The following is a 56,606-nucleotide window of genomic DNA, read 5'->3' on the forward strand; positions in this document are numbered from 1 at the left end:
GCGGCGTCCCGGGCTGGTTGCTGGGTACGGTCATCGCGCAGGACCGTCGGATCTAGCGAGACCGTCCCGCTTTCAGACAAGAAGCGCCTTGTTCGCAGTCTCAGGAGCCAGCCAGATTGTCGGCAATCCGATGAGATAGATCAGCGAGATGATCGCCAGAGCTTCCGGATACGATCCCGTCACGACCACGAGGCTGCCGACGATCGTCGGCCCGAGCGCGCCGAGGATGCGCCCGAAGCTGAAGGCGAAGCCAGATCCGAAGGCCCGACGGCGCGTCGGAAAAAGCTCGGGCAGCCAGATCGTGTAGAGCGCGAACACCGCGTTGGTGAAGAAGCCGACGAGCGGCAGCAGCGCGATGAACAGCGTCACGCTGTCGAGCCAGACGGCGGCGCCGAGATAGGCCACCAGGTTGATGGTGAAGGCGCCCAGGAAGAAGGCCGCTGCCGTCCTGCGGCGGCTGCCGAACCACGTCGCGATGAACGGCATCGCGAGGCAGCCGATCAGTGTGCCGATATTGGTGATGATCCCGCTGATCGCCGCTACCTTCTGCGCAGCGGCCGGCGTCGAGCCCGTCGCGACGAGCTTGCTGATCACCAGGGTCGGCGCCCAGTAGGTCGAGGACCACAGGCCTAGGATGATGCACGACATCATCAGCCCGGCCGCCCAGGTGGTGCGGGCCTGCGACCCCACGAACATGTCGGCGAGGCTCGGCTGATCGGCGCCGGGCTTGGTCCGCGCCTGCCGTGTCTGGGGCGGCTCCTGCACGGTGGCGCGGATCGCCACCACGAGAAGGGCGGGCAGCACGCCCAGGAAGAACATGCCCCGCCAGCCGATCACCGGGGCCAAGAACGAGGCGGCCGCGCCCAGCAGCAGACCGGTCGGCGTCGCGGTGTGGAGCCAGCCCGCGAGGCGCACGCGCTGATGCTCGCTCACCGATTCGTGGAGCAGCGGCGTCCCGGCCGCCCACTCGCCGCCGACGCCGAACCCCGCACAGAACCGGAACACCGCAAAGGAGGCAAGCCCGCCCGCGAGGCCGCAGAGCCCGGTGAACACCGAGTAGACGAGGATCGTCAGGCACATCACCTTCACGCGCCCGATCCGGTCGGCGAGCCAGCCCCAGAACATCGAGCAGGCCCAGCCCAGCATGAAGATCGAGAAGAAGTAGCCGCCGTAGAGCGCGATCGTGCCGCGGGCGGGCTCGATGCCGCCGGCCGCGAGGAGGTCCGACACCGCCGGGACCAGCACGAAGATGTAGATGGCCGAGTCGAAGCCATCGAGCATCCAGCCCGCCCAGGTGATCCAGAAGACCCGGGTGCTCGACGTCACCCGTGCGGCTGTGGGGGCGCGGCCCGGGACCGCGGCGAGGCTCAAGCGGTCCATGGGCGTCTCCGATCCGGCATGGTGTCCTCCCCTGATGGCCGCCCGGTCTCGGCGCCGGGCTGGCGGGTCTTCAGATCACGCGCTTCTCCCGCAGGTCCGCCACCGCCTGCGCGTCGAAGCCGAAGGCGTTCAGGATCGCCTCGCTCTGCGCGCCGAGATCGGGCGCGGCCGTGCGCACATGCCCTCCCGAGCGGGACATCCGGACCGGCTGGGCGACCAGACCGATGGGCCCGAGGCGCGGGTGCTCCACCGTCTCGGCCATGCCGAGATGCTGCACCTGCGGGTCGGAGAAGACCTGATCCATCGTGTAGACCGGGCCGCAGGCGATCTCGGCCGCGTTCAGGGCCTCGACCCAGTGGGCGGCCGTGCGCGCCCGCGTCACCGCGCTGATCGCCTTGGCGAGGGCGTGGCGGTTGCGGCTGCGCGCCGGCTGGTCGGCGAAGCGCGGATCCTCGGCCCATTCGGGATGGCCCAGCACGCCGCACAGGCGCCGCCACATGGTCTCGCCGATCGGCGCGATGTTGACGTGCCCGTCGGCGGTCGGGAACGCGCCCATCGGGCTCGCGGTCGGATGGTGGTTGCCGATCTGCGGCGGGACCTCGTGGTCCATGGTCCAGCGCGCCGCCTGGAAGTCGAGCAGCGCGATCTGCGCCTGCAGGAGCGAGGTCTGGACCCACTGCCCCTGGCCCGATTGCTCCCGCTCCAGGAGCGCCGTCAGGATGCCGAGGGCGCAGTACAGGCCGGCGCTCGAATCGGCGACCGCGATGCCGGCCCGCACCGGCCCCCCGCCGGCCTCGCCGGTAATCGACATCAGCCCGCCCATCCCCTGCGCGATCTGATCGAGCCCGGGGCGCATGCGGTAGGGGCCGTCCTGCCCGTAGCCGGAGATGCTGGCGTAGACGAGCCGGGGGTTCTCGGCCGCCAGCGCCGCGTAGCCGATGCCGAGGCGGTCCTTCACGTCTGGCCGGAAGTTCTCGACGAGCACGTCGGCCGATCGCGCGAGCCGCTTCAGCACGGCGACGCCTTCGGGCTGCTTCAGGTCCAGGGTAAGGCTGCGCTTGTTGCGGTGCAGGTTCTGGAAGTCCGAGCCATCGCGGTTGCCGCCGATCCGGTCGCCCCCGGGGGGCTCGATCTTGATGACGTCGGCGCCCCAGTCGGCGAGCTGGCGCACCGCCGTGGGCCCGGAGCGCACGCGGGTGAGATCCAGCACCGTGAAGCGGCTCAGCGCATGGGCGGAGGGCATGGGCATCTCCCGGTTTCGCGTGAAAGGTCGGGCGCCGCTCAGCGGCCCTTGAAGTTCGGCGGCCGCTTCTCGCGGAAGGCGATCGGACCCTCCCGGTAATCCTCGCTGGCGAAGCAGGCCTTGATCGCCCGGTCGATGGCGGCGAGCGCATCCGGACCGGGCTCGGTGGTGGCGGCGTCGATGGCGAGCTTGGCGGCCGCGATGGTCAGCGGCGCGTTGGCGGCGACGCGGGTCCCGTAGGCGCGGACCTCCTCCTCCAGCGCCTCCCTGGGGACGACCCGGTTGATCAGCCCCATGCCGAGCGCCTCGGCGGTGTCGAACTGGCGCGCCGAGTAGAAGATGTCTTTGGCGCGCGAGGGTCCGACCACATCGACGAGGCGGCGCATGCCGGCGTAGCGGTAGCCGAGCCCGAGCTTGGCCGCGGGAATGGCGAAGCGCGTGCCCTCGGCGGCGAAGCGCAGGTCACAGGCCAGCGCCAGGGCGAGGCCGCCGCCGATGCAGTAGCCGCGCACCATGGCGAGCGTCGGCTTGGGGCAGGTCTGGATGATCGCGGTCGCCGCGTCGGCGGCGGCGTTGTAGGCCATCTGGGCCTCGCCGGAGCCGCGCTTCGTCTCGAACTCGGAGATGTCGGCGCCGGACACGAACGCCTTCTCGCCCGCGCCCTTCAGCGCGACGATGCGGATCTCCGGATCCTCCGCGAGGCCGGCGATCACCTCGGGCACGCCGCCCCACATCTCGAACGTCATGGCGTTGTGCTTGGCGACGTTGCTGAAGATCAGCCAGCCGATCGGCCCGTCCCGCTGCACGATGAGTTGGGGGTCTGCCATGGGGTCAGTCCTTCGGTGTGGCTCTTGTCGTCGGGGAGCTGGAATCGGTCGCGCTTGGCTCTAGACGGAGGACGGGCTGGCGTGCCCGGCGCCCCGCCCATCACGTCCCCGTCCGCCCGAAGGCTCACCCGCGACTCGCTCCGGGTCGAGGCTCGCCATGCCGCCTTCCTTCAGGAACAGCGTCGTGACGAACGTGCAGGCGATGCAGGCGCTGACGTAGTAGAAGAACAGGCTCTCGTGGCCGAGATGCTTGAACCAAAGGCCGACATACTCGGCGCTGCCGCCGAACAAGGATGTCGCCAGGGTATAGGGCAGGCCGACGCCCAGCACCCGCACGCTGGTCGGGAACAGCTCCGCCTTCACCACCGAGTTCACCGAGGTGTAGCCGGACACGATGACCAGTGCGATCATCAGGAGGGCCAGCGCCGACCACGCATCGTGGACGCGCGTCATTGCGGTCATCAGCGGCACGGTGCCGAGCGTCCCGAGCGCGCCGAAGGCGAGCAGCAGGGGCTTGCGCCCGATCCGGTCCGACAGCGCCCCGAGCAGCGGCTGCAGCAGGGCGAACACGAACAGCGTGACGCAGGAGACCAGCGTCGTCTGGTCCCGGGACAGACCCGCCGAGTTCGACAGGAAGCGGTGCATGTAGACGGTGTAGGTGAAGAACGCGACCGTGCCGCCCACCGTCATGCCGGCGACCAGGATCAGCGCGCGCGGGTGGGCCAGGAGGCGCAGGGTCGGCCGCTCCGCCGTTCCCCGGCGCTGGAGCGCCCGGAACTGGTCCGTCTCGTCGATGTTCCGGCGCAGGGCGAAGCCGATGACCGCGCAGGCTGCCCCGATGGCGAACGGGACGCGCCAGCCCCAGGCGACGATCTGATCGGTGCTGAGCAGGATCCGCATCACGACCAGCAGGAAGGTCGCGAGCAACTGGCCCGAGATCAGCGTCACGTAGTTGAAGCTGCTGAAGAATCCGCGTCGGCGGGGATCCGCGATCTCCGTCAGGTAGACGGAGCTCGCCCCGTACTCGCCACCGAGCGACAGGCCCTGCAGCATGCGCGCGAGGAGTAGAACGGCCGGCGCCAGGATGCCGGCCTGCGCGTAGGTGGGGCAGACCGCGATCAGCAGGGAGCCCGCGCACATCAGGGTCACGCACAGGCTCAAAGCGGTGCGCCGCCCGTGCCGGTCGGCGTAGACGCCGAAGATCCAGCTTCCGAGGGGCCGCAGCAGGAAGCCCAGGGCGAAGATCCCGGCGGCGTTGAGGAGTTGCACGTTCGTCGAGTCGCCGGGAAAGAATTGCGGCGCGAAGTAGAGGGAGAACGCCGTGTAGATGTGAAGGTCGAACCACTCGATCAGGTTGCCCACCGACCCGCCGAGGATCGAGGCGATGCGGCGGTGGAGGGCGGGGCGCGCTTCCCCGAGGGCGGTGTCGGTGGCGAGCATCGCGGGGCGCTCCATCATCGTGCCGCAGCCGCGGCGACGCGGCGCTCGAAGGCGGGGGCGAGCAGGGCCTGCACGCCGCCCAGGAAGGCGACCATGGCCAGGAACAGGAGGCCGTATGTGAAGTGCCCCGTCGCATCCTTGATCCAGCCGACGAGGTAGGGGGGCAGGAAGCCCGACAGGTTGCCGAGCGCCGTCACCATGGCGATCGAGCCCGCCGCCGCCGGCCCCGGAAAACGCTCCGTGTAGAGGGCGAGCGACGGGCCTTTCAGCCCGTAGATCCCGATCATCACCACGCAGATCGCAGCGAACTGCGCGACCGGCTGGGCGAGCCAGACCGAGGCCGCGAGCCCGGCGGCGACCAGGAAGGTCATGGCGGCGGTCGGCACGATCCGGTCCGCGTGCCGGTCCGACCACCAGCCGCCCAGGATCATCGCCAGCGTGCCGAACGCGTAGGGGATCGCGGTCACGAAGCCGGTCTGGGCGTTGGTCAGGCCGGCGGCCTTGATGATCTGCGGCAGCCACAGGCTCAGGCCGTAGCTCGCCGTCGTGACGTTGAAGAACAGCAGCGCGTAGAACAGCACCCGCGGGTCGCGGATCGTCGTCCAGACGTTCGGCGCGGCGTGCGCCCGGACCGGCTCGGCGGCGAGCGTGCGGCGCAGCCAGTCCCGCTGCGCGTGGCTGAGCCATTCGGCCTTGTCGGGCGTGTCGGTCAGGACGAACAGCAGCAGCACGCCGAGGATGACGGCCGGCAGCCCTTCGAGGATGTACATCCACTGCCAGCCGGACAGGCCGAGCCACCCGTCGAGGCCGAGCAGCAGCCCCGAGATCGGCGCGCCGACGAGGCTCGACACCGCCATGCCGATCAGCATGACGCCGATGCAGCGGGCGCGATACGCCTTCGGGTACCAGAGCGAGGCGAACAGCAGCAGACCGGGGAAGAACCCGGCCTCCGCGACGCCGAGCAGGAACCGGGCGATGCAGAACGAGACAGGCCCGGTCACCAGCGCCATCCCGGCCGAGATGAAGCCCCAGGTGATCATGATGCGGGACAGCCAGAAGCGGGCGCCGACCCGGCCCATCATCACGTTGCTCGGGTACTCGAACAGGAAGTAGCCGAGGAAGAAGATCCCCGCGCCCCAGCCGTAGGCGGTGGCCGACAGGCCGAGTTCCCGGTTGGCCGTCAGCGCCGCGAAGCCGACATTCACCCGGTCGATGAACGAGACCATGTAGGCGACGACGAGGATCGGCATGAACCGCCGGTTGATCCGGCGGATCGTGTCACGCTCCAGGTCCGTCACCCCGTCCGACCGCATGCCGTCCTGTACGGCGAGGCCGGCGGGGATTGCCCGCGTGTCCATGCGCTCTCCTCCCTGGAGGCCGCCGGCCGATCTCGCGGCTCTGGCGGGTGTGTTCTGGCGGCGCGTCCGCCTAGTCCGGCCGTGGCGATCCGAGCCCGAGCCGCGCGACCGCCTCGGCCGAAGCCGTGTCGAGCACGCGCAGGGCCGCCAGGAGATCGCGCGCCGCCGCCTCGCCCACGGCGGGTGCGGCGAGTTCACGGAACTTGCCGGCCAACTCGTCATCGGTGAGGGGCGCGTCCGGGTCGCCCTTGCGGGTCGGCTGCCGCTGCGTGAGGCGGCGCCCGTCCGTCAGGGTGATGGTCACCACGGCCGAGCGCCGTCCCGGAAACGCGGCCTCGCACTCCGGATCGACCACCATGGCGACGCGGCGCATCAGCGCCTGGACCCGCGGATCGGCGAGGCGCTTCGGCGAGACCGCGTCGAGCCGCACGCTGCCGTGCACGAGGGCGCTCGCCACCGTGAAGGGCGTCGAGAACCGCCCCTCGAACGGCGTCGCGACCGCGCGCCTGTCGGTGACGTCGAGGGCCGTCCGGTAGGTGCCCACGGTGATCGCCTCGATGGCGTCGAGGTCGAGATCCGGCCGCAGCGCCAGGGCGGCGTCGATGGCCGCGAAGGCGTGGCCGCAGCAGCCGTGGTTCTTGAAGGTCATGGCGCAGATGTTGTAGCGGCGCCCGAGATCATCGACGGCGTGCCCCCACTCGGCGCCCCGGCTCATCGCCGCCCCGAACCCGGCCTCACCCTCCAGCACGTCGAGGGCGCCGGTGACGCCGCGGCCCGCCGCCAGGGCGGCGAGGGCCCCGGCCTCCGCGGCGTGCCCGGCATGGAGCGGCTTCGACATGGCGTCGGAGCGGAAGGCCTGCTGGAGCCCGGCCGCCATCGTGGCGGCGGTGGCCAGCGCGTGGGCGAAGCGCCCCGCGTCGAGGCCGAGCAGGGACGCGGTCGCGGCGGCGGCCCCGAAGGTGCCGATCGTCCCGGTCGTGTGCCAGTAGCGGTAGTGCGAGGGCTGCACGGCGACGCCGATGCGCGTCGAGACCTCGTAGCCGACTACGATCGCGCGCAGCAGCGCCGCCCCGGCGGCGCCCACCGTCTGCGCGGCGGCGAGCGCCGCGCCGATCACCGGGCAACCCGGATGGTAGATCGCGTCGCGGAAGATGTCGTCGAACTCGATGATGTGCGAGGCGGTGGCGTTGATCAGCGCCGCCGTACGCAAGGGCGCCCGGCGCCCGGTGCCGTACACCACGGCGCCGCCGGCCGCCCCGAACTCGTCCGCGAGCGCCGCGGCCAGCAGGGTCGCGGGCGGAAGGCCGGCGCCCGGCAGGAGCGCGGCGAACCAGTCGATCAGGGCGCGCTTGGCGTGGTGCAGCACGTCCTCCGGCAAGCGGCGCTCCTTCTCGGAGGCCGCGTAGGCGGCCAGCGTCTCGATCACCGTGCCCGGGTGAGCCGTGGCCATGGCGCTCAATCCCGGTAGGTCGGGTCGATCCGGTCGAGCTTCCTCAGGAGCGCGGGCCATTCGAGCACGCCGAACGGGCGGCGCACCTCCGGCCGGTAGAGGTGGTTGGTCTTGGCGATGACTTCATCCGACGGCAGGACGAGGTCGGTGCTCGCCGCCATCGCCATCAGCTGCGCCTTGCAGGCGAGTTCCGCGCGGTAGATGTTGCTGAAGGCCTGCGGCACGGTCGGCCCGACCACCAGCAGGCCGTGGTTGCGCAGGATCATCAGGTCGGCGTCGCCGAGGTCGTCCACAATGCGCTTCTGCTCGTCGAGATCGACCGCCACGCCCTCGTAGTCGTGGTAGGCGACCGTCGAGAAGCGCATCGCCGTCTGCGTCATCGGCAGGAGCCCGCAATTCATCGCGGAGATCGCCATCCCGGCCGGTGTGTGCGTGTGGATGACGCAATCGACCTCGTGCCGGGCGCGGTGGACCGCGCTGTGGATCACGAAGCCGGCGCGGTTCACGCCGTAGTCGAAATCGGGCTTGTCGACGATGTTGCCGTCGAAATCGATCTTCACGAGGTTCGAGGCCGTGATCTCCTCGTAGAGCAGCCCGTAGGCATTGATCAGGAAGTGCTCCGGCTCACCGGGGACGCGAACCGAGATGTGGTTCGCGATCATGTCGGTCATGTCCCAGAGGGCGACCAGCCGGTAGCAGGCCGCGAGGTTGATCCGCGCCTCCCACTCCTCCGGCGAGACCCGATCGCGCAGCGAGGGCAGATCGAGATCGTAGCGCTTCCCCCGAAGCTCGGCGATGCCGCTCGTCATCCGTCTCCTCCCGTCTGTCCGGCGCGGATCCCGCGGGATCCGGCGCAACGGCGTGCGTTGACCGGAGGGTCGCTCATTTCCCGAAAATTTACAACCGTGAATTTTTGAGATCGACGAGAGGCGGACTGACGATGGTGCGCAGGCTCGTGAGGATTCGCTCCCGGTTCGGCTCGAGCCGCGACAGGGGGCCGGCGACGCCGAGGACGGTGGCCCGCCCGTCGGCCATCTTGGGTGCGAGCACCGCCATGGTCCCGGCGCCCTCGGTCACCTGATTGGCCGACCACGCGAAGCCGGCGGCGCGGACCTCCTGGAGGCCGTCCCAGAAGGCATCCAGGTCCAGCGTCACCCCGGCGCGCCGGTCGAGTTGCCGGACGAGGCGGGCGATCGCGTCGCGGGACTGGTGCGCCAGCAGCATGCGCCCGGCGGCCGTGGAGTGGATCGGCCGGAACGTGCCGGGGTGCAGGTGATAGCGCAGGAGATGGCGCGCCTGGACGACATGGATGTACTGCACGTGAAGATCGTTCTGCATGCCGAGAACGACCGTCTCACCGATCGCCTCCTGCAGTGCCTCCATCAGGCGGATCAGCACCCCGTCGCGGAACACGCAAGCCTGCACCCAGGCGCCGAGCATCGCCACCCGCATGGTCGGACTGTAGGTGCGACGCTCGAAGTCGTACGAGAGATAATCGAGGGCGAGCAGGCTCTTGAGCAGGGCCAGGGTGCTGGAGGCCGGGTAGCCCAGCGCCAGCGCGATCTCGGTGAGCGATTGCGGGCACTGGACGCGATCGAAATGCTCCAGCACCTCGATCACGCGGCGGGCCGACTTGACGGCCGCGCCCTGCGCCTCGGGCGGGATGTCCGCGCGCACGGTCACGAGGCCCGCACCGCGCAACGATTATTCACATCTATGAAACGCATGATCCGGCCTGTCCGCCCGCCGACCGGCCGTTGATACCGGAAGGCGCGGGGTCCCGGTAGCATCGCCGCTCACGGGAAGCCGTAGAGCGCGGCCGGGTTGTCCACCAGGACGCGCCTCAGGGTTTGGTCATCCGTCCAGCGCCGCAGCGCCCGTAGGAGATCCGCATCCGACGGGACGCCCCGGTCGGTCGCGCCGCCGAAATAGTTGATGTGCGGCCAGTCGCTGCCCCAGACGAGGCGCTCCGGATTGGCCGCGATCAGGGCGGCGGCGAAGGCGTCCACGTCGCCGTAGGGAGAACCGGCGACAGTGAGGCGGTCCGCCCCCGAAATCTTGGTCCAGGCAGCGCCATCCGTCGCGAGACGGCACAGCAGCGCGAAGCCCGGATCATCGACGCCCCGGGCCGTGCTCATGCGGCCCATATGGTCGATCACCACCGGCATGCCGCAAGCGGCCAGCGCCGGCCAGAGTTCGGGCAGGTCCGGCGCGTGCAGCCAAGCCTGGAGATGCCAGCCACGGGCCTTCAGCCGCGGCGCGAGCGTCCTCAGGACCTCCAGCCCCATGCCGTTCCGGTAGACCTGCCGGCCGTCCCGCCGGAACAGGTTAACGCGCACGCCACGCACGCCCGCCTCCGTCAAGGCATCGAGCTCGGCCTCGGCGACTCCTTCGGCCAGGACCGCGACGCCGCGCAGGCGACCAGGGGCCAGCGCGAGTGCATCCAGCATGGCGCGGTTATCGGCCCCGTAGGCGCTCGCGGTGACAATCACGCACCGCGCGAGACCCATGGCGTCGAGCTGACGCAGCAGGGCCGCGCCGTCGTTCTCCGGCGGCGTGTAGCTGCGGTCCTCCGCGAGGGGGTAGCGGGCGTAGGGCCCGAACACGTGGGTGTGGCTGTCGCAGGCGCCGTCCGGCAGCGCGACGTCCGGCGGCTCGGGGACTTTCGGGGCGAGGCAGTCGCGGCTCATCGGCGTCCTCCGGCTTGACTCCGACGACCTTGATGGCTCGCCGCGGATGCGGCCGCAATGCACGGATATGAATTTTCTGATGGAGCCCGGCACCGCCTATGTTTAGAGCCCGCTTCCGTCCGCAGCGAGAGGGCGATCCGCAAGACTCGGCTCTGTCGCATGTCCTACGCTTGAACGGGTGCCCCGCTTCGTCTTTCGACGCATGCCTTGACGGCGCCGGGAGGCCTACACCTATAGACAGTGGGCTGCCAATCTTACACATTTGTGAAGTATGGGCTCAGACTTAGCTGTCTTGCGGGCGGCGGGACAACCGGCCCAGCACCGAACGGAAGATCGATGGCGTCAGGCGCCCAGAAATTGCCCGGCCACACGGAAGCGATCCCCGGCACGGCGGCGGCCGAGACCGCCGCCGGCACGCGCCGGCGCGGCAAGCCCGTCGCGCTGGCCCTGGCGGATTACGAGGCGGCGGCACGGCGACACCTGCCGCGGCCCGTGTTCGGCTACATCGCGGGCGCCGCGGAGACCAATGCGGCGCTCGACGACAATCGGCGGGCACTGCAGGGGGTCGGGTTCGTGCCGCGGGTCCTCGTCGGGGTCGGGGCACGCACGGCCGCAGGGACGCTGCTCGGCCGGGACTACGCCGCGCCGTTCGGCATCGCCCCGATGGGCCTGAGCGCGCTCGCCGCCTATCGCGGCGACATCGTGCTGGCTGCCGCCGCGCGGGCGGCGCGGGTGCCGATGATCATGAGCGGCTCCTCCCTCATCCGCATGGAGGACGTGATCCCGCACAACCCGGACGCGTGGTTCCAGGCCTACCTGCCCGCCGAGCCCGACCGGATCGCCGCCCTGGTCGACCGGGTGGCCCGGGCGGGCTTCGGCACGCTGGTCGTGACCGTCGACACCGTGATCTCCGGCAACCGCGAGAACATCACCCGCACCGGCTTCTCGACGCCGCTACGGCCGAGCCTGCGGCTGGCCCTCGACGGGCTCTCGCGCCCGCGCTGGACCGCGGGCACGTTCCTGCGCACGCTGGTGCGCCACGGCATGCCGCATTTCGAGAATTCCTACGCGGTGCGGGGGGCGCCGATCCTGTCCGCCTCGGTGCTGCGGGATTTCGGCAACCGTGACCACCTGTGCTGGGACCACCTGCGGCTGGTGCGGGCGCGCTGGCGCGGCCGGCTCGTCATCAAAGGGATCATGGCGGCAGCCGACGCCGTCGTGGCCCGGGATCTCGGGGCCGACGGCGTGATCCTGTCGAACCACGGCGGCCGCCAGCTCGACGCGACCGTCTCGCCCTTTCGCACCCTGCCGGCGGTCGTCGCGGCGCTCGGCGGCACGATCCCGGTGATGATCGATAGCGGCTTCCGCCGCGGCACCGACGTGCTGAAGGCGCTGGCGCTGGGCGCCGCCTTCGTGTTCGTCGGACGGCCGTTCCTCTACGCCGCTGCTGTCGGCGGCCAGCCTGAGGTCGAGCGCGCGATCGCGATCCTGAGGGACGAAATCGTCCGCAACATGGGCCTGCTCGGCGCGAACACCCTGTCCGAACTCGGACCCGACCGCCTGCACCGGATCCCCGTCGGGCCGACCCCGTGAACCTCCGAGGCGGCGAAGCACATGAGCAGTGAAGCATCACGGGACAAGGCGGACGTGCTCAGGCCGGACGTGCTGCTGGCGATCGACCTCGCGGCCTTCGCCCTCGACCGGCTGCAGGCGCACTTCACCGTCCATCAAGCCCTCACGTCCGAGGCCCGCGCTGAGGTCGCCGCGCGGGCGGGCGAACGCATCCGGGCCATCGTGACGAACGGGACGACGCCGATCCCGGCCGCCCTGATCGACGCACTGCCGGATCTCGGCATCATCTGCGCGCAGGGCGTCGGCTACGAGGGTGTCGACCTGACGGCGGCCCGGGCGCGCGGGATCGTCATCACGCACGGCACCGGCACCAACGCGGCCTGCGTGGCCGATCACGCACTGGGCCTGTTCCTGGCGGTGCTGCGCGACATTCCGCGCTTCGATGCCGCCGTGCGGGCGGGCCGCTGGCGGGAGGGCGGGACCGCCCGGCCGGGGGCGCAGGGCAAGCGCGCCGGGATCCTGGGGCTTGGCGGGATCGGCAGCCAAATCGCCCGGCGCTGCGCCGGCTTCGACATGGCGGTTCGCTACCACAACCGCCGGCCTGTCCCTGACGCGCCGTGGGACTACGCGCCGAGCCTGGGCAATCTCTGTGCCTGGGCGGACGTGCTGTTCGTGGCGCTGCCGGGCGGCGCCGCGACCCGCCACTGCGTCGGCCGCGCGGCCCTCGACGCCCTCGGTCCTGGCGGCTTCCTCGTGAATGTCGGGCGCGGCTCGGTCGTGGACACCGACGCCCTGATCGAGGCCCTGGGGGCGGGCCGCCTCGCCGGGGCGGCCCTCGATGTGATCGAGGGCGAGCCCGAGGTGCCGGCGGCGCTGTGCGCGCTGCCGAACGTCGTGCTGTCGCCCCACATCGCCGGGCGCTCCCCGGAGACCCTGGAGGCGACGATCGGTCAGGTCGTGGCCAACCTCACCGCCTTCTTCGCGGGCGAGCCCGTCCTCTCGCCGATCCCCGAGCGCGGTTGAGCCGCGCGCTGCACGAACCGCCCGGAGTCCCGATGTCACCGAGAACCAATCCGATGCAGGCGAGCCGCCGGGCCCTGCTGCGCGGCGTCGGCGTCGCTGCCATCCTGGGGACCGTGCCGCTGCGCGCCCTGGCGGCCGCAGGCACGATCAGTCCGGTCATGGCGAAGCTCAGCGCCTACATGGCCGAGGCCGGGGACCGGGTCCTGCCGGACGCAGTCATCGAGGCGGCCAAGCACCATATCCTCGACACCTTCGCCGCCATGGTGTCGGGCTCCGGCCTGCTGCCGGCCAAGGCGGCCTACAGCTTCGCGGCCTCCTACGGCGGCTCCGGCGACGCGACGCTCGTCGCCTCCAGAGCCACGGCCGACCCGCTCGTGGCGGCGCTGGTCAACGGCATGCTGGCGCATTCGGACGAGACCGACGATTCGAACGAGTTCTCGCAGTCGCATCCGGGCGCGCCGATCGTGCCGGCGGCGCTCGCCGCCGCGGAGAAATTCGGGATCGACGGCACGCGCTTCCTGCGCGCCGTGACACTGGGCTACGACGTCGGCCCACGGGTCACCCTCAGCTTCGACGCAATCCCGTTCCGCAACACCAGCCACAAGAGCACCCACGCCATCGCGGGGGCCTTCGGGGCCGCGGCGGCGGCCGCCTGCGCCGCCGGGCTCGACGCGCAGCAGATGCGCTGGGTCCTCGATTACGCCGCCCAGCAATCCTCCGGCATCGGCGCCTGGACTCGCGACACGCAGCACATCGAAAAGTCCTTCGTGTTCGCCGGCATGCCCGCGCGCAGCGGCTTGACCGCGGCCCTCATGGTGAAGGCCGGCTGCACGGGCATCGACGACATCTTCTCGGGTGCCGACAACTACTTCCTGGCCTACGCGCCCGATGCCCACCTCGACGAGCTGACGGCCGGCCTCGGCGAGCGCTACGAGATCACCCGCACCAACATCAAGAAATGGACGGTGGGCTCCCCGATCCAGGCGCCGCTCGATGCTCTCAGCAACATCCTGCGGCGGCGGTCCATCGATCCCGGGACGATCCAGTCGGTGATCGTGCGCGTGGCCCACACCGAGGCGCGGGTGGTCGACAATCGCGACATGCCCGACATCTGCCTCCAGCACATGGTGGCGATCATGCTGCTCGACGGCAGCGCCTCGTTCCAGGCGGCGCACGATAAGGACCGCATGGCCGACCCGATGGTCCTGCGTCTGCGCGCCAAAGTGCAGCTGATCCCGAGCGACGAGCTGGAGCGCCTCGAACCGGCGCGCGCCGCCATCGTGGAGATCGCGTTGAACGACGGGACGGTCCTGTCCGACAAGGTGCTGGCGGTCCGCGGCACGGCCGACAACCCGATGCCGCGCGCGGAGGTGGTCACCAAGTGCCGCGACCTGATGGCGCCGGTCCTCGGCGCGGACAAAACATCCCGGCTGATCGAAACCGTCCTCGCCCTCGAGACGGTCGGGACCATGCGCGACGTCGCGAGGCTACTGCGCCTGAGCTGAGCGAACCCGGGGGCGTCGGGGACGGTGCGCCACGCGACGAGCTAAAGCCAGGAGGATCCGTCGATGACGTTGAGCCGCAAGCAATTCCTGTCCGGCCTGGCGGCCCTCGGCGCCGGGATGAGCCTTCTGCCCGACGCATCCCGACGAGCCTTCGCCGCCGACGCGCCGGCCGGCGCCGCCGGGGTGACGGCGGAAACGGCCGCCTTCGTGGTCGCGACCCGCTACGAGGACCTGCCGCCGGAGCTGATCGCGCTCGGCAAGCAGCACATCCTGGACGCGTTCGGCCTCGCCATCGCCGGCCAGAAGGCCGAGACCGGCCCGATCGTGCATCGCTACCTCGCCGAGCTCGGCGTCCTGAACGGGCTGTCCACCGTGCTCGGCACGGACCAGCACGCCGCCCCGCGCTTCGCCGCCTTCGCCAACGGCGTCGCCATCCACGCCGACGATTTCGACGACACGCAGCTCGCCGCCGCGAAGGACCGCGTCTACGGTCTGCTGACCCACCCCACGGTGCCGACCCTGCCCCCCGCCTTGGCACTGGCGGAAGCCCTGAATAGGTCCGGCCGCGACTTCATGCTGGCCTATCATCTGGGTGTCGAGGTCGCCACGAAGCTTGCCGAGGCGATCGCGCCCCGCTCCTACGAGAGCGGCTTCCACTCCACCAGCATGTGCGGCGTGTTCGGCTCGGCGGCGGCCGCGGGGAAGCTGCGCGGCCTCGACGCCAAGCAGTTGCGCAACGCCTTCGGGGTGGCCGGCGCGGAGGCCGGCGGCCTGCGCGAGAATTTCGGCACGATGACCAAGCCGTTCCAGGCCGGCCACAGCGCCGAGGCGGGCATTGTGGCGGCCGACCTCGCGGCCCTGGGCTGGACGGCGGCCGAGGATATCCTCGAGGCCAAGCGCGGCTTCTTTGCCGCCTTCGGAGGCGGCTGGGATCCCGGGGCGATCGTCGGCCGCCTGGGCCGGCCGTGGTCGCTGCTCTCGCCCGGCGTGTCGATCAAGCCGTATCCCTCGGGCTCGCTCACGCACCCCGCCATGGACGTGATGGCGGATCTCATCGCGCGGCACGGCATCCGTCCGCAGGAGGTGGCTCAGGTCCGGATCGGCACCAATCGGCAGATGCTCAACACGCTGATCCACCATCGGCCCGGAACGGGCCTGCAGGCCAAGTTCAGCATGGAATACTGCATGGCCGTGCTGCTGGTGCTCGGCAAGGCCGGGCTCGGGCAGTTCCAGGACGACGTGGTCAACCGGCCGGAACTGCAGGCCATGGTCGCGCGGGTCGACTTCTACAACAACCCGGACGCGGACGCGGCCGGCGCCGACAAGATGCGCAGCTACGTCGAGGTCCGATTGACGGACGGGCGAGCCTTCTCAGGGCAGGGCGACTTCGCCCGGGGCAGTCCGGAGAAACCGATGAGCTTCGATGACACCGTGGCCAAGTTCGAGGGCTGCGCCGACTTCGCCGGGCTGCCGCGCGACCGGGCCGGGCGAATTGTGTCCGCCGTCCGGAATCTGGAGGCGGTCCCCGACATGCGCGCGGTCTGCACCGGCCTCTTCGCCTGAGCCTCGGCGGCATTCGCGGCGTCGCCTTATGGTCGCCCGGCAGCGGGCCGATCCGTAGCGGCGGCCTCTTCGTCCGTGCGAATGCTGGCGCCGCGTTTCGACGGCGAGGGGTGATGGAGCGGATCGACTTCCTGGGCCTTCAGGCCTTCCTCAGCATCGCCAACTGGGGAAGCTTCAACCGGGCCGCGGCCAGCCTCAGCCTCTCTCAGGCGGCGCTGAGCCACCGCCTGAAGAAGCTGGAGGACGAACTCGGCGTCAGGCTCGTCGCGCGGACGACGCGGCAGGTGACGCTGACGCCCGCCGGCGTCGAGCTTCTGCCGAGCGCGCAGCGCATCGTCGACGAGCTCTCCCAGATCTTCGGAACCCTGCGGCGGCAAGGCCGCGAGAGCCAGGACCTCGTCCGCTTCGGCTGCCTGCCGACGATCGCCGGCCACCATCTTCCCGTCATCCTGCGGGGTTTCAGCGCTGCCCACCCGGGCGTGCTCGTGCGCGTCCTCGATCAATCGGCCACTGCGATCATCGAGCGCGTGCGGGTGGGCGAGGCCGAGTTCGGCATCACCATCATGTCGGCGCAGCACTACGATCTCGACATCACCCCCATCCACCAGGAAGCCTTCGTGCTGGTGTGCCGGGCCGATCACGCCCTCGCCAACGCGAAGGTGGTGACGTGGTCCGAGCTGGACCGTGAGATCCTCATCAAGATTGGGGAGCAGACCGGCAACAACCTGCTCATCGCGGCGGGGCTGGGGGGACGCTTCGCCGACGTGACCTGGGCCTACGAGGTGCACCGCGTGGCCACCGCCATCGGCATGGTGCGCGGGGGCTTGGGCGTGACCGTCGTGCCGCGCCTCGCCTTTCAGGCCGCCGACGAGGGAAAGATCGTCGCCGTGCCGCTCCGGGCGCCGAGCATCGCGCGGACGATCGGCATTGTGACGCGTCGCAATCACACTCTGTCACCGGTGGCGGAGAGCTTGGCCCGGATGATTGAGGCGTACTTCAACGCGCTCTGAACCGCGCTGCCTCCCGGCAGGGCCCGGTCGGGTGGCAGCGCGCCGGCGTGCCGGAATCTGCAGGCATTATTCGATTATGCGCATCAATAGCCTCAATCTAATCATTTGTTTGCTCGGTCGGGCGGCGATAACTCTGTATGCACAATAGTGCGTGCGGGCATCGACGCACGCTTCGGGAGAAATGAGACATGGCGGCCGCAGCGCGATCGGGCCTCGTCGTGACAGCCCATCCGGGCGACTTCGTCTGGCGCGCAGGGGGCGCCATCGCCCTGCACGCGCGCAAGGGCTACCGGATGAAGATCGTCTGCCTGTCGTTCGGTGAGCGCGGCGAGAGCCAATGGGCCTGGAAGAAGGCCGGCGTGCAGATCGAGGACGTGAAGGCCCAGCGCCGCGCCGAGGCCGAGGAGGCGGCCGGCATTCTCGGCGCCGAGATCGAGTTCCTCGACGTCGGCGACTATCCCCTGCGCGTCGGCGAGGCCGTCCTCGACCGGCTCGTCGACGTCTACCGCGAGGAGGGTCCGGCCTTCGTGCTGACCCACGCCCTTGAGGACCCCTACAATTTCGACCATCCGGTCGCCGCCCATGTGGCGCAGGAGGCGCGGGTGATCGCCCAGGCCGCCGGGCACAAGCCGGACCCGGACCGCAGCTACGCTGCGCCGCCCGTGTTCTTGTTCGAGCCGCACCAGCCGGAGCAGTGCAACTTCAAGCCCCAGGTCATCCTGAACATCGATGCCGTGTGGGAGACCAAGTTCCGCGCCTTCCAGGTGCTCGCCGCCCAGAAGCACCTCTGGGAATACTACACCCGCGTGGCGCTCAACCGCGGCGTCCAGGGCGGCCGCAACTCCGGCACGGCGATGACCTACGGAGAGGCCTATCAGCGCCTCTTCCCGATGACGCTGGAGGAACTGGCATGAGGACCGTCGTCGTCCGCAACATCCCCCGCGTCGCGCCGGCCGTCGCCGCGACACTCGCCGGGCACGGCGTCTCCACGGTCCATGAGGCCCAGGGGCGCACCGGCCTCCTGAAGACCTACATGCGCCCGATCTGGGAGGGCGCCGCGATCGCCGGCAGCGCCGTGACCGTGCTGGCGCAGCCCGGTGACAACTGGATGCTCCACGTGGCCATCGAGCAGTGCCGCCCCGGCGACGTCTTGGTGGTGGCCTGCACGACCGACAACACCGACGGCATGTTCGGTGACCTGCTGGCGACCTCGCTGAAGGCACGCGGCGGCGTCGGCCTGGTGATCGACGCGGGCTGCCGCGACGTGCGCACCCTCAAGGAGATGGGCTTCCCGGTCTGGTCGCGGGCGATCTCCGCCAAGGGCACGGTCAAGGCGACGCTCGGCAGCGTCAACGTCCCCGTAGTCTGCGCGGGCGCCCTGGTCCGGCCGGGCGACGCGATCGTGGCGGACGATGACGGCGTCGTGGTCGTGCCCCACGCCGACGCCGCGGCCGTCGCCGCGCAGGCGGATGCGCGGGCCGCCAACGAGGTCGCCAAGCGCGCCCGGCTCGCGGCCGGCGAACTCGGCCTGGACATCTACGCGATGCGCGAGCCGCTGGCCGCCGCCGGCCTCGAATACGTGGACGATCCGCAGGACTGACGAACGACAAGACAGAGGCCGGCGACCGTCCGCGAAGAGACGGCACCGGCCGAACCGTGCAGCCCGCCCGGCCGGCAGCCCGAGCGGCGCACGATCCCGTATGGCCGGAGGAGACGCGTCATGATGAAGCTCGGCTGGTACCACACGCTCGATCAGACCGAGCGCCGAACCTACTGGGCCTGCTTCGCGGGGTTCGGCCTCGATGCCATGGACACCACGATCTACGCCCTCGTCATCCCGGCGCTGATCGCGACGCTCGGCCTGACGCAGGCCGAGGCCGGATACCTCGCCACGGCGTCCCTCGCCGGGGCCGCGGTCGGCGGCTGGGCCGCCGGCATCCTGGCCGACCGGATCGGTCGGGTCAGGATCCTGCAGCTCACGATCCTGATGGTCGCGGGTTTCACCTGCCTGGCGGCGTTCATGAGCGACTTCTGGTCCCTCGCCCTCGTCCGCTTCCTCCAGGGCCTCGGCTACGGGGGCGAGGCCGCGGTGGGCGGGGTCCTGATCAGCGAGGTGATCCGGCCGGCCCTGCGCGGGCGCGTCGCGGCCTCCGTCCAGAGCAGCTACGCGGTCGGCTACGCGATCTCGGTCAGCTTGCTTCCGGTCATCGCGTCCCTGTTCTCCGAGGAGACGGGTTGGCGCGTCTTCTTCGCCATCGGCATCATCCCGGCCGGGCTCGTCTTCTTCATTCGCCGGCTCGTCCCGGAATCCGGCATCTACGCCGAGGCGCGGGCTGCGCAGCGCGACGGCGCCGTGCCGCCGCCGTTCTGGACGATCTTCACCGGTCGGCACCTGCGCCGCACGGCCGCCGCCGCGATCATGTCGACCGGCATCTTCGGCGGCGCCTACGTGATGATCACGTGGCTGCCGACCTACCTGCGCACCGCCCTCGGCCTCTCGATCAAGTCGAGCACCGGCTATCTCGCGATGAACATCCTCGGCTCCCTCGTCGGGCCGCTTCTCTACGGCTGGCTGTCGGACCGGATCGGCCGCCGCCCCGCCTTCATGACCTTCCTGGTGCTGCAGTCCGGCAACGTCGCGATCCTTCTCCTCGCGCCGATCGGCCTCACCACGACCATCGTCCTGAGCTTCTTCCTGGGCGCGTTCCAGGGGGCCCTGGCCTCGGGCATGCTACCGACCTTCGCGGAGCTGTTCCCGACCTCGATCCGGGCCAGCGGCCAGGGCTTCTGCCTCGGGGGCGGCCGCGGCTTCGGCTCGGTCGTACCGGCGACGGTGGGCATCCTGTCCGCAAGCCTGCCGCTGGGTACGGCGATGGGAGCCTGCGCCCTCTGCGCCTACGGGATCGCCTTCTGCGCGGCACTGCTCCTGCCCGAGACCGCCGGCGCTGACCTGCATGGGCCGGGTGAAGGGCGGACGGCAAGGACCGAACATCAGGAACAACCGTCGGACATCGTGTCGGCATAGGGATGCGACCGAGCGCCTTGTTCTCCGCCAGTCGGACCGAAAGTTGCCGGTTGGCTTCCGGCCAAGTCTCGCCGATGCAAGCGGTGCGGCGTGTTTGACGCCGCCCGACCGCGGCAGGTCGATGGCAGAACGTCGCTTACCGCCATCTCGACGCTGCGTTTGCACAACCATATCGGTTCGCAAGACGCATGTCGCCGTTGAAGGGCTTGCCGATGAAGCGCGCCTCCTCCGGCATATCGTCCGGTCCTGGCTGAACGTGTGAAGAGGCCACCTCGATGGCGGCGTGTTCATGGTCCAGCGATTCCATGGCCGTGTCGCCGTCGCTGGCCGCGAAGGTCAGGAAGCCCGCATCCTCGAGGATGTCATCGTCGCCGACGACGACGAGAGCGTGGGGCACTGACGGATCGCTCGAATGGCCCATCCGAACGAACGTCGCAGCCGACCCGAAAGGTTCGCTCCCAGGTATGTCCCGCCGAGGGCGCCGACGCCTTGGGCATGGACCGAGCTAGGCGAGGAATGGGCCGGCATGACAGGACCCTTCGGCTGCGCGACGTGGCAGCGCCAGGTCCGCAGGCGACCGGCTGCCACGGGTGCCGCCTCATCCATCGAGCGTCTAGGCTTCGTCGAAAAGGACGATCGCTGGAAGCGTGGCAGCCGCTCGAGCGATCGACCCCTTCGTTCGTTCAGGGCAGGGTACGGACCTTGGGCTCACGATCCCAGTAGCGCTTCTTCGCCGCCTCGACGAAGCCGCCGAGGTCGGTCACGCCCTCATCCGCCTCGACGCCCGCCTTGTCGAGCAACGGCTTGGCCGCGGCGTTGGCGCCGATGGCCTTCAGGTGACCGAAGGCATCCATCACCCACTGCACCGCGGCCGCTTCCTTCACGAGCTTGCCGGCGGCCTTCTCGGAGAGGATCACCGCGCAGCCATCGACCGTGACCGAGGGCTGGCCGAACAGTTGCGCGTCGGCGGCGATCGCGGAGCCGTCGGAAAGTGGCACCTTGCCGACCTTCGGGGCGATGGTCATCGCATGGCCGCCCGCGGCCTTGATCGCCTTCTTCAGTGATTGAAGCTCGCCCGCATCCGTCCCATCGGCGATCAGGATGCCGATGGTGCGGCCTTCCAGTGTGTGTCGTTCGAGGGGACCACGGATGATGCGCAGGGCCGGTGACGGGGCCATGTCAAGGACCGGTGCGGCGGTCGGCGAGGCGGGGGGCAGGTCCATCGCCAGTCCATCGGCGACGCGGGTCGCCAGATCCTCATCGACGTTGCGCAGGTTGGCGAGCATCGTCAGCCGGATGTGTTCCAGGCTGACCTTGGACAGCTCGAAGACCAGCGCGGAGGCGATGTGGGCCTGCTCAGCTGGGTCCATGGACCGGAAGAACAACCGCGCCTGGCTGTAGTGGTCGGCGAAGCTCTCCGGTCGGACGCGCAGCTTCTGCCCTTCCTCCTCCGAGGGGAAGGTGACGTAGCCCTTCGAGGCGTCCTCGCGGGCGCCGCCCGGCTCGCCCGCGCGGGAAAGGCTGTTGGGCTCGTAGTTGGCGCGGCCCTTCGGCACCGCCATCTGCATGTGGCCGTCGCGCTGCTGGTTCATGAACAGGCAGCCCGCCGCCGCAGCCCGCCCCTTGGCGGCGTTGATCGGCAACTGGTGGAAGTTCACCGAGCCGAGCCGAGAGAGCTGCGTGTCCGTGTAGCTGAACAGCCGGCCCTGAAGCAGCGGATCGTTCGAGAAGCCAATGCCCGGCACGACGTGGCTCGGCACGAAGGCCGCCTGCTCGGTTTCCGCGAAGTAGTTGTCCGGGTAGCGGTCGAGCACCATGCGCCCGACGATCCTGACCGGCAGCACCTCCTCCGGGATGATCTTGGTCGCATCCAGGACATCGTAGGGCTGGCTGTTGGCGAAGGCCTCGTCGAACAATTGCACGCCGAGTTCCCAGGTCGGGTAGTCACCGCGCCCGATGCGCTCGAACAGGTCCCGGCGCTGGAAGTCCGGATCGGCTCCGGCGATCTTCACGGTCTCGTCCCAGATGGTCGAGGCGAGGCCGGCTTTGGGCTTCCAGTGGAACTTGACGAAGGTACTCTTTCCTTCCTTGTTGATGAACCGGAAGGTGTGGACGCCGAAGCCCTCCATGTTAGCGAAGGTGCGCGGCAGCGTCCGGTCCGACATGGCCCACATGATCATGTGGGTCGACTCGGGCATGAGGCTGATGAAGTCCCAGAACGTGTCGTGGGCGGTGGCCGCCTGCGGGTAGCCCCGGTCGGCCTCCATCTTGGCGGCGTGGATCAGGTCCGGGAACTTGATCGCGTCCTGGATGAAGAATACCGGGATGTTGTTGCCGACAAGGTCCCAGTTGCCTTCGCGGGTGTAGAACTTGACGGCGAAGCCGCGCACGTCGCGCGGCGTGTCGATCGAGCCGGCGCCGCCCGCCACCGTGGAGAAGCGAGTGAACACCTCGGTGCGCTGCCCCTTCCGCTGGAACAGGTCGGCGACGGTGATGTCTGCGAGGCTCTCGGTGCACTCGAAGTAGCCATGCGCGGCGGAGCCACGCGCATGGACGATCCGCTCCGGGATGCGCTCGTGATCGAAGTGATTGATCTTCTCGCGATAGACCTCGTCCTCAAGCAGGACCGGCCCACGAGGCCCGGCCTTGAGCTGGTTCTGATTATCGGAGATCAGCGTGCCGTGGTTGGTCGTCAGCACGGGGTGATCGGCGTCGGCGGTCTGGTGGGTCTCGCCACTGTGGCCGGCGTTGAGGGAGGTGTGTTCGGTCATAACGATTCTCCTTGGCGGGAGGCCAACCGAAAGCTGAGCCGTAAGTTTCCACCCTCTCGCGCGAGAGCGGTGAAGGGGTCATGCCGGTCGGTGCAATCGCTCCGACAAGCCGGCCGCCTGGGCCCGGCGTGTCTGCTTCACAGCAATTGCGACTTGAAAGCAGACCAGCGGCTTTCGGCCAGCATCTGCCACCACAACGCGCCCTTCTAAACGTCCAAAAGTAAGCGCTGTCCTCAGGCCATGGCTCTGAGGGCTGGCGTTGGCTGGTGAGCCTATGGCAGCAGATCATAGAGGTGCCGCTGCGGATGGCCCTCGATGATGCGGGTGATGATGTCGGCCAGGTAAGCCTGCGGCTCGACGCCGACGAGCTTGCAGGTCTCGACCAGGGAGGCGATCACCGCCCAGTGCTCGCCTACGCCGTCCGAACCAGCAAACAGGGCATTCTTGCGATTGAGGGCCAACGGCCGGATCGCGCGCTCGACGGTGTTGGAGTCAATCTCTACACGCCCATCATCGAGGAACAGACTCAGCCCGACGTCATCACCCGCATCGTCGCCGGCCACCCGCAGAGCAATATCGACGACCTGCTAGCCTGGGCCTACGCCCCATAGCTCCTCAAAGCCGTGGCCTGAGAACGACGCTTACGGTCGAGCGCCTGGACCTGGGACTTCTCATCCATGCACCGCACCAGGGTGCGTGCGGGCGGAGCCAGATAGAGCCCGACGAGGTCGCGGACTTTCTCGGCAAACACTGGGTCGGTCGAGAGCTTGAAGGTCTCGGACCGGTGCGGCTGCAGGCCGAACGCCCGCCACACCCGTCCGACCATCGTGCCTGACACCCCGCTGGCCTTGGCCATGCTGCGCCGGCTCCAGTGGCTGGCCCCCTGCGGGCGTTCGGAGAGAGTGCGGTCGATTAGTTCGGCAACCTGTTCGTCCCCGATCCGGCGCGGTGCTCCTGAGGGCGGGTCGTCGAGGAGCCCGTCCGTGCGCAGACGGGCGAACCGCTCGCGCCACTTGCCGACCGTGTGCTTGCCCGTGCTCAGCTCTGCCGCGATGGTGGTGGTGCTCGCCCCGTCAGCGGCCAGCAGCACGATCCTGGCGCGCAGGGCGAGACCCCAGGGCTGTCTTGCGGCGGCGAGCCCAGCTCTCCAACTCGCCTCGCTCCTCGGCGCCCAGATCGAGAGACGTGGGCACGCGGTAGGCCATCGGCACCTCCCAGCACGCCCACACTTTGTCACAAACTTCAGGCGCAGGACACTAGGCCGGACGACGGAGTCAGCTGAGCGCCCGCGCAGCCTGGGTGCTTCGGAGATGGCCGCTCAGGCGGAGCGGTCGCGTCTCAGCCCGGAGCCAAGCCGAGCAGCGTGCCGAGCGGGACCGACAGGGTGAAGCCGCCGTAGAAGCCGTCCTTGGGGCGGCGTGCCGTGTATGGATTGAAGTAGGAATTGCCGTTCACGAGGTACTGCACGACCGGCTCCAAGACCACGCCGCCCGGCATCGCGAAGTGGGCGTTGAGTTCAAACACGAACTTGTCCCGGGAGAAGGGAGCGCCCGTCCCGCCCGAGATGAAGTTCGCGTCGGCGAGGAAGCGCGTGTAGTTCTCGTTGAGGCGCTGCCAGTTGATCTTGATGCCGTAGGTGTCGAGGGGGCGGCTCTGATCCGGGGCCTGCAGGAGCAGTCCGACGAAGCTGTTGAAGCGGATCGGGATCGTCGGATCGAAGGCGTAGCCGGTCCCCGTATAGACCGAGATCGCGGTCGGGTGCGGATTGACCTCGCGTCCGCCGTCGGCCCGCCAGAGGGTCTGCGTACCCGTCAGCACGATGCCCGAAGTTCCGGACTTCTGAAGGACCGGCGTGCCGGGATTAAGCCCTTTGGACGTTCCGAAGACGGTCTTGAAGTTGTCGTCGTGATCAGCCGCGTTGAAGAAGCCCGTCAACGAGGCGCGTCCGGGATAAGTTTCCTGCGTGTAATCGGTCACGCGGCCGACCTCGAACATGGCGAGGGCCCCGGACAGGCGCTCGTAGCCCCAATCGTAACCCGAGAGGACGTTGGTTCCGGGATTCACACTGAAGGCGCCGGCCTGGATGTACGTGGTCGGCGAGATCTTGTAGGCGAAATTCGCTCCCCAGACCGAGTAGAGCGGCGAAGTCCAGCCGGCATTGAAATACAGGATGTCCTGGAAGCAGGAATTGATCGAGTTGCAGGGCGGCAGGGCGTAGTATCGGCCCGGATGGGTGCGGCCCACCTCAATCACGAGGCGATCGTCGAGCAGCTTCTGCTGATAGGTCAGGAGCGACAGGCGGTTGTCGTTCGGATTGTAGGGCGGCTGATACCCGACCGTCGTGTCGCCGATGTCGCCAGCCATGTTGAGGTTGCGCACCAGGCCGAAGAGCGTCTCGGTGAAATTGATACTGCCGCCCGCGATACCGGCGAGCTTCTGCATGTCCGCCGTCATCGACAGGACGAAGTACGCGGAATTCGATTGCTGCCCGGTGCGCAGGCCCGCGGACGGGCTGGCCTGATAGAAGTCGTACATGTTGATGTCGAAGGTGAAGCCGGCCGCTGCCATCTCCGTCGCCAAGGGCGCGAGCGGGCCGACGCGGACCGGGGACGCCGCTTTGGCGGCGATCTCCGGGTTCGTCCGCGCCTGTGTCTGATCGCTCAAGGTCTCGACCGGCGTCGCGGTCTGCGCCGCGGCCGGATGTGCGGTCAGTCCCGATCCGAGCACGAGCAGGCCCAGGACCGCGCCGGTCCCGGACGGCGAGGCGAAGCGCGACATGTCCCCGATCATCGTGATCTCCGTTCGGGGGCCCGGCCGGCGCGTGCCGGAGCGCGGGCCGGCCGCGGAGCGGCAGGCCGAGCGGCCGGGAGCCGTCGGAACCCATTCGGTGCCGGTGGTGTGACTGGTTCGGCGTTCTGCGCGCCTTCTCGATGACGGGCCGATCACGGTTCGGTCGTCAGCCGAATCCGGTCTCGCCGAAGGACGCCGCTACTCTCGCGGGTCCGAACTCACCGATGCCTCAACGTGTCACGAGAGATTCCGCGTCGTCAATGGGCCCTGCATGGTTTTTGTGTACTCTGACCGAGTCGAGATTTTTCGGCCACAGTCGAGCGGGGCAGGGTGGTCTCGGCGCGTAATGCTGAGACAGCGGTTTAATCCCACTACTTTTGTTTAAGACACCGACAGACCATCCATCTCGCGTTGTATCGGCGCGGATTTGGGTCGCAGATTGCCTTGTCACACGAGGTTGATGCCACGTTTGCTCGCTGCACGAGCATCCTCGGCGCCGGGGATCCGATAATCGACAGCGCGGTTAGTTCGCGAGCATTGTGCCCGAACTTCGAGCATCCCAGTTCCGACCGCGCGGCGGCGAGCGCCGATCCCGTCCGCTCGGGCGATCCATGACGGTGGCACGCGGCTTGCTTTGTGGTTTTTGACCGATGTGTGCTGTCGGTCCGAAGGTGGAGGGCGACGGGATGGATCGCAGGCGGTTCCTTCAGCGGCTTGGTGCGATCGCCGCAGGCGCGCAGATCAACCCCGACGTCCTGATCTCCTCGGCCTTCGCCCAGAGCGCGCGGCCTCTGGTCTTCCTGTCGGCGGAGAACATCACCGGGAACTGGGACCCGACGGCCCACACGACGCTCTCGCAGAAGAACATCGAGGGGTTCGTGATGGGCTTCCTCACGCGCACACCGATGACGCTCGATGACCCGGGCAAGGTGGTCTACGAACTGGCGACCGACATCAGGCTTCTCGACCCGCACCGCCTGCAGATCACCCTGCGCGACGGGGTCACGTTCCACGACGGGAAGCCGTTTAAGGCCGAGGACGTGAAGGCGACTTTCGAGTACGGCGCGCAGCCCGATCGACCGGCGCAATGGTATCCCGGACCGACCGACACGCTCGCGATCACGACGCCCGACGACCGCACGGTGATCGTCGACACGACGAAGGGCGGGTATCCGGCGCACCTCTTCGTCTTCCTGGCCTCGTTCCTGCCGATCATGTCGGCGAAGGACGTGGCCGAGGGGCCCGGCGGCATCCTCGCCAAGCGCCTCAACGGCACGGGCCCGTTCCGCTTCGTCGAGCAGCGCGGCAACACCACGGTGCTTAAGGCGAACGAGGGCTACTTCAAGGGGAAGCCGGCGATCCCCGGCATCGACTTCACCTTCACGGCGGATTCGACCACCCGGATGCTCTCCCTGATGAACGGGCAGGCCTCCATCGTCGAGCGCCTGGAGCCCGAGCAGGTCGAGACGGTCAAGGGCAATCCGAAGATCGCCGTCAGCCGGATCGTCTCGGTCGAGAACAAGTACCTGTGGTTCCGGTGCTCCAAGCCGCCGTTCAACGACGTTCGCCTGCGCCTCGCCGCCTGCCACGCGATCGACCGGAGCGTCATCCTCGATGTCCTGGGCTCCGCGGGCCACGCCTCGTCGAACTTCGTCTCGCCGGTGAAGTTCGGCTACGTCGACCTGAAGAACTATCCCGCCTACGACCCGGACAAGACGCAGGCGCTGCTGGCGGAGGCCGGCTTCCCGAAAGGGAAGGGCTTGCCGCCGCTGGAATACATCACCTCGGTCGGTTTCTACCCGAAGACCAAGGAATACGGTGAGATCATCACCGCGATGCTGAACGAGCAGGGCTTCCCGGTCACCCTCACCGTGCTGGAACCCGCGGCCTGGAACGAGCGCCTCTACCACCGCCCCGGTGGCGGACCGGGCCACATGATCGATTGCGGCTGGTCGACCGGATCGCCCGAGCCCGACCTCGTGCTGCGCACGCATTTCCACGGGTCCTCGCACCGCATCACGGGTCTCGCGGATCCGGAGGTCGACGCGAGCCTCGACAAGGAGCGGAACGCGCCGACCCTGGAGGCGCGCAGGACGATCCTGCAGACCGAGACCATGCCGCTCCTGGCCGCCAAGGCGCCGGCCCTCTCGCTCTTCACCTCGGCGATGATCCACGCGATGCAGGCCGACCTGAAGGGCCTCTTCATCTACCCCGACGGCTCGATCGACGCCGCGCGCACGGCCTGACCGGAACCCCGTCCCCGCCGCGTCCGGCGGCGCGCCATCCCAGACCCCATCGTCCGATGTTCGTGCTCAGCTTCCTCGCCCGGCGCCTCGCGCAGGGGGCGATCATCATCGCCCTGGTCTCACTCCTGATCTTCACGCTCCTGCGCGTCGTTCCGGGCGACCCGGTGCGCCTGATGGTCGGCGGGATGGCGCCGGATTCCCTGGTGGAGCAGATCGCCGACCGGATGGGCCTGCGCGACCCGATCCTGGTCCAGTTCGGCCGCTACGCCGGGCAGGTGGTGCGCGGCGACCTCGGCCACAGCTTCGTGCGGCCCGCGAACGGCGCGGCCACGGGCGGGGCGAATTTCGACGACGCGACCCGGGCGGAGCGGGCGTCCGTCGCCACCCTCATCGGCGAGGCGCTGCCGATGACGCTCCAGCTCGCGGCCCTGGCGCTGACGTTCGCCCTGGCCTTCTCGTCGCTCCTCGGCATCGCCGCGGGACTCAGGCCGGGCGGACTGGCGGACAGGTTCGCGTTCGCGGTCTCGTCGATCTTCATCTCGCTGCCAAATTTCTGGCTCGCGATCGTGCTCGCGCTCCTGTTCTCGGTGAAGCTCCGCTGGCTCCCGGCTGTCGGCTACGGGGGCTTCTCCTACACGATCCTCCCGGCCATCGTGCTCGCGGTGGAACTGTCCCCGGTGCTGATCCGCACCCTCTCGGGCGCCGTGGCCGCTCAGATGGGCGAGGCCTACGTCGCGGTCGGCCGCATCCGCGGTCTCACGGAGACACGGATCGTCGGGGCGCACGTCCTGCGCAACGCCGCCGTGCCGCTGCTCAACCTCCTCGGCGTCCAGTTCTCCAGCCTGCTCGGCGGCGTGATCATCGTCGAGTACATCCTCGACTATCCCGGGCTCGGCCTGCTCACCATCAACGCCGTGCTGCAGCGCGACTTCCCGCTGATCCAGGGCATCGCGATCGTCACCAGCGCGATCTTCGTCGTGATCAACATCCTCGTCGATCTGGCCGCCACGATCATCGATCCGAGGCTCGCCTACTGATGGGCGTCGAGTCGAGCCTTACCCTCGGGACCGCCCCGCTCGATACGGGAAGCGCCCGCTCGATCGGGCGCCGCATCCTCGGACGCGCGGCCCGGGCGACCGGCTTCCGCATCGGCCTCGGTCTGCTCGGGGTCCTGGTCCTGGCCACGCTCCTCTATCCCGAGCTCAGCGGCCTCGATCCCGGCAAGATGGATGTCCGCGCCCGCCTGCTGCCGCCGCTCCTCGCCGGTCCGCACTGGCGCTGGGCGCACCCGCTCGGCACGGACCAGATCGGCCGCGACATGCTCGTCCGCTGCCTGATCGGCCTGCGCTACTCCGTCCTGATCGGCGTCGCCGCCACCGCGCTGACCCTCGTCATCGGCTGCGCGCTCGGCATGGTCGCGGGCTATCTCGGCGGCCGGACCGACGCGGTGATCATGCGCGTCACCGACGCGCAGCTCTCGATACCCATGATCATCCTGGCGATCGCGGTGCTCGGCGTCTCGAGACCGACGATCCCCGCCATCATCCTCGTGCTCGGGCTGTCCAACTGGCCCGTCTACGCCCGCGTGACGCGCTCCGTCGCGATGGCCGAGCGCGGGCGCGAGTACGTCCGGGCGGCGCAGGTCTCCGGCGCGAGCCATACCCGGATCGTGCTGACGCTGCTGACCCCGCTCCTAGTGCCGCCGATCCTGTTCACGGCGGTGCTCGACATCGCCCGCATGATGATCTTCGAATCGACGCTCGGCTTCCTCGGTCTGGGCGTGCAGCCGCCGACGCCGACCTTCGGGAACATCATCGCGGATGGCCGGAAGTACCTGCTGAACGCGTGGTGGATCGCCACCATGCCGGGCGTGTTCCTCGGCCTCACGCTCGTCGGCCTCAACCTGATCGGCGCGGCGTGCGAGCGGGCGCGCGACGCGATCCACGGAGGCGCCTGATGGACACGCCGCCGGTCCTGTCCGTCCGCGAGCTGAGCGTCGACCTCGCCGGGCCCGTCGCCGGGCGGCGGATCCTCGACGGCATCGCGTTCGACGTCGCGCCGCGTGAGATCGTCGGCGTGGTCGGCGCCACCGGCGCGGGGAAGACGGTCCTGGCGAAGGCCCTGGTCAACGGTCTGGAGCCGCCGCTCACCGCGCGCGGGACGGTGCGCTTCCGCGAGCGGGACATCCTCGGTCTCGCCCCGCGCGCGATGCGGCCCCTGCGCCGGGAGATCGCCTATGTCGGCGCCAACCCGATGGGCGCTCTCGACCCCACGCTGCCCGTCGGCCACCAGATCGCCGAGAAGATGCGGGCCGTGAATCCCGCCGTCGCGGCCGCGGAGGCGCGCCGCCGGGTCGTCGCGCTGCTCGACGCGGTCCGGATACCCTCCGCCGCCCGGCGCTTCCACGATTACCCGTCGCAGTTCTCCGGCGGCATGATGCAGCGCGCGCTGCTGGTGGACGCGATGATCTCGGATCCGGCGCTCCTCGTCGCCGACAACGTCACTCAGCCCCTCGACGTGACCGTGGCCGCCCAGGTCATCCGCCTGATGCGCGAGCTCACGGAGCGCTTCCAGACGGCGATCCTGTTCGTCTCCTCGTCGCTCCCGGTCGCCCGGGAGGCCGCGTCGCGCACGCTCGTCATCGATGCGGGCCGCCTCGTCGAGGAGCAGCCGACCGACGCGCTGATCGCCCGGCCGCGGCACGCCTACACCCGCGACCTGGTCGCCCAGATCCCGACCATCTGGACCCGCTCCCCCGCGCTGCCGCGCACCGGCGAGCCCGCGCGCGACCACTCCGAAGCGCGCCCGGTCATCCGCCTGGAGGACGTGTCGCAGACCTACCGGGTACGGGAGCGGGGGACCTTCGCGGGGACGAGCGCGCTCCGCGCCGTGCGCAACGTGACCGTCGACATCCACAGGGGCGACAGCTTCGCGGTGGTCGGCGAGAGCGGCTGCGGCAAGTCCACCTTGATGCGCCTGCTCAGTCGCCTGGAGCGGCCCAGCGGCGGCCGGATCCTGTGCGACGGGCAGGACATCGCGCCGCTCGCGGGACCGGCGCTGCTCGGGTTCCGCCGCAAGCTCCAGCTTGTGCTGCAGGACCCGTTCAACTCGCTGCCCCCCCGCACCGGCATCGGCGCGATGCTCGAGGCGCCCCTGCGCACCCACGGATGGTGGGATGCCGCCCGCATCCGCGAGCGCGTCCGCGCGGTCATGAACGATGTCGGCCTCAGCACCGCCCTCTACGACGCGCTGCCCGTCGGCCTCTCCGCGGGGCAGCGCCAGCGCATCAACGTCGCCCGCGCGATGGTGCTCGAGCCCGAGATCCTTCTGATGGACGAGACGCTCTCGGCGCTCGACCAGACCGAGCAGTTCCGGCTGCTCGCGCTGTTCGAGAAGCTTCAGCGGGCACACGGCCTCACCTACATCTTCATCAGCCACGACCTCGCGATGGTGCGCAAAGCCTGCAACCGCGTCGCCGTCATGTACCTGGGCGAGGTCGTGGAACTCGCCGATAACGAGCGCCTGTTCTTCGATCCGGGCCACCCCTACACGAAGGCCCTGCTGTCGGCGATGCCGACCCTGGAGGAGCGCCGCTACCGCCCCGAGGAGTGCCTCCTCGACGGCGAGCCGCCGAGCCCGATCGACCTTCCGGCCGGCTGCGCCTTCCGCTCGCGCTGTCCCCGGGCCTTCGCGCCCTGCGCGGCCGAGAGTCCGAACCTCGTGATGCGCGGCGCGGGCGCGCTCGCCGCCTGCCACCGCGTCACAGCTCCCGGCCGGTCCACGTCGAGGCAGCAGGTTAACAGATGACGGAACCCGATGAATTGCGGCCCGTCGAGGACCGTGCCAACCCGTTCCTAGGTTGCGTCCCGTCGCGAGGGATTACAACCCTTGGGAGACGGACGCCGATGAGTATAACCGAGCCGCGCCTGCAACTGATCCTGACGGAGTTGCAGCGCGACGGTCGCGTATCGGTCAACGAGTTGGCGAGCCGCCTCGGAATCAGCACCGAGACGGTCCGGCGCGACCTGCGGGACCTCGAGATGCGCGGGCATGCCCGCCGGGTCTACGGCGGCGCCGTCATCGACCAGAAGAAGGACGATCAGCCCTTCGACGAGCGGGCGCGCGTCGGCATGCGCGAGAAGGCGCGCATCGCGTCGGCCGCCCTGGCCTTGGTGGAGGACGGCATGACCGTCTTCATCGACACCGGCACCACGACCCTGGCTTTCGCCCGGCAGCTGGTCGGCCGGCGAATCACCATCCACACCAACTCTATCGGCATCGCCACCCTGTTCGCCGACGATCCGCAGTCGCAGGTGACCGTGCTCGGCGGCGAGATGAAGCCGCATTACCGCGGGCTGTTCGGCCACCGCACCGTCGCGGCCGTGCGCGAGCACGTCTACGACCTCGCCGTCATGGGCATCGTGACCGTGCATCGCGAGCACGGCTTCATGGATCTCGGCCAGGAGGAGGCGGTCCTGCGCCGCGCCGCCGTCGAGCAGACCCGGCGCTCGGTGATCCTGGCCGACAGCTCGAAATTCGGGCGGCTCGGCACGATCCGGACCCTAGGTCTCGGCGACGTCGACACGCTCGTCACCAACGCGCCCCTGGCGAGCGACTTCGCCGACGCCTTCCGACACCTGAACGTGGATGTGCTCCATGCCTGAGACACCGTCGCCGTCCTCCGTGCGGATCGATGCCGCACGCCTCCACGGGATGATGGACGCCGTATCGCGCTTCGGTGGCGGCGGCGACGGGTCGATGACGCGCCTCGCGCTCTCGGCCCAGGACGGCGCCGCCCGCGACTGGCTCGGCGCCTGGTTCCGGGAGAACGGCTTCACGCCGCAGGTCGACCGGATCGGCAACCAGTTCGGCCACGTCGACCTCGCCGGGGGCAACGCGCCGACCGTCATGGTCGGCTCTCACCTCGACAGCCAGCCCAACGGCGGCCGCTTCGACGGTGCCCTCGGCGTCGTCGCGGCCTGCGAGGCGATCCGTGCCGTGCGCGCGTCCCTAGCGGAGCGCGGGCTGAGGTCGGCCTGCAACTTCGTCGTGGCCAACTGGACCAACGAGGAGGGCGCCCGCTTCCAGCCGAGCCTCCTCGGCAGCAGCGTGTTCGCCGGCCAAGCCGAGCTGGCCTGGGCCCTGGACCGGCGCGACGGCGCCGGGATCGCGGTCGGCGACGCCCTGGAGGCGATCGGCTACGCCGGGACTGACACGGTCCCGGTCCCGGACGCGTTCATCGAGCTCCACATCGAGGGCGGCCCCGTGCTGGAGCGGGAGGGGAAGCAGTTCGGCGCCTTCACCCGCTACTGGGGAGCCACCAAGTATCGCCTCGCCTTCCTCGGCCGGCAGGCCCATACCGGCCCGACCCCGATGGCCGAGCGCCGCGATGCCCTGCTCGCGGCCGCCTACCTGATCGCCGACCTGAAGGACATGACCGGCGATTACGGGCTCGACCTGCACACCTCGGTCGGACGGCTGGAGGTGTTCCCGAACTCGCCCAACACCGTGCCGAGCGAGGCGGTGCTGTTCATCGAGCTGCGCTCCGGCGCGCCGGCGATCCTCGAGGAGGCCGAGGCCCGGCTCCGGACGTTCATCGCCGCGGCGGCGGCGCGGGCCGGCGTCGACTCGGAGGTCCGCGCCATCGATCTGCGGCCCGCGGGCGCCATGCATCCCGGCCTCGTCCGGCTCGCGGAGCGGGCCGGCGCCCGCAACGACGCGCCGCCGCGGCCCCTCGACACGATCGGCGGCCACGACGCGATCAGCCTCGCCGCCGTCTGCCCCGCGATCGTGCTGGCGGTGCCCTGCCGGGACGGGGTCATGCACCATCCGACCGAGTTCGCAGCCCCGGAGGATCGGGCCTTCGGCACCCAGGTCCTGGCCGACATGCTGATGCTGCTGGCGACGGAGGGGCTCGCGGCCCTCGGCACCGGGGGAGAGGGCCGGTGAAGGCGCCGGGCGCGCCCGACGGCGCTCACGAGCGGCTGGCCGAGGAGGCCCTCGCGGCGACCCCCCTCCTAGCGGACCGGCGGGTTCGCTACGGCGTGGCCTGCCCAGGCGCGGCGTCGCCGTCGTACCACGGCGTCGAGTCGGCCACCTTCCTGGTGGCGACGGCGCCGGACGCGGATCCGGACTACTTCCTCAAGGTCACCGAGCCGGCCGCCGCCGCTCTCATCGACCCCGCCGCCGCGTTCGAGGCCGCGACGCGCGTCGCCGCGCTGGGGCTCGGCCCCGAGCCGCTGCATCTGGCGCGGGCGCAGGGGTCGATCCTGTTCCGGCGCCTCGGCCCCGAGTGGCGCCCCGCGTCCCTCGACCGCCTGCGCCAGCCCGACGCCATGACGGCGGTGATCGGGGCCTTCGACCGCATCGCCGCCGGCGCGCCGTTCGGCCGCCGGTGGAGCGTCTTCGACGGCATCCGGACCCTGCGCGCGGCGCTCGGCGCCGAGGGCGAGACCCTGCCGGCGGACCTGCCGCCGGACGCGTGGTTCCTCTTCGACTGGGTCGACGCCATTGAGGCGGCGCTCGCCGCCGCCGGGACCGGGTGCCGGCCGGCCCACGCCGACCCGCACGCCTCCAACCTGCTGTTCGCGCCGGACGGCGCGCTGCGCCTCGTCGACTTCGACATGGCTTGCGATACCGACCCGCACCATCAGCTCGGCGCCTTCCTCAACGAGGCCTGCCCGTTCGAGAGCGAGATGCGACTTGGCATCGAAATCGCTGAGGGGGCCTGCCGGACGGACGTGTTCAGCCGCTGCCGCGCCTACGCTGCCGCCGACGACCTGTACTGGGGCCTGCGGGCGCTGATGATGGACCGCGCCTCGCCCCGGCGGAGCCTGGAGTTCCGGAAATATGCGAACTGGCGCCTGCTGCGCTGCCGAGCGCGGGTCGGCCGCCCGGACTTCGAGGAAACCCTGAGGACGCTGTGAGGAGCGCGGCATGATCCCTCTCGGAGGCGGACGCACAGAGGCCGAGCGGGCCTTCGAGGCGACCCTTCATCGGGTCGCCCCGTGGCAGGGTCGGCCCATGCACTATCGGCCGGTGCTCGGCGGCATCAGCAACACGAACTGGCGCGTCGAGGTCGCCGGCGAGGCGCACCCGTACTTCGTGAAGATGCCCGGGCGCGGCACCGAGATGTTCATCGACCGGGCCGCCGCCCGCGCCGCGAGCCGGCAGGCGGAGGCGATCGGCCTCGGCCCGCGCACCTTCGACTATCTCGACGCGGAAGACGTGGAGATCGCGGAGTTCGTGGAGGGCCGCCGGCCCTCGACCAACCGCGACTTCGCCGACGCGGCCGTGCGCAACGAGGCGATCGCCCTCTATCGCCGCTTCCACGGCGCCCCCCTGCTGCCGCTCACCAAGACAGTGTTCGACATGATCGACGAGCACGACCGGCAGGCCGTCGATCTCGGCGCGCTGCTGCCGCCCGACCAGGCGTGGCTGACCCGTCAGACGCGCCTCGCCCGGGCCGCCCTGGAGGCGTCCGGCATCGACCTCGTGCCGTGCTTCAACGACCCGATGCCCGGCAACTTCCTGATCGGGGAGGACGGCTCGATCCTGCTGATCGACTTCGAGTACGCCTCCAACAACGATCGCCTCTACGATCTCGCGATCTGGAGCGGCGAGATGTTCTTCTCAGAGGACGTCGATCGCGCGATCATCGAGGCGTATTTCGGCCGGTACAGCGACCAGCTCTTCGCCCGGCTGATGGTGCACAAAGCCCTGGCCGACGTGAAATGGTCGACCTGGGCGATGGTGCAGAACCGCATCTCGGACCTCGACTTCGATTTCTACAAGTACGGCATCTGGAAGCACATGCGCGCCCGATCGATCATGAACGACACGCGGTGGCCGGCCTTCCTGAAGGCGCTCTGACCGTGCCGGTGATGCTTCCCACCGCGGACGAGATCCTGGCCTTCGCGACCGGACTCGCCGACGCGGCCCGACCGGTGGCGATGCGCCACTTCCGCACGGCCCTCGACATCGTCGCCAAGGCGGATGCGAGCCCCGTCACCCTGGCGGACCGGGCGATCGAGGCGCTGCTGCGCGAGCGGATCGCGGCGCGCTTCCCGGAGCACGGCATCGTCGGCGAGGAGATGGGTGTGACACCGGGCCAGGGTCCGGTCTGGGTCATCGACCCGATCGACGGCACCAAGAGCTTCGTGACCGGGCTGCCGCTGTTCGGAACCCTGATCGCCCTCCTCGACGGCGGACGGCCGACCATCGGCGTCATCGACATGCCGGCCCTCGGCGAGCGCTGGACGGGCATACCGGGCGCGGCCACGTTCAACGGGGCGCCGGCCCAGACCGGCACCTGCCGGACCCTCGCCGCCGCGCGGTTCTTCACGACAACGCCGGACGGCTTCTCCGGGGCGGACGCGGCGCGCTACCGGCGCCTCGTCGACCGCGTCGGCATCCGGCGGTTCTGCGGCGACTGCTACGCCTACGGCCTGCTGGCTTCCGGCCACTGCGATCTGGTCGCGGAGACCGGCCTGCAGCCCTACGATTACCTCGCCCTCGTCCCGGTGATCGAGGCGGCCGGCGGCGTGATCACCGACTGGGCGGGCTCCGCGCTGACCCTCGACTCGGACGGGCGGGTGCTCGCCGCCGCCACACCCGACCTGCACCAGGCCGCCCTCGACATCCTGCAGGATCGGGTTCCCTGACGTCCGAAAGCGCGCCGGGAGCGCCCGCATGGCCTACGCGACGACGATCGAAGGCACACGCTTCACCTTCCCCGACCTGCGCAGCCTGCTCGCCAAGGCCACGCCGGAGCGCTCGGGCGACCAGCTCGCCGGGCTCTGCGCTGACGGGCCGGTGGAGCGTCTGGCCGCGCAGATCGCCCTCGCCGACCTGCCGCTCAAGACCTTCCTGGCCGAGGAACTGATCCCCTCGGACGAGGACGAGGTCTCCGACCTCATCGCCCGCCGCCACGACGCGCAAGCCTTCGCGCCGGTCGCCTCGCTCACGGTCGGCGCCTTCCGCGAGTGGCTGCTCGCCCCTACCGCCGACGCGGACGCCCTGACCACCCTTGCGCCCGGCCTCACGCCCGAGATGGTCGCGGCGGTCTCCAAGATCTGCCGCCTGCAGGACCTCGTCGCGGTCGCCGCCAAGCGGCCGGTGGTGACGCGCTTCCGCTCGACCATCGGCCTGCCCGGACGCCTCGCCACCCGCAACCAGCCCAACCACCCGACCGACGCCTCCGAGGGCATCCTGATCTCGGCCCTCGACGGCCTGCTGATGGGCTCGGGCGACGCGGTCATCGGCGTGAACCCGGCCACCGACTCTCTGCCAGACTACATCCGCATCGTCGAACTGCTCGAGACCCTGCGGCTGCGCCTCGACGTGCCGACCCAGCACTGCTGCCTCGGCCACGTCACGGTGGCGATCGCCGCCATGGCCCGGGGCGCGCCCGTCGACCTCGTGTTCCAGTCGGTGGCCGGCTCGCAGAAGGCCAATGCCGGCTTCGGCGTCGACCTCGCTGTGCTGCGCGAGGCCTCGGACGCGGCGCGCTCGCTCGGCCGCTGCCCGGCGGGCGGGCAGGTCATGTACTTCGAGACCGGCCAGGGCTCGGCGCTCTCAGCCGACGCCCACTGGGGCGTCGACCAGCAGACCATGGAGGCGCGCGCCTACGCGGTGGCGCGGGAGTTCGACCCGCTCCTCGTCAACACGGTCGTGGGCTTCATCGGCCCCGAGTACCTGTACAACGGCAAGCAGATCGTCCGCGCCGGGCTGGAGGACCACTTCTGCGGCAAGCTGCTCGGCCTGCCGATGGGCGTGGACGTCTGCTACACCAACCACGCCGATGCCGACGGCGAGGACATGGACGCGCTCCTGACCCTGCTGTGCGCGGCCGGGGTCAACTTCGTCATCACGGTGCCGGGGGCGGACGACGTGATGCTGAACTACCAGTCGCTGTCGCACCACGACGCGGTCTTCGCCCGCGAGACCCTGGGTCGCCGTCCGGCCCCTGAATTCGAGGCGTGGCTGCGGACCGTGGGCATCACGGACGCGCAGGGCCGGTTGGCCGGTGCGGCGGGCGCGCTGCCGCCGGCCCTGGCCGGCGTGTCCCGGCTCCTGCCCGGGCGGGCGGCGTGAGCGGCGAGCCGGCCGAGCCGGTCCGTCCGGGCCCGCCGACGCTGCGCGACCTGCGCGGGCTGACCCAGGCGCGCGTCGCCCTGGGGGCGCACGGCGCCGGCCTGCCGACCGGGGCGGCGCTGGCCTTCGGCCTCGACCATGCCCGCGCCCGCGAGGCGGTGTGGACGCCCCTCGACGCGGCCGCGATCCGCGAAGGGCTGCGGGCGCAGGGCCTGGACTCGGTGGAAGTCCGCTCGGCCGTGTCCGACCGGGCCGAGTACCTGCGCCGTCCGGACAAGGGCCGCAGCCTCGATCCGGAATCCGCGTCCGCGCTCGACGGGCACGGCGGGCCGGGCGGGCACGGCGGGCCGGGCTTCGACGTGGCGATCGTGATCGCGGACGGTCTGTCGGCGACGGCGGTCGCGCTGAACGCGGTCCCGGCGGCCACGGCGCTGGCGGGGCGGGTGCGTCGGGCCGGCTGGCGCCTGGCGCCCGTGGTGGTCGCCAGCCAGGGGCGTGTGGCGATCGGCGATCCGATCGGGGCGCGGCTCGGGGCGCGCTGCGTGGTCGTGCTGATCGGGGAGCGTCCGGGCCTGTCGGCCTCGGACAGCCTGGGCTGCTACGTCACGTACGGCCCGGCGCCGGGGCTGCCCGATTCCCGGCGGAACTGCATCTCGAACATCCGGGAGGGCGGTCTGGCGGTCGAGGCGGCCGCCGGGCAGATGGAGGCGCTGCTGCGGGCGATGCTGGCCCAGGGCACCAGCGGCGTCGCGCTGCGTCGGGACGATCCCGCCGATCCGGAGGCTCTCCCGGACGGATAGCCCCCGCCGGGTTCGCGGCGGGAGCTATCGCTTCAAGCCCTGAGGTCGGGGGCCTGGCGGTGGCGGGTCGCCTGCTCGTAATCGTAGGCGAGCCCGAGGAGGTCGGACTCGCTCCAGAGCGGTCCGACGAAGATCAGGCAGAAGGGCGAGCCCGAGGCGTAGCGGCCGGCCGGCACGACCACGCCCGGCAGCCCGGTGATGTTGATCTCGCACACGGTCGTCTCGTGGATCGTCTCCGACCCGTGCAGGGCCGGCACCGCGTCGCGGGTCTGCGGGAAGACCAGGGCGTCGAGACCGTGCTCCGCCATCACCGTCGTGAAGACGTCGAGATACCGCTCGCGTGCCGCCAGGAAATCCGAGAGATCCGGCGGGGCGAGGGGATCGGCGCGGCAGGCCGCGAAGGCCGGCACCTGATTCATCCAGTCGAGGACGCCGCCCGGTGCGAGGGGATCTTCCGCCTTCGTGGCGGCGTCGAATTCGGCGAGGGTCCGGTAGGCCGCCTGCGGACCGAGCCGTTGCAGATAGTGATGGAGGTCGTAGAGCACGCTCTCGATGCCCCGGGCATCGTAGTGATCGAGGCCGGCGACGGGCTGGCCGAGGTCCGCGAAGCCGCTTCCGGCGAAGGGGTCAGCCACCAGGGCGGCGCCCCGTTCGGCGATCTCGGCCTGGGCCCGGGCGTAGAGCTGGATCGTCTCCGCCGAGAGGGCCCGGTCGCGCCAGCCCGGCCCGTAGAGCCCGAGGCGTCTGCCCCGCAGGGCCGTGTCGGACAGCTTGGCGGCGTAGCCGCCCTTCGGACGGCGGCCGATCCCGGCCACGGTCTTCGGGTCGGCGGCGGTGTAGCCGGCCAGGGCATCGAGGGTCAGCGCGGCGTCGCGCACGCAGCGGGCGATCGGCCCGACCACGTCGCGCGTGCTGCCGGCGAGCGGGACCACCCCGGTGTTGGGCACGAGCGCGAAGGTGGGCTTGATGCCGACGAGCCCCTGCGCCGAGGCGGGATTCTGGATCGAGCCGCCGGTTTCCTCGGCGAGTCCGAGGACCGCGAGACTGGCCGCGACGGCCGTGGCGGTGCCGGCGCTCGACCCGCCGGGCAGGAGGTCGGGCGCCGCGGCGTTGAGCGTCGGACCGGCCCAGCTGTCGTTGGCGTGGCTGCCGGTGGCGCTCAGCACGGGCACGTTGGTCTTGCCGAGGACGACGCAGCCGGCCGCCCGCATGCGCTCCACTACGGGCGCGTCCGTGGCCGGCACGAGGTCCACTCCCCCGGCCTCGGCGCAGAGAAAGTGCCAGCCGGCCGTGGTGGGCAGGCCGGCAACGTCCATCGTGTCCTTGATCACGACCGGAACGCCCGCCAGCGGCCCAAGGGCTTCGCCGGCGGCCCTGCGGCGGTCGATCGCTCGCGCCTCGTCGAGGGCGTGCGGATTGAGGAAGATGATCGCGTTGTAGCGGGGATTGTAGGTCTCGATCCGCGCCAGGAAGGCTTCGGTCAGCGCCACGGCCGTCACGCCGCGGGCGTAGGCGGCCTGGACGTCGGCGACGGTCATCTCGGTCAGCATCCCGGCAAGGTCGGGCGCGTCGATCGGGGCAGCATCCATGGGGAACTCCGGACTGGCGAAGGGGAGGGGATCCGGCGGCGGCTCAGGCCATGCCGACGAACTCGTCGATCAGCGACCGGTCGCGCGCGACCTCGGGCGGGACCTCGCGGGTGATGACGCCCTTCTGAAGGATCAGGATGCGTTCCGAGAGGCCGGTGATGCAGGTCAGGTTCTGCTCGACGAGGAGCAGCGCGATGCCGCGCTCGCGCCCGATCCGCAGGAGGCTCTCGATGATCTCCTCGATGATCGAGGGCTGGATGCCCTCCGTCGGCTCGTCCAGCAGGAGGATGGTCGGGCCGCCGCAGAGGCAGCGCGCCAGCGCCAGCAACTGCTGCTCGCCGCCTGACAGGGCGCCCCCGGGCCGGTCGAGGTAGGCCTTCAGCCGGGGGAAGGTTGCGAGGATGTCCGCGATGGTCTCGTCCTCGTCCCGCTTCGCGAGCAGGCAGCCCATGCGCAGATTCTCGCGCACGCTGAGCGCCGGGAAGATCTCGCGCCCCTGGGGTACGTAGCCGAGGCCCATGCGGGCCCGGGCCGTCGGGCTGCGCCGGGTGATGTCGGTCCCGTCGAACCGGACCTGCCCGGCGGTGGCCGGCAGGTAGCCCATCAGGGTGCGCAGCAGCGTGGTCTTGCCCATGCCGTTGTGGCCGAGGATGCCGACGAACTCGCCGGGGCGCACCGCGAGGGTCACGCCGCCGAGGATCGGGATGCGGCCGTAGCCGGAATGCAGGCCCTCGACGGAGAGGAGCGGCGGGCTGGCAGGGTCGGTCATGTCAGGCCGCCTGCTTGCCGAGATAGACGTCGCGCACGCGGCTGTCGGCCAGGACGGCGTCCACCGTATCCTCCATAAGGATTCGGCCCTGGTTGAACACCGTCACGGTCTTGGCGATCATCCGGATGAACGGCATGTCGTGCTCCACCACGATCAGGGCGTGGGTGCGGTTGATCTCGCGGATCAGCGCGGCAGTGCGGTGGACCTCCTCGTGGGTCATGCCGGCGGCGGGCTCGTCGAGGAGGATCAGCTCGGGCTCCTGGGCGAGCACGGTGGCGATCTCGACCCATTGCCGCTGGCCGTGCGCGAGCTGGCCGACGAGGCGCCCGGCGATCCCGGTGAGGTCGAGGCGCGTCAGGGTCTCGTCGACGATGGCGCGGGTGCGGGCGATGGACTTGCGCCGGCCGGCCGCCACGAACACGTTCTCGTGGACCGAGAGGCCGTTGAAGACGTTCGGCACCTGCGTCTTGATGCCGACGCCGAGCCGCGCGATGGCGTGGGGCTCGGCCCCGGTGATGTCCGTGTCGCGCAGGCGGATCCGGCCCTCGGTGGGCTTCAGCTGACCGGTCAGGATCTTGAAGAAGGTGCTCTTCCCGGCGCCGTTCGGCCCGATTAGGCAGCGCAGCTCGACCTCGCCGAGGGTGAAATCGACGTCGGCCACCGCCGTCACCCCGCCGAACCGCATGGTGACGCCGCGGGCCTCGACCAGCGGGCGCAGGGGCGCCCCGTGGGCGCCGGTGAGGGGGGTGGGAGCGCTCATCTCGCGCCTCCCGCGGCGAGCACGTCCTTCGCCTTTCCGCCCGAGGCCCGGGGCGTCCGTGCCCGCTCCAGCAAGCGGAGGCCGAGGGAGCGGGCGACCGGGATCAGCCCCTGCGGCACGAGCAGGACGAAGCCGACGAGGACGACACCGAGCCCGAGGTTTGAATCCACCGCGCTCTGGCTGCCGGCGGCGATGATCAGCGCCTGGATCAGCACCGCGCCGAGCATCGGCCCGACGAGTGTGCCGAGGCCGCCGACCAGGACGTAGATGATGACCTGCGCCGACATCGGCAGCCCGAACACGGTCGGGCTGATGAAGCCGCCCCAGTTGGCGTAGAGACAGCCGGCGAGGCCCGCGACCCCCGCGGCGATCATGAAGGCGATGAGCTTGTAAAGGCGCGGGTCGTAGCCGATCAGCTGGGCCCGGGTCTCGTTCTCGCGGATCGCCACCACCACGCGGCCGAGACGGCTCGCCAGGATCCCCCGCAGCAGCGCGTAGACGAGGATCAGGGCCCCCATCGCGGCGTACCAGATCCCCTCGATGTCCAGCGGCTCGTCGGGATGGCCGGGCGCGTTGAGGGCGGGGATCGCCGGGATGCCGTTGAAGCCGCCCAGCTCCGCCGCGCCGATCCGGTACTGGCTGCCGGAGGTGGCGTTGACGAGCTGGAACAGGATCACCGACACGGTCAGCGTGATGACGCCGATATATGCGTCGCTGATCCGCCCGTAGAACATGAAGTAGCCGAGCAGGCCGGCGAAGAGCATCGGCACCAGGATCGACAGCAGGATGGGCACGGTGCTGTCGCCCATGTTGAGGACCGCGACGGCGTAGGCGTAGCCGCCGAGACCCAGGAAGGCGGCCTGCCCGAAGGACATCACCCCCGCGAAGCCCCAGACGAAGCCCTGCGAGAGGCCGAACATCGCAAGCGCCGCGAAGCCGGTGCACTGAACGAGACCGAACGTGTCGAGGGCGTGCGGTGCCCCGAACAGGATGGCGAGGCCGAGGGCCAGCGTCGCCAGGAAGCCCGCGGCGGAGAGCCGGCGGGCGGGAGCTGCGGAGGTCATAGGCTGCGCCTCAGGTAGCGGCCGGTGATGCCTTGCGGGAGGACGCGGATCAGCAGGATCGCCGCGACGAGGAGGGCGACGTCGCCGATGACCGGCGTCGTCTTGAACGAGACGAGTTCGTTGATGACGCCGAACAGGCTGGAGGCCAGACCGGTGCCGGTGACGATGGCGGGGCCGCCGCCGAGAACCGTGATGAAGGCGCGGGCGATGTAGGCCGCGCCCATGGCCGGGGAGACGCCCGAGATCGGGGCCAGGACGCCGCCGGCGAGGCCCGCCAGGGCGGCGCCGAGGGCGAAGGTCGCCATGTAGACGCGGTTCGGCCGCACCCCCAGCGCCGCGGCCATGCGCGGGTTCTGCATGGTCGCGCGCAGGATCAGGCCGAACTTGGTGAAGCGCAGCACCAGGAACATCGCGGCCAGGGCGGCCAGCGCCGTCGCCACGATGACGAGGCTGTAGAGACTCGCCCCGTAGCGCCCGATGTCGAAGCTGCCGACGGGCGTCGAGACCCCGCGCACGACGTTGCCGTAGAGCGTGGTGATCAGCCCGATCAAGCCCAGGCTGATGCCCCAGGTGGCGAGCATCGTGTCCATCATCCGCCCGTAGAGGAAACGGATGACGGTGCGCTCCAGGATTAGCCCGATCGCGCCGACCACCAGGGGCGGCAGGACGAGCATCGCGATCCAGATGTTGACCCCGGCCCCGCTCGCCATGACCGCCGTGTAGGCGCCGAGCATCATGAACTCGCCGTGGGCGAGGTTGATGATGCGCATCATCCCGTAGATCACCCCGAGACCGAGGGTAATCAGGACCAGGGTGGCGATGCCCGTGATGACGTTGAAGGCGAGCAGCCCGGCGAGATCCATCGCCCTCAGCCCTTCAGGTCCGGCGTGAACTGCTTGTTGGTGCGCGGATTCTTGATCAGGTCGCAGGCACCGCCGGTGTCGGCCGGAAACGAGTTCGGGAAGGTGGCGAGGATCTCCCACTTCCGGTCCTTCGGGCGGGCCAGGTAGGTGTTGCGGATGGTGTGGTGGGTGGCACCGTCCATGGTGACCGTCCCGGTCGGGGACTCGATGCTGAGGCCGCTCTCCAGGGCGGCGATGACCTTGTCACGCTCGATCGAGCCGGCCTTCTTCACCGCCTCGGCCCAGAACAGGATGCCCTCGTAGGTGGCGGTGTCGAGCTCGCTGAGATCCGTGACGTCGGCGCCGAACTTCGCCTGCATGCCGGCGACGAAGGCCTTGCTCGCGGGCGTGTCGAGGTCGTTGTACCAGCCGTAGCAGGTGATGATCCCGTTCGTCGTGGAGGGATCCATCGTCGTCAGCTCGTCGCCGAGCCCGAACACGCTCGACCCGACCGGGATCTTGGACTTCATGCCCGCCGCGTCCCACTGGCGATAGAAGCCCGAATGGTTGGCGCCGACCAGCGCCGAGAGGACGAGATCGGGCTGCGCCTGCTGAATGCGGCTGATCGCGGACGAGAAGTTGGTGACGTCGAGGGGGAAGAAGTCGGTGCCGAGCACCGATCCGCCTCCATCCTTCATGAATTTCGTCATCCAGCTCGCGGTGATGTGCCCGTAATTGTAGTCTGCCGCGACGATGTAGGCCTTCTTGCCCCAGTTCTTGAGGGCGTAATCGACGATGTGGTTGACGGTCTGCGCGGGGGTCGACCCGGTGCAGAACACGTTGCGGTCGCAGACGCCGCCCTCGTACTGCGTGTTGTAGAAGTAGAGGGTGCGCGCGCGGTCGAAGATGGGTCGGATCGCCTCGCGCGACGCCGAAGTGATGCCGCCCTGGATGACGTCGACCTTGTCCTTGAGTGCGAGCTGCTGGGCATACTGGGTGTAGAGCTGCATCGACGATTGCGTGTCGTAGGCGATGAGCTGGATCGGCCGCCCGAGGAGCCCGCCGGCCTTGTTGAGTTGCTCGACCGCGTACTCGGTGGTCTCGATCATCCGCTTGCCTTCGAGGCCCAGCGCGCCGGAGCCGTCGAGCAGGCTGCCGAGCTTGATCGGCTCGGCTGCGAGCCCCTTCCGCGCGACGAACGGCATCGCGACGGTGCCGGCCGCGGCCGCCATCGACAGTTTCAGCACCTTCCGGCGGTCCATCGCACCCATCCCCCGAACTCCTCTCCGCATCGCGCTTCGGGTCCGGTGACCGGAAGCGGGTGAGCGAAGGGTTCGCAAAGTCGATGCCAACCAATCTCACAGATCGGTCAGAAATCGGAGCGGCGACCGAGGGCACACATAGCGTCAGCGGTACTGTCCGCCCGTCGCGGCCGTGGAAATGCCACACAACGATCACGAGGCAGCGACAGCGGCCCGGCCCATGGCGCGCAAGAATCTCGGCATGTCGTGACCGGCTGCCTCCCGACCGGGCTGATCGAGAGGATCAGCCAAGCTCGAAGGGGTCGGTCGTGCGGTGAAATCAAAAGAGGAGCGCGGAGCAGATCGTGCTGAAGCTGCACCAGATCGAGGTGCGGACGGCGCAGGGCGAGATTTTCGCGCTGCCATGCAAGAAGGCGGACGGCGGCCGTCCCATCGATCGGATGACGCGCTAGAAGCCTGTCCGAGTAAGAGCGCACGCACTGAGTAACCTGCGAAGTTCCGTAAGGGGTGTCCGTCGTCAGATGATTTGAGACGACTTGAGGCGCTCAGGAACGGAGGCTCTGGTCCTTCTGGGTTGAGAGGTTAGGCAGCCTGCGCGTGGTAGCGCAAGCGGCGATCTTTGAGGGTCTGGCGCTTGATCCGCGCCCGCTCCTGCAGGATGGCCTCGCCGCGGCCGAAGTAGACGTCGGCGGGGGTGAGGTTGTCCAGGCTCTCGTGAGCCCGAGCGTGGTTGTAATGCTCGACGAAGGCGGCAACCCGCGCCTCCAGTTCGCCGGGCAGGTAGGCGTGTTCGAGCAGGATGCGGTTCTTGAGCGTCTGGTGCCAGCGCTCGATCTTGCCCTGCGTTTGAGGATGGCGGGGCGCGCCGCGGATATGGGTCATGCCCCGGCTGCCGAGCCAGTCGGCCAGATCACCCGCGACGTAGCTCGGCCCGTTGTCGGAGAGCAGCCGCGGCCGATGCGCCACCTGCACATGATCGAGCCCGGCGGCTGCCAGCGCGAGGTCGAGCGTGGCGGTGACGTCGCCGACCTGCATCGTCGCGCACAGCTTCCACGCCACGATGTAGCGCGAGAAGTCATCAAGCACCGTCGAGAGGTAGTACCAGCCCCAGCCAACCACCTTCAGGTAGGTGAAGTCCGTCTGCCAAAGCTGGTTTGGCGCGGTGGTCTTGTCGCGGAACTCGTTGGCGGCTTTGATCACGATGTAGGCCGGGCTGGTGATCAGGTCCTGAGCTTTGAGCAGACGGTAGACGGTCGCCTCGGAGACGAAGTAGCGCCGCTCGTCGGTGAAGCGCACCGCCAGCTCGCGCGGGCTGAGGTCCGGCTCCTCCAGCGCGAGAGCGACGATCTGATCGCGAACCTCGGCGGGCAACCGGTTCCAGACCCGGCTGGGTCGGGACGGGCGATCCGCCAATGCCTCGAGGCCGCCACGCTGGAAAGCGTCGTACCACCGGTAGAACGTTGCCCGGGTGACGCCGAGCTTGTCCAGGGTGGCGCGCACCGGCAGATGGGATTGCTCGACCAGCCGGATGATCTCTAGCTTCTCAGAGGCCGGGTACCTCATGCCTCGTCGCCCCCAGCCCCGGTCATACTTTTTTTCAGCAGGCGGTTTTCCAGGACGAGATCGGCCACGACCTCCTTCAGCGCACCCGCCTCGCGACGCAGGTCCTGGACCTCGTCGGCGGTCGCGGCACGGGCCGTGTCGCCGGCCAGTCGCTTCTTGCCGGCTTCCAGGAACTCCTTCGACCAGCCGTAGTACATCGAGCTGGCGATGCCCTCGCGCCGACACAGCTCGGCGATGCTGTCCTCGCCGCGCAGGCCATCCAGCACGATGCGGATCTTCTCCTCGGCCGAGAACTGCCGGCGCGTGGCGCGGCGGATGTCCTTGATCACGGCTTCTGCCGGCTTCCGCGCCGGCCCGGACGTCTGTTTCATCTTCGCTCCTGGGGGCTACGATGAACCAGCCATCCTCCGTTCGTGAAGACCCTCGATCTGTCTCAGGAGTGCTGACGGCGGACAGTTGCGCCGAAACGTCCCCCGGTGGCGTGCGGCGCAGTGAGAAGCGATACCCGTGGCTGCAAACGACCCCTCTCGGGCGTCCTGAGCGTCGCTCGGGCATTCGCAAAGCAGATAAAGCGGCCGATGTTCAAACCGGCGTAAGGTCACGGGGTGCAGCCTAAGCCAATTCAGCATGGTAGCGTGCGCCACGCGATGTGCCGCCCGCTCGGCTAGGAGGGCGGGCCGCTTCCAGCGCATCTGTCGAGGCCTCAAGCCATGCTGCGTCGAAGCTTTTTGGGGGCCGCCGCCGCGGCAGGCGCCGCCTCGTTCCTCGCCGCCCGACCCGCGCTCGCGCAGAGCGCTCGCCAGCGGACCCTGCGCTTCGTGCCGCAGGCAGATGTCACGATCCTCGACCCACTCACGACGAGCGCCTACGTCACGCGCAACCACGCGCTGCTGGTGTTCGACCAGCTTTTCGCAATCGACGGCGATCTCAGGCCCCAGCCGCAGATGGTCGAGGGCCACACGGTGGAGGATGACGGGAAGCGCTGGACCTTCCGCCTGCGGGAAGACCTCAGGTTCCACGACGGCGAGCCGGTGCGCGGACGCGACTGCGTCGCCTCGATCCGGCGGTGGGCCCCGCGCGACAACCTCGGCCAGTTGCTGCTGGCGCGCACCGACGCGATGGACGCCCCCGACGACCGCAGCTTCACCATCCGCCTCAACCGGCCCTACGGCCTGATGCTGGAGACGCTGTCGAAGCTCGGGCCCCCGGCACTGCTGATCCTGCCGGAGCGGCTGGCCGTCCTCGATCCCAAGCAGCAGCTCCCCGAGGTCGTCGGTTCCGGCCCGTTCCGGTTCAACGCCCGCGAGCGCATCATCGGCGCCCGCGTCGTCTACGACCGCAACCCGGGCTACGTGCCACGTGCGGACGGGGAAGTCTCTGGAGTGGCCGGGCCGAAGCGGGTGCATTTCGACCGGGTCGAGTGGACGACGATGCCCGACCCCAGCACGGCTGCAGCCGCGCTCAAGAACGGCGAGGTCGACTGGTGGGAGAACCCGATCAACGACCTGCTTCCGACACTGGGAGCCGACCGCGGGATCGTCACGCCGCTCTCGGGCCGGCTGGGGACGATGGGCACCGGGGTGATGAACCACCTGCACCCGCCCTTCGACAAGCCTGCGATCCGCCGCGTGCTGCTGGAGGCACTCTCGCAAGAGGACTTCATGACCGCGATCAACGGCACGGATCCGAACCTGATCCGGACCGGCGTCGGCCTGTTCGCCCCCGACACGGCGATGGCCTCCGATGTGGGTCTCGACGCGCTGATACGTCCGCGCGACCTGGAACGCTCGAAGCGGGACCTGATCGCGGCCGGCTACAAGGGCGAGCGCGTCGTCCTGTTGGCGGCGGGCGACCTGCCGCGGCTGGCCGCGATGGGCGATGTGATGAACGACCTGCTCAAGCGCATCGGCATGAACGTGCAGCACGCCGTCTCGGATTGGGGGAGCATGGTCACCCGCCGAGCCAACAAGGCACCTCCGGACCAGGGCGGCTGGAACATCTTCTGCACCGACTGGTCCGGCTTCGACATGCTGAACCCGGCGGTGGAGCAGGTGCTGCGCTGCGGCGGCGTGCAGACGGGCTTCTTTGGCTGGCCCGATCTTCCGCAAATCGAGGCGATGCGTGGGGCCTGGATCGAGGCGCCGGACGAGGAAGGCCGCCGGAAGATCGCCCACGCCATCCAAGCGCTGGCGATGCAGGAGGTGCCTTACCTGCCCCTTGGGCAGTATCTCAGCCGAACTGCCTATCGGGACGATCTCCAGGATGTGGTCAAGCACCTATCTGTGTTCTGGAACGTGCGGCGAGCCTCCTAAAGCCTTATCGAGTTTGACGAAGCCACGGTTCTCGCCGGGTAGATGATTGGTGTTCGTGCTTGTCAGATGCGTTGGCGATACGGCTAAGGGCGTCCGCTTTCTTACATTTGCGGCTCGAAAGCAGAAGGTCGCGTTTCCACCCTGTCCAGTCATCCTGCATCCACCTCATGCCTTCACTCTGCCGGTCATCAACGCATTCCCAGAGCGCCTGTTTTCTAGCTCATAGACGCTGGCTGAGAGCTCGGCGCACTCAGGAGACGATTTCCGGCGTCTCCTCGTGATATAGCGCAAAGATCAAGGTTGACGATGTCCGCCAATCAGGATCTATCTTGCTCGTATCACCGATTGGCAAATCGATAGTCTATATTTCCCAAGGTCTGAGTCAATATTTTTCTATGAGAGGTGCCGGCGCCTTCCGTCGGCGTCCGGTACCTGCTATTTTTGTCTTGCTAATGGCAGGTCACACTAGCACGGCTGCCGCAAATGAATCGTCACTATGTTGGTCTGGACGTGGCTCTGAAAGAAACTCAGATCTGCGTAATAGACGAAGAAATGAATATAGTCGCGGAGTCGAAAATTGATACCAACCCCGAGGCGATTTCCATTTATCTACGCGATCTTGGGCTAGCCTATCATCGAATTGGATTAGAAACCGGCAGCCTCGCGCATTGGCTCTATATCGGACTAGCGAGAGGTGGATTGCCGGCCTTTGTTCTCGATGCACGGAAGGTAAAAAGCTTCCTCAGGTTGGAGACCATTAACAAGAACGACAGAAACGATGCTCGCGGCCTTGCGCGGATGATGTGCTTCGGGACGCCGCACGTGGTTCACGTCAAGTCGGAGCATTCTCAGCGAATGCGAGCCTTGCTGGCTGCCCGAAAAACGGTGCAGATTAAGATGATTGATCTAGAAATGTTCGTCCGGGGCATAATCCGGCAGTTCGGTCTCAAGCTTGGTTCGGTAAGCCGGCCAAAGTGGGAGGCGCGCGTCCGCGAACTGATTGCAGGCGACTCTTTTCTTCGGGATGTGACCGAACCGGTTTTGACATGCTGGCGTGCTTTGCGGGCGCAGTTCGCAGAGCTGACTAAGCAGGTTTCGCGGATCACGCGCCTAGATCCGGTCTGCCGCCTGCTGATGACCTGTCCTGGGGTTGGGCCGGTGATCTCACTGAGCTTCAAGAGCGCGGTCGACATTCCCGAGCGGTTTCAGAAGTCAAGATCAATCGGCGCCGCTCTCGGGTTAACACCACGGCAGAATCAGTCGGGCGAGGTCGATCACAGGGGCAAGATCAGCAAGGCCGGAGATCAAGGTCTACGGACGCTACTCGTCGAAGCAGCGTTTATACTGCTCAGGATGCCTCGGAGTTCGGCGCTCAAAGCCTGGGGAGTCCAAATAGCCAAGCGCCGCGGAATTCAGCGTGCGGCCATCGCAGTGGCTCGTAAGCTCGCGGTGATCATGCACCGCATGTGGATGGACAATACCGAATTCCGTTGGGAGGCCAGCGAGCCCATGAGGGTCACCTGACCGATGCGGCCCGTCTCCTCATCGGGGAATTTCCTAAGCAGCCACTAAGCTCTTCCACGGATAAGCTCTTCCTTGAAGGGCGCTGACGAGACGCAGAACATGGCGCAGGGTTCCAAGCCCGGCATGTACGCATGCGCTCGGCAGTTTCTAGCTCGTTCGGGGGAGGTGAAGGCGAGACGCAGTATCGAGCGCCGAACCTCAAGTTCGTCTCGGGGAGTATTGCGCTCGCCTTCTCAGGTTTTTCGGCGCTTCTTTACGAATAGAATTTACTTCGAATAAATATTTCATATATCAGCGCGTCGCGAAATAAGCACCCAACTGGGACATTCTTTAGCACGACAAAATGCTTTCTCCATGCGCAATTCTTGAGCGGGTTTGGGCAAAGCGTCTGCTTCGATGGGCTTCTGCTCGTAAAAGGACTGGCTGCCCCCCACGAAGGTCACGCAAGCATCTGGTGAAATTTCAGACGTATGCGATCGGCAGTTCGCTGACCTGCGTGGTGTAGCGCGGTGTGCGCATCTCGAACTTCGTGGTCCAGTCGCGCCGGTTCACTAATCCTGCCCTCGCCGGCACGACGGCGCTGCGGCCCCAGCGCGCGTTGCACGCGTCCATCGCCGCCATCAGCGGGCCCGAGCGCTCCCGGTCCAGCGCGCCGATTAGCGCCCGCGGGCTGTGCGAGAGCGGCACGAGGTCGTTCGTCACGATCCCGGCCTTGCTGTACCGCCACGGCCGCTCGCCGGGATCGCGCCACGTCCGCGCCACCCCGTGCCGCGCCGCCTTGATCAGCGCCAGCGTGTCCGACGAGTGCTCCGGCAGTTGCACCGTCGTCGAGACCGAGCGCATCGGCTCGCCCCGGTCGTGCTCGCTCGTGTGATAGAAGACCGTGACGTGGTTGGTGCCCAGCCCCTCGCGCCGCAGCTTCTCGCCGAGCCGCGTGGCGTGCGCCGCCACCGCTTCCTCCAGCACCGCCCGCTCGGTGATCCGGCTCGAGAACGAGCGCGTCACCGCGCAGCCCTTCCGCCGCGCCGGCACCATCTCCAGCGGCAGGCAGGCAGCGCCGCGCAGCTCGTAGATGATCCGCTCGCCCACCACGGTCAGGCCCTTGCGCACCGGCCGCGGGTCGAGGTCGCGCAGGTCCGCCACGCTCTCGACGCCCATCGCCTGGAGCTTGACGAGCGACGCCCGGCCGATGCCCCAGACCTCGCCGACGTCGATCCGGCACAGCCAGTGCGCGTGGGCCGCCGGGTCCGTCAGGTCGCACACGCCTTCCAGCGCCGGCACGGTCTTGGCGATGTGGTTGGCGAGCTTGGCCAGCGTCTTGGTCGGGCCGATGCCGACGCAGGTCGGGATCCCGGTCCAGGCCCGCACGGTGGCGCGCAGGTCCCGCGCGAGCTCGACCCGCAAGCCCGGCGCGACGTCCGAGAGGTTCAGGAAGCTCTCGTCGATGGAGTAGATCTCCACCTGCGGGCTGAACTGCCGGTAGACCGCGTTGGTCCGCTCCGACATGTCGCCGTAGAGGGTGTAGTTCGACGAGAACACCCGCACGCCCTGCGCCTGGCACATCTCGCGGATCTTGAAGTACGGGTCGCCCATCTTGATGCCGAGCGCCTTGGCCTCGCTGGTCCGGGCGATGGCGCAGCCGTCGTTGTTCGAAAGCACGATTACCGGGACAGTGGCGAGCTTCGGGTCGAACACGCGCTCGCAGGAGCAATAGAAGCTGTTGCCGTCGATCAGCGCCACGGCGCGGCCGCCGCCAATCCGGTCGCGCCGGCGGGCTTCCGGCGTGCTCACGAGAGCTGACCGCGCGCGACGTGCCAGCGGATCGAGAAGCGGACCACGCCCCAGATCACGCCCTCGCCGAGTTCGTCGACCGCGAAAGCGGGGAGGTCCGGATTGCAGAAGGCGAGCCGGGCGACGTTGCCGTCGATCACGAGGCGCTTGCAGCTCATCTGGCCGTCGACCGCCGCGACGACGATGCTGCCGTGGCCCGCCTTGAGGCTGCGGTCGACGCAGGCGAGGTCGCGGTCGTAGATGCCGGCGCCCTCCATGGACGAGCCACTGATCCGCCACAGGAAGGTGGCGGGCGGGTTCGGCACGAGCCAGCGGGGCAGCTCGAGCGCGCCCTCGAGGAAGTCGTCGGCCGGCGACGGGAAGCCGGCGCACAGGGCCTGCCCGATCAGCGGGACGCGGACGGCTTCAGGGCTGCGGACCAGCAGCTCGTCGATACGGTGTACTGACATGAGGTTCAGGCTGCGGAGACGCGACCGCGTGCGTAACCGTGGGAGACCAGGCGGCCCTGGTCATCAACCTGCCGTTCCGCGGCGTCGAGGTCGGCAAGGGCGTCAGCAATCGCCTGTACGAGGGCCGCCCAGCCGTCGCGATGTGCGGTCTGGTAGTAGTGGAGCGCGATCGCCTCGGCTTCCGTGAGACGAAACTCCACAGGCGGCTCGTGCGGGAGAGCGTGCATCGCGTTCCGATTCCCTTTTAGAACAGACAAAGAACAAAGCGCAGGGGCGATCGCGGTTCAGTTGCCGGGTTGGAGGTGGTTCGGATAGCGGGGGATCTCTGTGGAAGGCATCCGGAAATGCCAATGCGTTCCGGGCCTTGGCGTTACCGAGGCCGCTTGGAGGAGAAGACGACGATGGCGATGAAGACGGCGTTCGTGGTGCAGCCCTTCGAGGTGCACCGGAAGCGGCTGCGGCCGGCCCGGCAGGAGCCTGCGCAGACCGAGAGCGGGGCGGTGAAGAAGGCCGAGAACATGGCCAGGCGGATGCCGGGCGCGGCGGCGCTGAAGGTGGTGGCCGACGACGAGACCGGCGAACTGGAGGGCGTCACGATCCTCGGCCAGTGGGGCGAGATCCCCGACGACTTCGCAGAGAGCCTGCAGGACGGGTAGAACGAGCGATCGGCTAGGATCCCGAGCTCTGGAGAGAGGGAACCGTCAGCCTGCATCCAGCTTGGCTCGGCATGCCTGGAAAAACGCCCGCCAAGAAGAAGCCGGTCAAGGCGAAGGTCGCCGAGAAGTCGCCACGCAAGGTCGGCCTACCAACGCAGCTTGCGGCGATCCAGACGCGGTATCGCGACGCGCTGCTCGATGCAGCCGAGCTGCCCTACGCAGATCAGGGCGATCGCATCCGGTCCGCATTAGCGACGCTGCTCGCGGAGAAAGCTGCGCTGGGCGTGAAGGACGGCGAGGAACTCGCCGAAGTAGAATAGCCCTACCGCGCCGCTACCCGAGCCGCAAACTCCCAGACCGGCGGCCCCCAGGTCTGCCCGGGCTTCGTCCGGTAGCCGGAGAACCGGTCGAACACGATCCGGTCCGGCTCGACGCCGATCACCGGACTGTCGTTGACCATCAGCGCGCCGGCATACTCCACGCGCAGGAATCCGTGCTCCGGATGGACGCCGAACAGCTGCTCCGCGGTCCAGCCGAGCCGGTGCGCCTTGGCGCCGCGCTCATCGAGGAAGGTCAGCGCGTTCGCCCGCATCGCCGCCCAGCGCGTCGGGGTGAGATACCGGCACGGCGATGCGTGCTCGGACAGGCGCTCGATCTGGTCGCGCCAGGAGGCGACGGCGGGCGGGAGGTCTGACATCCTGGCGGCGATATGGGGGTGAGCTTAATAGAGGGTCACTCGGCGCTGCTGGTCGATCGTCTCACGATCGTGGGGCTACCCTGGGTTGCTGAATCAATCCCGATGCGCCAGATTTAGCGCATGTCCATCGAGACGATGCACACGCTGCGCAAAGCGCCTGAGCCCTCGCCGCTCTATCCGGAGCTGAGCGTGGTTTCGACCCTGCGCGATCTCCTGACGGACGACGGCTTAGCGGTGCCCGCCGGATCGCGCGGGACCATCGTGGAGATCTACGCTGCGGGCGCGGCCTAAGAGGTCGAGTTTGCGCGTCCAGTTGTCGGAAACGCGACCATTACTGCGGACGCCCTGACGGCCGCTTGAGGATGCCTCTGCCCCCCCGGGCCGAGGCCCGCGCCATGTATCCCAGATCATAAAATTGGCCTTTACCTCCTCAATGTCCTTCATGAGGAAGGCGGACAAAAGGCAGAATTTTATCTGTCCCGCGGCTTCACTGTTGAGGAGCCCCCGAGCGCTGATATTTGCGTTGCTGGAGCATCCGACGCCGGATAACTTCGCTCGTGTAGTGAAAAACGGCTACGTCACGAAGTACGTCTTCGAAGGTCCGATGCCAATGCCTGATGGTAGCAGCCCGCAGATCAGGTCGGTTTGGAAGCTAATCGAGGAAGGGCGCATGATGTCGCTTGTCACAACCTACGCGATCTAGCCTTCGACAGCGCCATCCCGGCCACTGCCCTGCCGGGTTGTGTTCGCCCCGCCCCGATCTGCTCACGGGGCGGCCGTCAGGAGACCTGTCAGAAGCGGCGCATGTAATCTCCGAGTTCGAGGCTCATCCCCGCTTGGAAGCCAATGTGCCATGCCCGGACTTCAGCAGGTAGCATGCCGGCTCTTAGGTGCTCCTGGGCCACGATGATACCGACCTCCTCAACCCGGCGCACGAGGCCCTGAACGCTCCCGGTCTGTGGGCTCAGCGTCTTGATCATCTCGGTCGCCGCAAGCCGCCCAGCCTTTTCACCCCGAACGGCGGGAGAATGCGGGTCGCTCTGCGGCGGCATGGGTTTCGATTACCTTACCTTTAGGAGCCAATTTCCAGCGCGGATTGCATGCCTAGATGGCCAGCGTCAGTTGCCGGATCGTGTGAGCATCCTCTACGCATCCGTCCCAGGTTGAGACCGGGCGGCGGCCTGCTCGGCGGCACGGAGCGGGTAGGGTGGACGACGAGGACTACGACTTCGAGAGTTCGCCCCTATCAGGTCCCTTCACGCGCGACGGGCATGAGGTTGAGGTCGAGATTTACCGCCTTGCCGGCACGCAGGATCGGTGGCGTATGGAGGTGATCCACTTCTCCGGCTGTACGCGGTGGCAGGACACGTTCGCCACGGACGTGGATGCACACGCGGCCTTCCTCGCAACGGTCGAGGCTGCTGGGATCGGTCCCTTCGTCGGCGATCGGCCCAAGGCGATGAACTGACCGTCGTGCGGTCGTGAAAAAGCCCGCGCCGGCGGACCGGGCGGGCTTCTCAGGCTCGGCACCGACAAGGGAGGAATCCCGCCAAACCTGACACTGAGAGTGGGTGAAGAGCAGGGAAAGACAAGCCCCCCAACGGTAGTGACGCTGGGAGCGAGGACTCGACGCCCGCCCAGGCAAATCGAACCACCCACCTTTGAAAGCGTTCACGCCCCGCAACAACGGAGAGCACGACATGAAGGTGATCTCGGCGACCGTCCTTGGCCTGGCGCTACTCAGCGGAGCCGCTCCGGCCTTCGCACAGCCATACGGCGGACGCGACTACGGCTACGATCGCGGCGACTACGGTCCCCGCGACCGAGGCTACGGAGATCGGGGCTATGGCGATCGGGGCTATGGCGACCGCGACCGCCGCGACTACGATCGGGACTATGACCGAGGCTCGCGGGGCGGGCGTGGCGACTATGCTTTCAACGAGGAGGAGTATCTGCGCTGCAATCCAGACGTGCGCCGAGCGGTCATAGGTCGGGCGATCAAGTCTGGTCTGGAACACTACCGCAAGGTCGGCATGGCCGAAGGCCGGAAGTTGACCTGCAATTAGAGCGCGTCTGAAGAGCGGAGCAGGATATGAGAAAGCCCCGCGCGACAATGCCGGCGGGGCTGAAGGTGTGGGGTCTCGTTGACGGAATAGCAGCGCGTCCGGGGCAGCGACATCACCCGTTCGGGGGAGGCTATCGAGCATGAAAAGACCCGCCTCGGCCAAGCCGGGCGGTTCGAGCTCGTCCGAGCTTCAAGGGCGCTGCGACAGCCACTCCTGCAGCTGCGTCCAACGAGGCTTCATCGTGCCGCCGCGGACCGCGACGCCCACAGCCTTCCGCTGCCCGAGAAGCACCACCAGACGCTTGCCGCGGGTCACGCCCGTGTAGAGGAGGTTGCGCGCCAGCATCGTCCAGTGCTGCATGGCCAGCGGGATCACCACCGCGGGGTATTCCGACCCTTGCGATTTGTGGATGGTCGTGGCGTAGGCCGGCACTAGCGTGTCGAGCTCGCCATAGGGGTAGATCACCTCCCGATG

General features: G+C 69.0%; 52 protein-coding genes and 2 pseudogenes. 27 read left to right on the forward strand and 27 right to left on the reverse strand.

What is annotated here, in order from left to right; genetic code table 11:
• Positions 1–72: 72 nt before the first annotated feature.
• The 9 genes from ACLBYG_RS27475 to ACLBYG_RS27515 all read right to left on the reverse strand — a co-directional run bounded on the left by ACLBYG_RS27475 (position 73) and on the right by ACLBYG_RS27515 (position 10,388).
• Positions 73–1,380 carry an MFS transporter gene (locus ACLBYG_RS27475; protein WP_447683567.1) on the reverse strand — a complete coding sequence of 436 codons (1,308 nt, stop codon included), beginning with the start codon at positions 1,378–1,380 and terminating at the stop codon, positions 73–75.
• A gap of 70 nt (positions 1,381–1,450) precedes the next feature.
• Positions 1,451–2,629, reverse strand: a complete 1,179-nt coding sequence (locus ACLBYG_RS27480) for a CaiB/BaiF CoA transferase family protein (RefSeq protein ID WP_447683568.1) — start codon at positions 2,627–2,629, stop codon at positions 1,451–1,453.
• Positions 2,630–2,661: 32 nt separating this feature from the next.
• On the reverse strand, positions 2,662–3,450 hold the full coding sequence (locus tag ACLBYG_RS27485) for an enoyl-CoA hydratase (protein ID WP_447683569.1): 789 nt from the start codon (positions 3,448–3,450) through the stop codon (positions 2,662–2,664).
• A 60-nt stretch (positions 3,451–3,510) separates the two neighbouring features.
• Positions 3,511–4,890 (reverse strand): MFS transporter, encoded by a 1,380-nt coding sequence (locus ACLBYG_RS27490; protein WP_447683570.1) that lies wholly within the window; start codon positions 4,888–4,890, stop codon positions 3,511–3,513.
• A 14-nt stretch (positions 4,891–4,904) separates the two neighbouring features.
• Positions 4,905–6,248: an MFS transporter gene (locus tag ACLBYG_RS27495; protein WP_447683571.1), complete on the reverse strand. Its 1,344-nt coding sequence runs from the start codon at positions 6,246–6,248 to the stop codon at positions 4,905–4,907.
• A gap of 70 nt (positions 6,249–6,318) precedes the next feature.
• On the reverse strand, positions 6,319–7,698 hold the full coding sequence (locus tag ACLBYG_RS27500; RefSeq protein ID WP_447683572.1) for an MmgE/PrpD family protein: 1,380 nt from the start codon (positions 7,696–7,698) through the stop codon (positions 6,319–6,321).
• Between the two features lie 5 nt (positions 7,699–7,703).
• Positions 7,704–8,507, reverse strand: a complete 804-nt coding sequence (locus ACLBYG_RS27505) for a class II aldolase/adducin family protein (RefSeq protein ID WP_447683573.1) — start codon at positions 8,505–8,507, stop codon at positions 7,704–7,706.
• An 88-nt stretch (positions 8,508–8,595) separates the two neighbouring features.
• Positions 8,596–9,381, reverse strand: coding sequence for an IclR family transcriptional regulator (locus tag ACLBYG_RS27510; protein WP_447683574.1), 786 nt, complete (start codon positions 9,379–9,381; stop codon positions 8,596–8,598).
• Between the two features lie 113 nt (positions 9,382–9,494).
• On the reverse strand, positions 9,495–10,388 hold the full coding sequence (locus ACLBYG_RS27515; protein WP_447683575.1) for an amidohydrolase family protein: 894 nt from the start codon (positions 10,386–10,388) through the stop codon (positions 9,495–9,497).
• Positions 10,389–10,724: 336 nt separating this feature from the next.
• Here ACLBYG_RS27515 and ACLBYG_RS27520 point away from each other — a divergent pair, with 336 nt between their 5' ends.
• The 8 genes from ACLBYG_RS27520 (at position 10,725) to ACLBYG_RS27555 (ending at position 20,086) form a co-directional block, all read left to right on the forward strand.
• Positions 10,725–11,981, forward strand: a complete 1,257-nt coding sequence (locus ACLBYG_RS27520) for an alpha-hydroxy acid oxidase (protein WP_447683576.1) — start codon at positions 10,725–10,727, stop codon at positions 11,979–11,981.
• A 21-nt stretch (positions 11,982–12,002) separates the two neighbouring features.
• Positions 12,003–12,983, forward strand: coding sequence for a 2-hydroxyacid dehydrogenase (locus tag ACLBYG_RS27525; RefSeq protein WP_447683577.1), 981 nt, complete (start codon positions 12,003–12,005; stop codon positions 12,981–12,983).
• A gap of 32 nt (positions 12,984–13,015) precedes the next feature.
• Complete coding sequence (locus ACLBYG_RS27530; RefSeq protein WP_447683578.1) at positions 13,016–14,488, forward strand: MmgE/PrpD family protein; 1,473 nt, start codon at positions 13,016–13,018, stop codon at positions 14,486–14,488.
• Positions 14,489–14,551: 63 nt separating this feature from the next.
• Positions 14,552–16,051 (forward strand): MmgE/PrpD family protein, encoded by a 1,500-nt coding sequence (locus ACLBYG_RS27535; protein ID WP_447683579.1) that lies wholly within the window; start codon positions 14,552–14,554, stop codon positions 16,049–16,051.
• Positions 16,052–16,164: 113 nt separating this feature from the next.
• A complete protein-coding gene (locus ACLBYG_RS27540; protein WP_447683580.1) occupies positions 16,165–17,061 on the forward strand; it encodes a LysR family transcriptional regulator in 897 nt (298 codons plus the stop codon).
• Between the two features lie 188 nt (positions 17,062–17,249).
• Complete coding sequence (locus tag ACLBYG_RS27545; protein WP_447683581.1) at positions 17,250–17,975, forward strand: PIG-L deacetylase family protein; 726 nt, start codon at positions 17,250–17,252, stop codon at positions 17,973–17,975.
• Positions 17,972–18,661 carry a 4-carboxy-4-hydroxy-2-oxoadipate aldolase/oxaloacetate decarboxylase gene (locus tag ACLBYG_RS27550; protein WP_447683582.1) on the forward strand — a complete coding sequence of 230 codons (690 nt, stop codon included), beginning with the start codon at positions 17,972–17,974 and terminating at the stop codon, positions 18,659–18,661. The genes ACLBYG_RS27545 and ACLBYG_RS27550 overlap by 4 nt, the downstream gene beginning before the upstream one ends.
• 120 nt (positions 18,662–18,781) lie before the next feature.
• Entirely contained in the window at positions 18,782–20,086 is a 1,305-nt protein-coding gene (locus ACLBYG_RS27555) for an MFS transporter (RefSeq protein ID WP_447683583.1), read from the forward strand.
• Positions 20,087–20,222: 136 nt separating this feature from the next.
• Here the strand turns inward: ACLBYG_RS27555 and ACLBYG_RS27560 are convergent, their stop codons facing one another.
• The 5 genes and pseudogenes from ACLBYG_RS27560 to ACLBYG_RS27580 all read right to left on the reverse strand — a co-directional run bounded on the left by ACLBYG_RS27560 (position 20,223) and on the right by ACLBYG_RS27580 (position 25,635).
• The gene (locus tag ACLBYG_RS27560; protein ID WP_447683584.1) at positions 20,223–20,483 is read right to left on the reverse strand and encodes a hypothetical protein; all 261 of its coding nucleotides are present in this window, start codon (positions 20,481–20,483) and stop codon (positions 20,223–20,225) included.
• A gap of 286 nt (positions 20,484–20,769) precedes the next feature.
• The gene (locus ACLBYG_RS27565) at positions 20,770–22,857 is read right to left on the reverse strand and encodes a catalase (RefSeq protein WP_447683585.1); all 2,088 of its coding nucleotides are present in this window, start codon (positions 22,855–22,857) and stop codon (positions 20,770–20,772) included.
• Between the two features lie 272 nt (positions 22,858–23,129).
• A pseudogene (locus tag ACLBYG_RS27570) lies at positions 23,130–23,390 on the reverse strand (transposase domain-containing protein); the annotation flags it as partial.
• A gap of 110 nt (positions 23,391–23,500) precedes the next feature.
• Positions 23,501–24,062 (reverse strand): annotated as a pseudogene (locus ACLBYG_RS27575) (IS630 family transposase); the annotation flags it as partial.
• A gap of 133 nt (positions 24,063–24,195) precedes the next feature.
• Positions 24,196–25,635, reverse strand: a complete 1,440-nt coding sequence (locus tag ACLBYG_RS27580) for a carbohydrate porin (RefSeq protein WP_447683609.1) — start codon at positions 25,633–25,635, stop codon at positions 24,196–24,198.
• On the opposite strand from ACLBYG_RS27580, the gene ACLBYG_RS27585 reads away from it, so the two are divergent.
• The 12 genes from ACLBYG_RS27585 to eutC all read left to right on the forward strand — a co-directional run bounded on the left by ACLBYG_RS27585 (position 25,634) and on the right by eutC (position 38,788).
• A complete protein-coding gene (locus tag ACLBYG_RS27585; protein WP_447683586.1) occupies positions 25,634–25,759 on the forward strand; it encodes a hypothetical protein in 126 nt (41 codons plus the stop codon). The genes ACLBYG_RS27580 and ACLBYG_RS27585 overlap by 2 nt on opposite strands.
• Positions 25,760–26,333: 574 nt before the next feature.
• Positions 26,334–27,893: an ABC transporter substrate-binding protein gene (locus ACLBYG_RS27590; protein ID WP_447683587.1), complete on the forward strand. Its 1,560-nt coding sequence runs from the start codon at positions 26,334–26,336 to the stop codon at positions 27,891–27,893.
• Between the two features lie 56 nt (positions 27,894–27,949).
• On the forward strand, positions 27,950–28,930 hold the full coding sequence (locus ACLBYG_RS27595; RefSeq protein WP_447683588.1) for an ABC transporter permease: 981 nt from the start codon (positions 27,950–27,952) through the stop codon (positions 28,928–28,930).
• Positions 28,930–29,850, forward strand: coding sequence for an ABC transporter permease (locus tag ACLBYG_RS27600; protein WP_447683589.1), 921 nt, complete (start codon positions 28,930–28,932; stop codon positions 29,848–29,850). The genes ACLBYG_RS27595 and ACLBYG_RS27600 overlap by 1 nt, the downstream gene beginning before the upstream one ends.
• The gene (locus tag ACLBYG_RS27605) at positions 29,850–31,700 is read left to right on the forward strand and encodes an ABC transporter ATP-binding protein (RefSeq protein WP_447683590.1); all 1,851 of its coding nucleotides are present in this window, start codon (positions 29,850–29,852) and stop codon (positions 31,698–31,700) included. Before ACLBYG_RS27600 ends, ACLBYG_RS27605 begins: the two co-directional genes overlap by 1 nt.
• Positions 31,701–31,798: 98 nt before the next feature.
• Positions 31,799–32,557: a DeoR/GlpR family DNA-binding transcription regulator gene (locus ACLBYG_RS27610; protein ID WP_056530356.1), complete on the forward strand. Its 759-nt coding sequence runs from the start codon at positions 31,799–31,801 to the stop codon at positions 32,555–32,557.
• Positions 32,550–33,842: an allantoate amidohydrolase gene (locus ACLBYG_RS27615; protein ID WP_447683591.1), complete on the forward strand. Its 1,293-nt coding sequence runs from the start codon at positions 32,550–32,552 to the stop codon at positions 33,840–33,842. Before ACLBYG_RS27610 ends, ACLBYG_RS27615 begins: the two co-directional genes overlap by 8 nt.
• Positions 33,839–34,819 (forward strand): phosphotransferase family protein, encoded by a 981-nt coding sequence (locus tag ACLBYG_RS27620; RefSeq protein ID WP_447683592.1) that lies wholly within the window; start codon positions 33,839–33,841, stop codon positions 34,817–34,819. Before ACLBYG_RS27615 ends, ACLBYG_RS27620 begins: the two co-directional genes overlap by 4 nt.
• 10 nt (positions 34,820–34,829) lie before the next feature.
• Positions 34,830–35,765 carry a phosphotransferase gene (locus ACLBYG_RS27625; protein ID WP_056530347.1) on the forward strand — a complete coding sequence of 312 codons (936 nt, stop codon included), beginning with the start codon at positions 34,830–34,832 and terminating at the stop codon, positions 35,763–35,765.
• Positions 35,766–35,776: 11 nt separating this feature from the next.
• A complete protein-coding gene (locus ACLBYG_RS27630) occupies positions 35,777–36,556 on the forward strand; it encodes an inositol monophosphatase family protein (RefSeq protein WP_447683593.1) in 780 nt (259 codons plus the stop codon).
• Between the two features lie 28 nt (positions 36,557–36,584).
• Positions 36,585–37,988: an ethanolamine ammonia-lyase subunit EutB gene (locus ACLBYG_RS27635; protein WP_447683594.1), complete on the forward strand. Its 1,404-nt coding sequence runs from the start codon at positions 36,585–36,587 to the stop codon at positions 37,986–37,988.
• Complete coding sequence (gene eutC, locus ACLBYG_RS27640) at positions 37,985–38,788, forward strand: ethanolamine ammonia-lyase subunit EutC (protein WP_447683595.1); 804 nt, start codon at positions 37,985–37,987, stop codon at positions 38,786–38,788. Before ACLBYG_RS27635 ends, eutC begins: the two co-directional genes overlap by 4 nt.
• Positions 38,789–38,820: 32 nt before the next feature.
• On the opposite strand, the gene ACLBYG_RS27645 is transcribed toward eutC, so the two are convergent.
• The 7 genes from ACLBYG_RS27645 to ACLBYG_RS27675 all read right to left on the reverse strand — a co-directional run bounded on the left by ACLBYG_RS27645 (position 38,821) and on the right by ACLBYG_RS27675 (position 47,008).
• Positions 38,821–40,377, reverse strand: a complete 1,557-nt coding sequence (locus tag ACLBYG_RS27645) for an amidase (RefSeq protein WP_447683596.1) — start codon at positions 40,375–40,377, stop codon at positions 38,821–38,823.
• Between the two features lie 43 nt (positions 40,378–40,420).
• Positions 40,421–41,146, reverse strand: coding sequence for an ABC transporter ATP-binding protein (locus ACLBYG_RS27650; protein WP_447683597.1), 726 nt, complete (start codon positions 41,144–41,146; stop codon positions 40,421–40,423).
• 1 nt (position 41,147) lies between these two features.
• Positions 41,148–41,906 carry an ATP-binding cassette domain-containing protein gene (locus tag ACLBYG_RS27655; protein WP_447683598.1) on the reverse strand — a complete coding sequence of 253 codons (759 nt, stop codon included), beginning with the start codon at positions 41,904–41,906 and terminating at the stop codon, positions 41,148–41,150.
• Positions 41,903–42,970 carry an ABC transporter permease subunit gene (locus tag ACLBYG_RS27660; protein ID WP_447683599.1) on the reverse strand — a complete coding sequence of 356 codons (1,068 nt, stop codon included), beginning with the start codon at positions 42,968–42,970 and terminating at the stop codon, positions 41,903–41,905. Before ACLBYG_RS27660 ends, ACLBYG_RS27655 begins: the two co-directional genes overlap by 4 nt.
• A complete protein-coding gene (locus ACLBYG_RS27665; RefSeq protein WP_447683600.1) occupies positions 42,967–43,833 on the reverse strand; it encodes a branched-chain amino acid ABC transporter permease in 867 nt (288 codons plus the stop codon). Before ACLBYG_RS27665 ends, ACLBYG_RS27660 begins: the two co-directional genes overlap by 4 nt.
• A 5-nt stretch (positions 43,834–43,838) precedes the next feature.
• On the reverse strand, positions 43,839–45,083 hold the full coding sequence (locus tag ACLBYG_RS27670; RefSeq protein ID WP_199866141.1) for an urea ABC transporter substrate-binding protein: 1,245 nt from the start codon (positions 45,081–45,083) through the stop codon (positions 43,839–43,841).
• Between the two features lie 573 nt (positions 45,084–45,656).
• Positions 45,657–47,008, reverse strand: a protein-coding gene (locus ACLBYG_RS27675) for an IS3 family transposase (RefSeq protein ID WP_447683601.1) whose coding sequence is annotated in 2 segments (ribosomal slippage) — positions 45,657–46,670 and positions 46,673–47,008 — 1,350 coding nt in all. Because the reading frame shifts where the segments join, the coding sequence is not laid out codon by codon here.
• A 339-nt stretch (positions 47,009–47,347) separates the two neighbouring features.
• Between ACLBYG_RS27675 and ACLBYG_RS27680 the strand changes: the two genes are divergently transcribed.
• Positions 47,348–48,949, forward strand: a complete 1,602-nt coding sequence (locus ACLBYG_RS27680; protein WP_447683602.1) for an ABC transporter substrate-binding protein — start codon at positions 47,348–47,350, stop codon at positions 48,947–48,949.
• A 483-nt stretch (positions 48,950–49,432) separates the two neighbouring features.
• Positions 49,433–50,473, forward strand: a complete 1,041-nt coding sequence (locus tag ACLBYG_RS27685) for an IS110 family transposase (RefSeq protein WP_447683603.1) — start codon at positions 49,433–49,435, stop codon at positions 50,471–50,473.
• Positions 50,474–50,935: 462 nt separating this feature from the next.
• Here ACLBYG_RS27685 and ACLBYG_RS27690 read toward each other — a convergent pair whose 3' ends face one another.
• The 3 genes from ACLBYG_RS27690 to ACLBYG_RS27700 are packed head-to-tail and all read right to left on the reverse strand — an operon-like array spanning position 50,936 to position 52,913.
• On the reverse strand, positions 50,936–52,264 hold the full coding sequence (locus ACLBYG_RS27690) for a Y-family DNA polymerase (RefSeq protein ID WP_447683604.1): 1,329 nt from the start codon (positions 52,262–52,264) through the stop codon (positions 50,936–50,938).
• On the reverse strand, positions 52,261–52,713 hold the full coding sequence (locus tag ACLBYG_RS27695) for a LexA family protein (RefSeq protein ID WP_447683605.1): 453 nt from the start codon (positions 52,711–52,713) through the stop codon (positions 52,261–52,263). Before ACLBYG_RS27695 ends, ACLBYG_RS27690 begins: the two co-directional genes overlap by 4 nt.
• A gap of 5 nt (positions 52,714–52,718) precedes the next feature.
• Positions 52,719–52,913 (reverse strand): hypothetical protein, encoded by a 195-nt coding sequence (locus tag ACLBYG_RS27700; RefSeq protein WP_354456819.1) that lies wholly within the window; start codon positions 52,911–52,913, stop codon positions 52,719–52,721.
• Positions 52,914–53,114: 201 nt separating this feature from the next.
• Here ACLBYG_RS27700 and ACLBYG_RS27705 point away from each other — a divergent pair, with 201 nt between their 5' ends.
• Positions 53,115–53,369 carry a hypothetical protein gene (locus ACLBYG_RS27705; RefSeq protein WP_354456818.1) on the forward strand — a complete coding sequence of 85 codons (255 nt, stop codon included), beginning with the start codon at positions 53,115–53,117 and terminating at the stop codon, positions 53,367–53,369.
• 71 nt (positions 53,370–53,440) lie between these two features.
• Positions 53,441–53,689, forward strand: a complete 249-nt coding sequence (locus ACLBYG_RS27710) for a hypothetical protein (protein WP_354456817.1) — start codon at positions 53,441–53,443, stop codon at positions 53,687–53,689.
• A 2-nt stretch (positions 53,690–53,691) separates the two neighbouring features.
• Here ACLBYG_RS27710 and ACLBYG_RS27715 read toward each other — a convergent pair whose 3' ends face one another.
• On the reverse strand, positions 53,692–54,066 hold the full coding sequence (locus tag ACLBYG_RS27715; protein ID WP_447683606.1) for a hypothetical protein: 375 nt from the start codon (positions 54,064–54,066) through the stop codon (positions 53,692–53,694).
• A gap of 120 nt (positions 54,067–54,186) precedes the next feature.
• On the opposite strand from ACLBYG_RS27715, the gene ACLBYG_RS27720 reads away from it, so the two are divergent.
• Complete coding sequence (locus ACLBYG_RS27720) at positions 54,187–54,357, forward strand: hypothetical protein (RefSeq protein ID WP_354456815.1); 171 nt, start codon at positions 54,187–54,189, stop codon at positions 54,355–54,357.
• Positions 54,358–54,857: 500 nt separating this feature from the next.
• Here ACLBYG_RS27720 and ACLBYG_RS27725 read toward each other — a convergent pair whose 3' ends face one another.
• Positions 54,858–55,046, reverse strand: a complete 189-nt coding sequence (locus ACLBYG_RS27725) for a hypothetical protein (protein WP_354456814.1) — start codon at positions 55,044–55,046, stop codon at positions 54,858–54,860.
• Between the two features lie 227 nt (positions 55,047–55,273).
• Between ACLBYG_RS27725 and ACLBYG_RS27730 the strand changes: the two genes are divergently transcribed.
• Positions 55,274–55,534 carry a hypothetical protein gene (locus tag ACLBYG_RS27730; RefSeq protein ID WP_447683607.1) on the forward strand — a complete coding sequence of 87 codons (261 nt, stop codon included), beginning with the start codon at positions 55,274–55,276 and terminating at the stop codon, positions 55,532–55,534.
• A gap of 232 nt (positions 55,535–55,766) precedes the next feature.
• Entirely contained in the window at positions 55,767–56,132 is a 366-nt protein-coding gene (locus ACLBYG_RS27735) for a hypothetical protein (protein WP_043755425.1), read from the forward strand.
• A gap of 189 nt (positions 56,133–56,321) precedes the next feature.
• Here ACLBYG_RS27735 and ACLBYG_RS27740 read toward each other — a convergent pair.
• A partial coding sequence (locus ACLBYG_RS27740) for an ATP-binding domain-containing protein (protein WP_447683608.1) occupies positions 56,322–56,606 on the reverse strand: 285 nt, incomplete at its 5' end.

It is taken from the genome of Methylobacterium sp. D53M, from assembly GCF_053345625.1.

Coding starts and splice junctions, on each gene's coding strand:
- ACLBYG_RS27645 (WP_447683596.1), bottom strand. CDS start 40,377: ATGGATGCTGCCCCGATCGACGCGCCCGACCTTGCCGGGATGCTGACC.
- ACLBYG_RS27555 (WP_447683583.1), top strand. CDS start 18,782: ATGATGAAGCTCGGCTGGTACCACACGCTCGATCAGACCGAGCGCCGA.
- ACLBYG_RS27540 (WP_447683580.1), top strand. CDS start 16,165: ATGGAGCGGATCGACTTCCTGGGCCTTCAGGCCTTCCTCAGCATCGCC.
- ACLBYG_RS27580 (WP_447683609.1), bottom strand. CDS start 25,635: ATGTCGCGCTTCGCCTCGCCGTCCGGGACCGGCGCGGTCCTGGGCCTG.
- ACLBYG_RS27725 (WP_354456814.1), bottom strand. CDS start 55,046: ATGATCAAGACGCTGAGCCCACAGACCGGGAGCGTTCAGGGCCTCGTG.
- ACLBYG_RS27695 (WP_447683605.1), bottom strand. CDS start 52,713: ATGTCAGTACACCGTATCGACGAGCTGCTGGTCCGCAGCCCTGAAGCC.
- ACLBYG_RS27520 (WP_447683576.1), top strand. CDS start 10,725: ATGGCGTCAGGCGCCCAGAAATTGCCCGGCCACACGGAAGCGATCCCC.
- ACLBYG_RS27500 (WP_447683572.1), bottom strand. CDS start 7,698: ATGGCCACGGCTCACCCGGGCACGGTGATCGAGACGCTGGCCGCCTAC.
- ACLBYG_RS27495 (WP_447683571.1), bottom strand. CDS start 6,248: ATGGACACGCGGGCAATCCCCGCCGGCCTCGCCGTACAGGACGGCATG.
- ACLBYG_RS27535 (WP_447683579.1), top strand. CDS start 14,552: ATGACGTTGAGCCGCAAGCAATTCCTGTCCGGCCTGGCGGCCCTCGGC.
- ACLBYG_RS27650 (WP_447683597.1), bottom strand. CDS start 41,146: ATGACCGACCCTGCCAGCCCGCCGCTCCTCTCCGTCGAGGGCCTGCAT.
- ACLBYG_RS27680 (WP_447683602.1), top strand. CDS start 47,348: ATGCTGCGTCGAAGCTTTTTGGGGGCCGCCGCCGCGGCAGGCGCCGCC.
- ACLBYG_RS27605 (WP_447683590.1), top strand. CDS start 29,850: ATGGACACGCCGCCGGTCCTGTCCGTCCGCGAGCTGAGCGTCGACCTC.
- ACLBYG_RS27705 (WP_354456818.1), top strand. CDS start 53,115: ATGGCGATGAAGACGGCGTTCGTGGTGCAGCCCTTCGAGGTGCACCGG.
- ACLBYG_RS27710 (WP_354456817.1), top strand. CDS start 53,441: ATGCCTGGAAAAACGCCCGCCAAGAAGAAGCCGGTCAAGGCGAAGGTC.
- ACLBYG_RS27720 (WP_354456815.1), top strand. CDS start 54,187: ATGTCCATCGAGACGATGCACACGCTGCGCAAAGCGCCTGAGCCCTCG.
- ACLBYG_RS27665 (WP_447683600.1), bottom strand. CDS start 43,833: ATGGATCTCGCCGGGCTGCTCGCCTTCAACGTCATCACGGGCATCGCC.
- ACLBYG_RS27670 (WP_199866141.1), bottom strand. CDS start 45,083: ATGGGTGCGATGGACCGCCGGAAGGTGCTGAAACTGTCGATGGCGGCC.
- ACLBYG_RS27735 (WP_043755425.1), top strand. CDS start 55,767: ATGAAGGTGATCTCGGCGACCGTCCTTGGCCTGGCGCTACTCAGCGGA.
- ACLBYG_RS27525 (WP_447683577.1), top strand. CDS start 12,003: ATGAGCAGTGAAGCATCACGGGACAAGGCGGACGTGCTCAGGCCGGAC.
- ACLBYG_RS27550 (WP_447683582.1), top strand. CDS start 17,972: ATGAGGACCGTCGTCGTCCGCAACATCCCCCGCGTCGCGCCGGCCGTC.
- ACLBYG_RS27480 (WP_447683568.1), bottom strand. CDS start 2,629: ATGCCCATGCCCTCCGCCCATGCGCTGAGCCGCTTCACGGTGCTGGAT.
- ACLBYG_RS27615 (WP_447683591.1), top strand. CDS start 32,550: ATGCCTGAGACACCGTCGCCGTCCTCCGTGCGGATCGATGCCGCACGC.
- ACLBYG_RS27595 (WP_447683588.1), top strand. CDS start 27,950: ATGTTCGTGCTCAGCTTCCTCGCCCGGCGCCTCGCGCAGGGGGCGATC.
- ACLBYG_RS27660 (WP_447683599.1), bottom strand. CDS start 42,970: ATGACCTCCGCAGCTCCCGCCCGCCGGCTCTCCGCCGCGGGCTTCCTG.
- ACLBYG_RS27635 (WP_447683594.1), top strand. CDS start 36,585: ATGGCCTACGCGACGACGATCGAAGGCACACGCTTCACCTTCCCCGAC.
- ACLBYG_RS27685 (WP_447683603.1), top strand. CDS start 49,433: ATGAATCGTCACTATGTTGGTCTGGACGTGGCTCTGAAAGAAACTCAG.
- ACLBYG_RS27565 (WP_447683585.1), bottom strand. CDS start 22,857: ATGACCGAACACACCTCCCTCAACGCCGGCCACAGTGGCGAGACCCAC.
- ACLBYG_RS27490 (WP_447683570.1), bottom strand. CDS start 4,890: ATGCTCGCCACCGACACCGCCCTCGGGGAAGCGCGCCCCGCCCTCCAC.
- ACLBYG_RS27600 (WP_447683589.1), top strand. CDS start 28,930: ATGGGCGTCGAGTCGAGCCTTACCCTCGGGACCGCCCCGCTCGATACG.
- ACLBYG_RS27545 (WP_447683581.1), top strand. CDS start 17,250: ATGGCGGCCGCAGCGCGATCGGGCCTCGTCGTGACAGCCCATCCGGGC.
- ACLBYG_RS27475 (WP_447683567.1), bottom strand. CDS start 1,380: ATGGACCGCTTGAGCCTCGCCGCGGTCCCGGGCCGCGCCCCCACAGCC.
- ACLBYG_RS27585 (WP_447683586.1), top strand. CDS start 25,634: ATGTCCCCGATCATCGTGATCTCCGTTCGGGGGCCCGGCCGGCGCGTG.
- ACLBYG_RS27625 (WP_056530347.1), top strand. CDS start 34,830: ATGATCCCTCTCGGAGGCGGACGCACAGAGGCCGAGCGGGCCTTCGAG.
- ACLBYG_RS27505 (WP_447683573.1), bottom strand. CDS start 8,507: ATGACGAGCGGCATCGCCGAGCTTCGGGGGAAGCGCTACGATCTCGAT.
- ACLBYG_RS27655 (WP_447683598.1), bottom strand. CDS start 41,906: ATGAGCGCTCCCACCCCCCTCACCGGCGCCCACGGGGCGCCCCTGCGC.
- ACLBYG_RS27530 (WP_447683578.1), top strand. CDS start 13,016: ATGTCACCGAGAACCAATCCGATGCAGGCGAGCCGCCGGGCCCTGCTG.
- ACLBYG_RS27715 (WP_447683606.1), bottom strand. CDS start 54,066: ATGTCAGACCTCCCGCCCGCCGTCGCCTCCTGGCGCGACCAGATCGAG.
- ACLBYG_RS27590 (WP_447683587.1), top strand. CDS start 26,334: ATGGATCGCAGGCGGTTCCTTCAGCGGCTTGGTGCGATCGCCGCAGGC.
- ACLBYG_RS27515 (WP_447683575.1), bottom strand. CDS start 10,388: ATGAGCCGCGACTGCCTCGCCCCGAAAGTCCCCGAGCCGCCGGACGTC.
- ACLBYG_RS27630 (WP_447683593.1), top strand. CDS start 35,777: ATGCTTCCCACCGCGGACGAGATCCTGGCCTTCGCGACCGGACTCGCC.
- ACLBYG_RS27610 (WP_056530356.1), top strand. CDS start 31,799: ATGAGTATAACCGAGCCGCGCCTGCAACTGATCCTGACGGAGTTGCAG.
- ACLBYG_RS27485 (WP_447683569.1), bottom strand. CDS start 3,450: ATGGCAGACCCCCAACTCATCGTGCAGCGGGACGGGCCGATCGGCTGG.